Origin of the sequence: Candidatus Rickettsia kedanie, assembly GCF_045865205.1 — a bacterium.
GTDB classification, from domain to species: domain Bacteria; phylum Pseudomonadota; class Alphaproteobacteria; order Rickettsiales; family Rickettsiaceae; genus Rickettsia; species Rickettsia australis.
Genome location: NZ_BAABMM010000019.1, coordinates 57,672 through 115,342 on the forward strand (window position 1 = coordinate 57,672; position 57,671 = coordinate 115,342).

Consider the following 57,671-nt stretch of genomic DNA (forward strand, 5'->3'; position numbering starts at 1 on the left):
TCGTAGAGCTGCGGTACTCACGTAATAAGTCTACGATCCTCGCCTTGTGGATTTCTTGCTCTTTTTAAAGTTGGATCAAGATACTACTTATTCTTATAAGAGTATATTAGAGTCGTCTAGAGTGATCATTTGTTTTTTGATTCTTCTAAAAAGAGGCGTGATGAAATATAGAGAATTTATTCTTATCTAATATTTGCTTCCAGTATATTTTTTATATCATCTTCAGTGTATAAATACTCAGGTTGTTTTATATTTTCTATATTATAAATCCCTGCTTGAGCTTCAGTATCTTCAGTATTTATAACCGGTGATGATTTTTTAGGTATTTTTGACTTTATTAGCGATTTAATTAATTGTTTTTCTGCTTGCAGAGATTCTTCATACATTTTTTGTGTAATTCCTGGTTCTTCCCAGGGTTTTGTATTACTCACAGAAGCTTGTTGCTTCGGTTGAGTTATAGAAGGGACAGCAACCACTTGCTGTTCTTGCGTCATTGCTTCCGTAGTTGGAGTTGTGGATTCTTGAGTTTTAGGCTCTTCTTTTTTGCCGAATATTGTTTCTTTAAAACTAGTTACTATATCTTTAAAATAGTTAAAAACTCTTCTAAAAAAACTTGCTGTTGTGGTTGGTTTTCTTGTAGAGGTTCATATGGTGTTGTTTGTTCTTTTTGTATATCCTCAGCTCTATCATTTATAACCTTCTTTGTATTAAAATTAAAGTCAATAGGATTTACCTCAGTTTTACCTAAATCTTTTTGACATTGGTTAGATATTTGTGATAAATATTTTTAAAAGTTTTCAACAGCATTATTTGGATCTTTTAAGATTTCATTAATTTCAAGTTTCAATCCGTAAATTTGATCTTCATAGGTAATACCTAATGTAGCAGTTATAAGATTTGTTGCTTCATCCGTAGAGATAGGCCAAGTTTCTATAATTACTCTACCACCTTGATTTTTAGCTGTTTTTATGAGTTTGTCTAATTTTGCTTTGTCAGGTATCGTACCGGAGAGCAACTGGTCAATTTCACGATCATATACAAGATTGTTAAAAACAGATGTTACTAAACTTATATCCGTAATTGTAGTGGCTTTGTCTTTTGGTACTATACCATCGGCTATAGCTAAATTTTGATCTGTTTCATTTGTGAAAAAAACATGATCAACTTTTTCCATAACTTGCTTCCAATAAGCTTCCAGCTCAGGATTTTGGTTTAATGAATTATATTGATCAAAAGTAATAGTAGTTTTTATATTTAAATTTTGTGAATTAATTAAATCTTGTACCCGACAAATTAGTTTTACATTATTATTGTTAAGTTGAATGTTAAAAATCGATGTTTTACCCTCTTTGCGGGATTTTTCTAAGATTTCTGAAAAAATACGTTCTTTATCAGATATATGTGATTCTTTATTAACTTGAAGTGGGATAATAGGTAGTTTATTTTGAGCTTCCTGATTGTTTATTCTTTCTAATATCTGATCTTTATTGCCAAGTATAAAGAGTAAATATAATAGGCTCAGCCATTACTAACCTTTATTCAAAGAATCTATATATAATTATTAAAATTTTTGAGCTTTATCAAGTTATATTTAATAATCCGTGATTTAGCTTATATAATTTATCCATTTTATGTGCTAACTCATGGTTATGTGTTACCATAATGACGGCGGTATTTTGTTCTCTTGCTACTTTTAAAAATAAATTAAATACTTCATTTGTGGTTTTGGGGTCTAAATTACCTGTTGGTTCATCCGCCAAAATAATTTTCGGCTTATTAATTAAGCTCCGAGCTATAGCGATCCGTTGTTGTTCTCCTCCCGATAATTCTCCGGGCATATTATAGAGTTTTTGCCCAAGTCCTAAATCATCTAATATCTTTGTCGCATCTTCTATTGCTTCTTTTTGATCAAGACCGCTAATAAGTCTTGGCATAATAACATTGTCAAGAGCGGTAAAATCTTTAAGTAGGTGATGTTGTTGATAGATAAAACCTAAATAATGAAGACGAATGAGATGATATTTTTGATACTTGCTATTTGGTATGATGACTTGACCGTTTGTAGGTTTATCAAGCAAGCCAGCAATATGTAGTAAAGTCGATTTGCCGCTACCTGAAGAACCTATTATAGCGATTAATTCACCTTCATTAACCATTAGATTAAGATCATCTAGTACTCTCACAATAGTTTTGCCTTGGCTGTAATGTTTTGAGATATTTTTTAAAATAAGGACTGTATTATTCATATCTTAGGGCATCCACGGGATTTAATTTTGAGGCTCTATAAGAAGGATAAATTGTCGCAAGAAAACACAATATTATAGATAAAGAGGTAATTAACATAATATCCTCAGCTCTTACTTTTGAAGGTAAACTATAAAGAAAATAAATAGCTGCTTCAAAAATTTTAGTACCTGTTATACGCTCCAAATAATTTTTGATAGTTTGAATATTATAAGAGAAAGTAACACCAAGGATTACACCTAGTGTCGTGCCAAGTAATCCTATAAACATTCCGTTATAGATAAAAATAAGCATTATTTGCTTAGTGCTTGCTCCCATAGTTCTAAGAATTGCAATATCTGAAGTTTTATCTTTAACAAGCATAAATAAGCTTGAAATAATATTAAATGCAGCAACCGTAATAATTAAAGATAGAATAGTAAACATAGCCGTACGCTCAACAGCAAGGGCACTTAAAAATTGTGAATTTAAGGTTTGCCAATTAAATACGTATAGGTTTGGACCTAATAATGATTGTATTTTATATGAATATGCGAGAGCTTTATCGGGGTCTAGACTATTAATTTCGATTAAATTAATATCGTCACCGAGAGATAAGAAATTTTGTGCTGCGGTAAGCGGCATTAATATCGTTGTCAAATCATAATCATACATACCGCTATTGAAAATTGCGATAACTTTAAATTCTTTTGATCTTGGCATACTGCCAAAGGCGGTAGAAACTGAATTCGGTGAAATTAATCTAATCTTATCCCCAACAGTTACTCCTAAATTGCTTGCTAATTGTTCTCCGAGTGCTATTACGTTTTTGCCGTGAAAATTATCAAAACTACCAAAATTTACATTTTTAAAAATTTCATTTCTTAAACTTAAATCCTTTAATTTCATACCTTTAATAAGCACACCGCTATTATTACTTTTACCAAGAGCTAGAGCTTGACCGTGAGCAATGAATGTTACATGTTTTACGTAATCTTGTTTTAGGAGTTTAGTGTTAATTTTTTCATAGTTATCAATACTACCGCCTTGCCGATTTATTACTATATCCCCATTTAACCCAATAATATTTTTAGTAAGCTCTATATGAAAACCGTTCATAACGGACATGACTACTATCAATGCTGCAACGCCAATCATTACACCTACTAAAGAAAAGGCAGAAATAATAGAAACAAATTTTTCGTTTTTCTTAGCTCTAAAATATCTGAAAGCTATCTTGAAAATAAAATTGTTATTGATCATTATTTTACATCCAAACTGTCATTGCGAGGAGCGAAGCGACGCGGCAATCTAGTTTTTATTTCCTGAGAGATTGCCACGCTCCTTGTGGTCGCTCACAATGACGAAACAAAGACCTCTACACCCTATCAGAAATCTCAAAGACTTTATCGTACTTAAATAATTTAGGTAATGTTACTAACCCAAATAGCGTAACAATGGATATAGTAATGCCAAGAGGGGTAAAAGTACCGTTATATAAAAATCCTACTAATTGCAACCCAAATGCCGTTAAAATCAATCTAGCCGCAGTAAATATAGCCGTCATTCGAGCTTTGCCGTCTGGAATAGCTTCTAAAAGCAGTGGCCATAATATGTTAAGCGGATATGTCGCGCCAAGAGATAATAATAAAGTCACTATTGTTATAGTTAAAGGATTATTAATATTATAGATAACTAATATACTATTTCCTAGTAGGAATAGTATTATAAATATAACTCCAAAATAGAAGCAATTTCTAATGCCAAATTTTTTAAAACAATAACCACTTGAAAAGCTCATAATTGAGAATATAGCCGCTATTGCTCCTTGATAAAGTCCGAAATATTCTAAAGTTACACCTAAATCTTTCATATATAAAATAGGAGCAATCCCAATAAATATCCAATATCCTTGTGCAAGAAATATCATTGTAAGTATATAATATATAGCTTTTGGCGATTTGAAGATAGGTATATATTCTTTTAAGGAAATACGTATTTTTTTATTAACTTTTCTTTTCGGAATAAATAATATACCAAGAATGAGACTAATCAAACCTACTATAAGCAATAAAACAAAATTACCACGCCAGCCCCAAAATAAATTGATGTAGCTACCTATAACCGGTGCTATTGCCATAGAAAGTGTAATAGTGCCGTTTAAAACCCCCATTAATTTTTGCTGCTCTTGTACCGAATAAATATCGGCAAGAACAACATATACTAGCACTGCAACCGATGATATCCCACATCCTTGCAAAAATCTGCCAAATAATATGGCTTCATAATTATTTGCAAATACACAAAATAAACTACCAAGATTAAAAATCAGTAAACCGAGTATAATAATCGGTTTGCGTCCGTACCTATCTCCTAAATTACCGACTATAAGCGAAGTAATACAATAAGCGGTTAGATTTACACCGAGTAGTAGTTCCGTCATAAAAGTTGAAAGGTTGAATGTATCTTGTATTTCAGGGAAGCTTGGAACGAATAAATCTACTTCTGCTCCGGCGAGTATTTCCATGATGATTATGGTAATAAGTAATTTCATAAGTAATTGTTAGTTTTAGATTGCATTAACGATATCATTCCAGCGAGGCGTTGCTGCGTGGATCGATTCCATCCCTGTCATCCTACGATTTGATCGCGTGATCCAGTCTTTATGTAACTTTTTCTGGATGGCGTGGTCAAACCACGGCATGACAATAATTCATTTCTTACTGGATTACTGCTTCCACAGGAATGACAATGTATTGTTTTACTAAAGAAAGAATAAACGAATATTTATACTCGTCTAGCAATTTTTATGTATCAAGAGTATATACATGACACGATAACAGGAAGTGAAAGCAGAAACTTCTAGTGATATATGTTAAGAATAATTATTCCTAACATATGGGATTATTAACAAAATAAATTTTAAAGCTAATTAAATTTACTTTTACTGTAAATTATAAAACTTTTTTGAAATAGGATTAACTATTCTTTTAAAAATCTTATTAATTTTCGCTAAAAATTCTTTTTAATTATCAATTAGAATTATTTTGTTAACAGTTCCCTATCAATTTTAAAAATCAATTAAAATATTACTGATTAATTCCTAAAGCTTGTTTTTGAGCATCGGTAGCATGCTCCATTACCCACTTTTGGACATCAGGACTTAACGTATTATACTGATCTGCTGTTAAGCTAGCAACCCAAGCTTGTTGATCGTCAGTACTCATAGCTTGTATTTGGGCTGTTGTAACTGAAGCTGGGTCAGGTCTTTGCGTTGATGAAGCAAATACTGGGCTTGCGAAAGCTAAAATTAATAAAATTTTTAATAAACTTTTCATTTTGTAAACCTTTTTTATTTTGTAATTGCGATTATAACAAGGCTACAGTAGCTTTCAAGCTAAATTATATTAAACATTTAAATTTTTTATACTAATAGAACTTTTATTGTGACAAATATATCAATTATATGCTGTATTGTCATACCCGTGAGGTATTGTTGAGTGGACCGGTTTATTCGTCATTGCAAGGAAATTGCATAGCAATTGACGAAGCAATCTAATAAAAAATTCTGATTTACAGAATTTTTTTAATCTTTTTCTAGATTGCACGCAGTCTATGACTGCTCGCAATGACGGGGTGGTATTCCACGCAACAATGACATAGCCCTTTATACTGTTAACTGTTCTCTGCAAATATTGCGATAGATTTCTGAGTTTTTAGATAAATTATTATGTGATCCTTCAGCAACTATTTCGCCTTTATCTACTACTAAGATATTATCAGCAGATTCTATACTACTAATCCGGTGGGCAATTGATATAATAATTTTTCCTTTCATTATGTTTCTTATAGAATTTAATAATTTCTGCTCGCTCATCGTATCTAAAGCACTCATTGCTTCATCAAGAAGTAGGATTTGTGGTTTATGTAGTAATGCTCTAGCAATGGCTATCCTTTGTTTTTGTCCTCCTGATAATCGAACGCCTTTTTCACCTATTTTAGCATTGATGCCGTCATGAAGTGTAGCAGAAAATTCTTCTATTCCGGTAATTTTTAGTATCTCATTTATTTCGTCGTCGTTTGCTTCATTATTACCGAATATAATATTAGACCTTATAGTGCCGGAAAAAATGCTAGCTTCTTGAGGAATATAGGCAATTAATGTACGAATTTCAGTAGGATTTAAGAGAGTTATATCTTGATCGTTAATAAAAATAGTACCGCTTTCTTGCCGGTAAAAACTTAGCAATAACTGCATCAAAGTACTTTTTCCTCCGCCTGATCTTCCTACAATACCAACAAACTTATTAGAATTGATCTTAAAAGACATATTATGGATAATTCTTAAATTAGGTCTTGAATGATAGGTAAAATCAACATTTCTAAATTCTATTGATACTGCGTCGGCATTATTTAACTCTAAATAATTATTATGTGTTATAGGCGTCTTATCTATAATTTTAATTATTCGCTCAAGGGCTGTAACAGGCAAATGTATTTCGCTTAGTAGCTCAAAAATGCTGCTGCAGCTAACTCCGGCAATAATTGCATAATAAATAAACGATATAATTTGTCCTGCAGATAAATTCCCTTTGACTATATCCAAAGCTCCAATCCAAACAACTAAAGTAATTGCAAGAAATATAACGGCTATTGAAATTGCAAAGAATAAAGCACGAATTTTTAAACGGGTTTTGCAGTATGTTAAATAGTTTTGTAGTTTAGTATCAAAAGCGGCAATTTTATTTGTTTGATTGTTAAAAACATAGATAGTTCTAATATTATTAAAAGTTTCATCAATATCCGATGCTAAAAGTGACTTAGATTCTAGAGCTTTTTTAGATAAAGCCTTAACATGCTTGCCGAATTTAATTAAAGGCATTAATAAGATAGGAATGGTAATAATTACTATAGAAGCGAGTTTAAAGCTTTCAAAAAACATTAAAGTAACGCCGCCAATTAACATCACTGAATTGCGAATAAAAAAAGATAAGAAATTAACTATGAGCGTAGATATTTGATCTATATCATTTGTTAGGCGTGAAATTATATCGCCGATTTTTAGTTCTTCAAACTCTTCAATTTCATAATTCATTAAATTACTATAAGCATCTTTTCTTATTTGATTAACTGCCTTTTCAGCAATATTATTGATAAAATATGAACGGAAAAAACTAGCAATACTTAAGATGATAATTAATAAACAAATATATAATATAGATTTATCAACCGATAAAATATGGCCTTGGCTTAAGCCGTTATCAACTAAATTCCTAAAAACACTACCGATTAGTAATAATGAAGCTGATACGCTAAGTAAAGAAATCATAACGATGATCAAGTCTTTTTTATAGAACTTTAAATACTTAATCATTCTACATAAAAGTTTGATATCCATAAGAAAAAATGTCATTGCAAGTGACTAAAAAGAGTGTGGCAATCTCAGGACATTTGTGCTAGATTGCCGCGTCGCTTCGCTCCTCGCAATGACGGCAACAATCCAAAAATATGGGGCGAGTGACGGGTTTCGAACCCGCGACCCTCAGAACCACAACCTGATGCTCTAACCAACTGAGCTACACCCGCCATAAATTAACAACGTAAATTTAGATTATCAGAAGGATTTAGTCAAGAATATTTATCGTATTAACATTTGACTTATATATTGTAACTATATATAGTTACAATATGAATCAGTATATAACACTTATAAATAAAGCTAAACAAAATCCTAAAGGATTCAGTGTCTCTGAATTTCATACTTTAATGATTCAGTGTGGTTGGATTAAAGATAGACAAAAAGGTAGCCATCAGATTTGGTACTTACCAAAAGGAGATAGATTATCTATTCAAACTTTTGGAAATATGGCAAAAGAATATCAAGTTTGACAATTTTTAAACTTTGAAAAAGGAAATGAAGATGAAAACAAATGACGCATTTGACGGGTTTACTATAGAGCTTTTTAAAGATCAGGATGGAGATTGGCTAGCAAGATTTGAAGAGCTACCGAACGTATCGGCTTTTGGCAATTCGCCTGAAAAAGCACTACAAGAATTACAACAAGCTTGGACTTTAATGAAAGAAAGTTATATAAGTCATAATCAATCTATTCCTTTAGCACCCTTTAGGAAAGAGTATAGCGGGCAGTTTAATGTTAGAGTAGATAAACGTGTGCATCGAGCTTTAGTACTTGAAGCACTTAGAGCAAAAATTAGTTTAAATGCTCTAGTATCTCAAAAATTAACTTTATCGGTAAACAATGAAAAAAGCAGTTATTCTAGTTAGCGGTGGGGCAGACTCTGCTACGGTTCTTGCGATAGCAAGAGAAATGGGGTATGAAATTCATGCTATGAGTTTTAATTACGGACAATGTAATAATGCAGAGCTTCGGAAAGTTAAGGAGCTTATAAAAGAATATAACGTCAAGCAGCATAAGATTGTTGATATAGATTTACGAGCTTTCGGTGGTTCTGCTTTAACCGATGATAATATAGATGTTCCGCATTATCACGATGTAAACGAACTACCTGAAGATGTGCCGGTTACTTACGTGCCTGCTCGTAATACGATATTTTTAAGCTATGCACTAGGGTATGCAGAAGTAATAGGAGAAAAAGATATTTTTATAGGTGTGCATACAAGCGATTCGGCAAATTATCCTGATTGTCGTCCTAAATATATTAAATCTTTTGAAAAAATGGCAAATTTAGCAACCAGTATGGGCATACAGGGTAAAAAAATTACTATTCATACGCCTTTAATTGATATGACTAAAGAGCAAATAATTAGAACCGGTCTTAAGCTTGGTGTAGATTACAAAAATACTATATCATGTTATGAACCTACTGAAGATGATTCATCTTGCGGTAATTGCCTTGCTTGTAGGATAAGGCTTGATGCTTTTAAAAAGAATAATATACAAGACCCAATTAAATATGTATGATAAATACTGCTTGTATTTCAAGAATTGCTCTTTCATTTTATCAAGGACTCGTGATGCTCACGTACTATGTGTATGCTCCCGCTCACTCGCCTATCAAAATATGAAATACAAGCAAGTATAACGACTTGAAGTATTATGATAGATAGAGGATATTTATATGCTCCTTTTCCTGTACTTGATTTAGAAAATATAGTACTAAGGGAATTAGCGGAAAGTGATGTACAAGATTATTTTAATTATATGAGTAAGTCGGACATGGCTATTTATATAACTGATAGTAATAGACCTAAAGACTTAGAAGAAGCTAGAGAAGAAATACGTTATTGGTCTAGTTTATATAAAAATCATAGAAGCTTTTATTGGGGAATTGCCCTTAAAGACGATAATAAATTAATAGGTACTGCCGGTTTTAATATAATAAATCTAGAACATCATAGAGCAGAGATAAGTTATGATCTAGATCCTAATTTTTGGGGTCAAGGTATGATGTTAAAATCTATAAAGAATATTTTAAAATTTGCTGATTATATAGGCATTGTAAGAGTCCAAGCAACAGTAATTACTGATAATTTTCGTTCAATTAATCTTCTTGAGAGATGCGGTTTTGCTAGGGAGGGAATCCTTAAGAAATACGAAATAGTTGCAAATGAGCATAAAGATTATTATATGTATGGTAGGGTTGTATGAATTGTACTGTCATCCCGTGGTCAAGCCACGGGATGACAGTGAGTATAAACATAAAAAAGAAAGTTAATGGTAGTAGAAGCTGATAAAAAAGAATTGATTTGTTCGTTTTGTAGTAAAAAACAACATGAAGTAAAAAAACTGATAGCAGGTCCTGCAGTATTTATTTGTGATGAATGTATAGATTTATGTACGGATATTATGAAAGAAGAAAGTAAAGTTGCGTTAAAGCAAATTACTTCTTCAATTCCAACGCCGCAAAAAATATGTGCAATTCTAAACGATTACGTAGTTGGGCAAGACCAAGCTAAAAAGATTTTAGCAGTAGCGGTTTATAACCATTATAAGAGACTTGAATATGTACAATCCGGCAATAATGATGTTGAGCTTAATAAGTCAAATATTTTATTGATTGGTCCTACCGGTTCAGGAAAAACTTTACTTGCTCAAACGCTTGCTAAAATTCTAGACGTACCTTTTACTATAGCGGATGCTACTTCTTTAACGGAAGCCGGTTATGTCGGTGAAGATGTTGAGAATATATTACTACGCTTATTGATAGCAGCTGAGTTTAATATAGCAAAAGCACAAAAAGGTATAATTTATATTGACGAGGTTGATAAAATTGCCCGTAAATTGGAGAATCCTTCTATTACACGGGATGTATCGGGCGAAGGAGTACAGCAGGCATTACTTAAAATTATGGAAGGAACAGTTGCTTCCGTGCCTCCTCAAGGCGGTAGGAAACACCCGCAACAAGATTTCGTACAGTTAGATACTTCAAATATCTTATTTATTTGTGGTGGTGCTTTTATGGGGGTTGATAGCATTATAACCTCAAGAACTAATCATAGTTCTATAGGCTTTGCAGCTAATGTAAATATAGATAAAGAGAAAAATAATAGTGAGATTCTTAAATCCCTAGAGATTGAGGATTTAACTAAATTCGGTTTAATCCCTGAATTTATCGGTAGGTTACCTATCGTGACTACTTTAGATGAGTTAGACAAAGAAGCTTTAATTACAATTCTCACTAAGCCTAAGAACGCCATAGTAAAGCAATATAAGAAACAATTTGAGCTTGATGATACTGAGCTTGTAATTGAGAATTCTGCACTAGAAGCTATTGCTGAAAAAGCTTTAGCTAAAAAGACTGGAGCAAGAGGGCTTCGTTCAATACTTGAGCATCTTTTGCTTGATAGTATGTATAAAGTTGCTGAGCTAAAAAAACAGCGTGTTACTATTACAAAAGAGGTAGTTAACGGCTTAGTAGAACCGATAATGACCTCTCTTATTTCTACAAAATCAAACAAAAAACAACCGATTATTGAAGATATACCGGCGTAAATATTGTTTCCTCTCTATGTAATTCTTACGGGTTGCCTACGTGTATCGCAAAACGCATTCGGTGTCATCCCGTGGCTTGACCACGGTATCTAAAAAACAGCTTAAAGTACCAATAATTTTAGTATTTTTAACTGGATCCCGTGGTCAAGCCACGGGATGACACCGAATAGTTATCCTAAACTAGTATTATAACGGTTTAAATACCATTAAGAAAAAAATAATAATCAAACTGATAAATGCTTGCCAGCCTAGGTAGAACCATAATTTAAATAATTTATAATATTTTTCCGGTAGGGGAGTTCACTGTTTTTATGTTTCAAGTGCCATATTTCGTAGTTGAATTTGAATCCATACCACCGGAAGCCAACAACTACCGGCGATTATATATCCGATATAAGTTAAGATAAGCCATAAATTAGAATAATTATAGCCAAGCATATTTATAATATTATGCCGCTAACCGGTTGAATTATCACAGTTGGAGTAGTACAAAGAAGATCAGCTATAACTGTAGTGCGAGCTACATATGCCTTTGCATTCAAATCGCCGGTTTTATTTGCCCACCACATAAAAAAAGCAGTACCGATTCTAGTACCAAATAGAATGGTAGAGCTAATAATATGAATAGTTTTTATAAAAAGATAATCCATTATTTATCTCGTTCTATCGCCATTAATACTAAAGTAAGTAATATTATTGGAATATTTTTAAATATCGGACCAAGCGGATCTAGCAACAATATTGGCTTAAGATATGTTAATAGTAGAGTATAAGTTAGTATTAATAAAATTTGTAAACTACATATTCTACTTATTTTATTTTTGATAATTAGTAGCATGCCAAGAATAATATCCGTAAAGCAGCTTCCATATAATATGTAAGGTGCTATTTGTTTATTAAATCCTAGTGATATTATAATTTGCATACTAGCATCATCAGCAAAAATGCTTGAAATAATTCCTGTCATGATCCAAAATAACCCTAAGACAATTTTTATCACAGGTTTTAGCAAATAAAGCCTAGCGTGCCATATGGATTGTACGGTTAAAGGTTTGGTTGCAAAACCTTGTTGCAAGTTTCTAGGGATTATAGAAGTAAAATCGATAAAATCTTTTTTATCAGCAATATTAGGTTGAAGTAATATATTATACGCAGTAGAATTAATAGGTCCTATTTTTAGAAAATTCCCTAATTTAGCTGCTATTTTAATGAATATTAGAGGAATTTTAATTAGTCTTCCAGGATTACTCCAAGCCATCTTCTAAATCCAAGCAAGATATCCTTCATGGTAACTATGTCTGGTCCAACTATTTTTAATAATTTGTGGATTTTTCCTTCCATTCCTATACAGTGAATAATTACTTTCGTTAAATCATCAATATGAATAGGTTGAAATTGTTGTAAACCATCGCCTATTAAAGGAATAAAATACGGTAATGTTGCAAGATCCCTAAATAGTGAGGTACCACCGTAATAACCACTTTCGTAAACAAGAGATGGCTGTAAAATCACCCAATCTATATTTTCTAATTTTTGTAAATATTCTTCAGTTGCTTTTTTAGTTAAAGCATAAGCAGTGTTTTTTTCATCATCTATTCCAAGAGCTGCAATATGCATAATTCTTTTTATGTTAGTAAGGGTGCAAGCCTTAAATAGAGCATTTGGACCATTGACATGAACATTTTCAATATTATTGCATAACTAGATGTTAATACACCTGATACATTAATAACTATATCTATGTTATTTAATCTATTTATCCAGTTTTGTGGTGTTAGCTCTATATTAAAATTACAATATATCACTTCTGTAGTAGGGCATTTTGTCCTGCTAGATTCAACATCTCTAATACAGCATATTACTTGAAAAAATGGTATATATCGCAATGATCTATATCAGGGGCTTTATTATAATTTTTGTCCCTTTGATTACAGAAACAGTTAGAAAAGTACAGTTATACTGTACAGCTTCCTAAAAATCCAAATGTTCCTTACAGAATTGCAATATTATGCAGACATGATCGTTTGGCCTATATGAGGATACAGCAAGCAGCGAATAATCTTGGGTGGGCATCATTATTTATTTCAATAAGCACTAATATGCATCCGATAGATATTTTAAGAATGTATAGTATAGTTAGGCAATTTAATCCTGATTTTACTATATCTGCAGCTGATTTTGGTAAGGTTGGGGATATTAGACACTATTTTATTTTACATTTTTCTTGTCTGAGAAATAATGCTAAATATTTGATAGATATTGCTTTGGTTCCCTATTATTGTCCTAAACCTATTAAATCTGATGGATTGCTTGCTGTTACGGATTTTTAAAAAATTAATCAATATTATGAAGATATGTCCATACCTATAATTGATTTCAAGTTTTCACGAACTAAAACAGAGTTTATTAAAATTAATTATTCGAGGTTATTTATGTGTGGTTATAATTAGGATAATACTCGCTCTGGTCTCAAATATAAAAAATTATATAAACTACTTGATAAACGTAAGGATGTATACATGTATGGTCCTAGAGCAGGTTGGTTACTGCTTAATTCCTATAGAGGATTTATACCTTATGACGATCAGTTATTTGTTGATACAATAAGAAAAAGTGGTATTGGTTTAGCATTGCATTCAGAAGATTATATTATGGACAACTTTCCTTCCGGACGAGTTTTAGAACTTGTGAGTTCTTCAGCATTGGTAATTATTGACGAAATGCCATGGGCAAAAGAAACTTTTGGTGATAATATATTATATATAGAAACTTTAAACAAATCTCCTGAGGAAATATACTCTAAAATAAATCAGCATTTAGAATGGATTAAGTCTCATCCTGAAGAAGCTTATGAAAAGGCAAAAAAAAGCTCATCAGATTTATCTCGATAAATTTACTATGGAACAAATCCTTACACACGTAGCTAATATGCATAATAATATTGTAAGCCGGGAGCATTAGGGGGTAGAGAGTATATAAAGTTATACTTTTTTTATGATTATTTGGGGAACAATAAATGTGTACGACTCTTTATTTATCCGTTTTTTTAATTATAGATTTTTACCTGTAGCAAAAATTACTAAACTGGATGTTATTAGTGATGAAAACCTGCAGGTCGGTAAGTTGGAGATGAGTAAACATAAGGTTGTTTTTGCTAGCATTACTAAGGAGTAATGCTCCTCATTTACCAAACTCAATGCGTCATATAGAATATATAGGACAGTTTTTTCAGATTACGGAATAATAATTTTTGAAAATGATTCTACCGATTCTACAAAATTAATGTTAAACTTGTGGCAGTTAATAAATCATAAAGTAAAAATTATATCACAGGACTGTTTTAACCAAAACAGAACTTCTATAAAGCTCCTAGCGGATATGATATAATAATTATTCTCGATATGGATATAGGTTACGGTATTGATATTAGGGGAATATGAGACAGTTTTAGCAAAATTGATCGTTGGGCTGTTGTATGCTCAAACGGAATATTTAACCATCAAGGGCAAATGTATGATGCTTGCGCATTTCGTAATGAAGAATTTTCCTATACACCACACGAGTATAGCCTAAAAACCGGTAAGAGTTATTTTGATACGGCAAACCTTGCTCTAATGCAGAAAATATATCCTCCGGATTCAGATTTACTACCGGTAAATTCGTGTTTTAAGAGTCTTGCCATATAAAAAAATTCTTCGAAAACTGTTTTTACGATTCTATAAAAGAAGATTGAGAACATGTGTATCTGCATGAGTGTATGCGTTCTAAGCATAATGCAAGGATATGTATGAATCCAGCACAAATTATCCGTTATGAGCATTATAGGTAAAGTTATAGTATACCTCTATAATTTTTCTTCTATTTGTGGTGGATTTGCTGCTTCTACTTCGATAATCTCAGATTTAGAGGAAACGATTTGATAACGCTCTAAGGTAGCAGGCATGGCTTTATTCCCTGAATCAATGCCAAGCTTGTTAATGTTCTTCACTCTTGACATAAAATTACGATTAAACGAGGCAGCAAATTTATCATAATTAGTAACCATATTTTGTAGATTATTACCGATCTTTTGAGAATAATCAGCCATAGTACCTATAGAGCTTAATAGCTTTCTTACTTCTTCAATGATTACCTTATAATTTTCTGAACGACGATGATCGGTAATTTGAAATTTTGCAAATGATAGCATATTCATAAGCCCAGCAGGTCCTACGGGAAAGATATTACAGCTCCAAGCTTTTTGTAAAAATTCATGGTCGGCTGCAATGACTTTCTCGACCGCTTGTTCAGTGGGTAAAAACATTAAAGTAATAACATTGTTAAAGCTCTGATCCTTTTTGTGTAGATTAGTTAAAATATTTGCAGCATAGTCTTTATTAGCTAGAGATTTTAAATGATAATTCATAGTTTTGCTAAGATTCCCACTATTATCCTGCTCATCAACTAGAAACTTTGAAGCTTTGGAATCAATGACCATTAAATTATCGGAAGGAAGAAAAATAAGAGCATCAGGTCTTAGCTTCCCGCTATCTGTTGTAGTTAGACCGTATTGCATAATGAAATCTAGGTTAGGACGTAAGCCTGACGATTTTAGGATATTCTCAAGTGTAATTTCAGCAAGTAACCCCGCACCGATAGGAGAAAGTAGCGACTGTTTTATCAAATCAACTGTACCTTTTGATTGCTCTATATCTTTATATAATGCTCCTACCATAGTAATTAACCTCTCAAACTCGCTATTAAATTTTCCTGAAGCAGTAGCGATATTTTTCTCGGCCAGCTCTCTTGACGCCGTGTTTTCCATTTTATGTATCTCTATTAATTGCTTGGACAAATCTTTCCCAAGGTCAAATAAAGCAGCTTTAGCCGATGCAAATGATTCTTCTCTTATTTTTTCTGAATCCTTAATAGTCTGTTCTTGATATTCTACTTTGCACTTCAATTGCTCAATTTTTTGCAAACATCCTATTTTTTCTTGGTTCAATAATTGGTTGTTATTGCTAATTTCTAAATTCTGCTCTGATAAGAATTGTAGTTGCATTTTTAAGGTTTTAGTTTTTACATAAAACAAAATGATTAAAGCTAGTAAAATAAGCAGAATAGCTGCGGTAACCGGTAATAAATAAGGCATATGTTTTGTAATTTATGTGACCATTTCGTTATAAATATCGGAACAGTCTTAACCATTTCGACATTTACTTATCATATTTTTATGAATTTATAGCATTACCCGTAGATTGTCATCCTAGCTAACTTGATCGCGGGATCCAGTTAAAAAATACTAGTATTTTTTATTGTTTTTATGGATACCGTGGTCAAGCCACGGTATGACAGCGGTGGGTGCAACACTTATAGAGATATTATAATGGATAGGTTATATAAAAAGCAAGTTGAAGAATATCTAACAAATTACGGTAAACTTGTATTTATAAGCGGAGCAAGGCAGGTAGGAAAGACTGACAATATCAAAACAAGTAATCAAGCCTAATCCCAATTCAATTTACCTAAATTGGGATTATCTTGAATATAGAAATAAAATCTTAAATAAACATACAGAACTTTTTGAAAAGTTACTTTCTACTATATCCGATAAGAAACCATGTTTAATATTAGATGCAATTCATAAATATAAAGATTGGAAAAATCTTGTAAAAGGATTTTATGATAAATTCGGAGAACATATTGAATTTATTATAATAGGTAGTGCTAAATTATATATATAAAAGGCGGATAGCCTAATGGGGCGTTATATAAATTTAACCGTGCATCCATTATCGGTATCTGAAATAGCTAAAAATTTTGATAATAACATTGATTATATAAAAAGCCCTCAAAATATCACTATAGATGAATTTGAAGCTTTAATAAATTTTGGAGGATTTGCAGAAAGTTATTTAAAAGCAAGCACTAAATTTCATAGAATATGGAGTAATCAAAGATTCGAGCAATTATTTAGAGAAGATGTAAGAAATACTGAACATATAAACAATATTTATGCGTTAGAATTACTTGCTACCATTATAAACGAACAAGCCGGTTCATTAATAAACTATACAAATCTTGCTAACGAAGTTAGGGTTTCAGACCAAATAATAAGAAGATGACGCTCTTTGCTAGAAAAGCATTATTATTGTTTTACCATCAAACCTTGGTCTAAAAATGTTGTAAAGAGCTTGATAAAAGAGCCAAAAATTTACCTTTGGGATTGGTCGCAAATAAAAGATATAAGAGCGAGATTTGCAAATCTTGTAGCTGTTCACTTTTTAAAAGCAGTATATTTTTGGAACGAAACAGGGTTTGGTGATTTTGGTTTATACTATCTGCGTGATAAAAAAAACGTGAAGTCAATTTAGTAATAACAAAAGATAATCAACCATGGATTTTAGTGGAAGCAAAAGTAAGTGACTAAACCGTTTCTTCAAGCTTAAAATATTTTCATGAATTACTTAAACCTGAATTTAGCTTTCAAGTGGTTCAAAATAAACAAGCTATTTCGGGCTCTTGCTTTGATAAACCGGGTTATGGATAGTGCCGGCTATTACTTTCTTATCTCAATTTGTTTGATATGAATTTTTGCAAAAAAGGTAATTTAGTCAAATGTAAATCATATGACTATTTTGTTACTTATATCGAAATAATCTTAACCATTTCAACATTTAATTATAAGCCATATCCTCGCACATACCAATAAATGTAGCTGAATTGACTATATTCACTTTATCTTCTAGAGGTCCGAATGGCTGAGCCGGTTTTAATAATTCCGGCGTTAATATAAATTTGGTTTTTTTCTCGATATTAGATAAAAAAGGTAAATGTAAGCTATGGGAATGCTCTATCACTGCATACTTATCCCATTCTGGATATTGCCTATTTAGATTTCCTATAGGATCAGCGGGACCATAAACCTCTATACTACCGAATCTATATTTTTTTAAAGGATATAATTCATTATCATAAAATGAACTCTTCGGATACTTATCTCGAGCTGCTAAATTAGTATATATAAATTTGTCTTGTTCTTTATGCAAAATGAAAATATCTAAACAAGCTTTTTTGCATATATTATAAGCTCTCTCGTAGGAAACAGTATAACCGAGTTGCTCAAATTGCAGTAATATTTGTTGCAGAAATATTTCGTCTGCATACATAATACCGATGTCTAAATCATCGTCAAAATGAATTATACCTTGATGTCTAACGGCTCCAAGCAGAGTGCCGCCTTCTATCTAATAATTAATATTATTCTTATCAAGTAGCTCATGAGTATCTTTCATTAGCTGATAAAGGGCAATAGCTTTTGTCTCGCTAATTCTATATTTTTTTACTTGTTCATCACTTAAGGTTACATATTGCCAGTCATGTTCTAATATATAAGCATAAAAAAATATACCGGCAAATATAATTAATATTAGGACTATAATATTTTTAAAGGATAACATTGACTTTAATTTTATCACCTTGGCCCTCAAATTGTATTTCTTCTGCTGATGTGACGTTTTTTAAATCTTCCGTTAGCTCTTCAGATAATTCTATGCCGCTAACTTCAAGCAATTTTATTGGAGCTTTTATAGATAGATTCTTCTCAGCTTTGAATTTTCTGACGATATCTAGGATTTCAATTAATCCTTCCGATTGTGTTACATCGATTCCATAGTTTAAGTCACCGTAATTAACCCAGTTACCTTTAACGTGAATAGAATTCTCACTATATAATCTCTGATATAACTCTTCAGTAATATGGGGTATAAACGGTGCAAATAGTTTCAGTAAAATTTGCATCACATGATATAAAGTTAATATGCTACTATATTGTCCTTGTGGGTTTTTATTTGCCTCGTCATAGCTTCTTGTTTTACTTATCTCTAAATAATTATCACAAAATATTACCCAAAAAAACTTTTCCGTCAGATGCATAGCATTTGCATACTCATAGTTTTGTAACTCATTTGTTGCCGCGTTAACTAATTCCACTAACTTATTAATCATCCACTGATCCAATTCATTAGTGATGTGTTCTTTAATATCGAACAAGCTTGCTTTTTTATCTTCACCTTTCAGTTTGTCAAAATGTATAGAAACAAACTTAGCGGCATTCCACAACTTATTAACAAGTCGTTTGCCGTTTTTCATAAAGTCTTCAGAATAGGCGGTATCAGCACCTAGTTTTGAATTTGCCGACCAATAACGTATTACATCGGAACCGTACTGCTCTAGCAGCTTTTCAGGAACTAAAACATTGCCCTTAGATTTTGACATTTTACTTCGATCTTCAGCTAAACACCAACCACTTACCATGATATTTTTCCACGGTAGAGTATTTTGGTGTAGATGAGCTTTTAAGATAGTATAAAATGCCCAAGTTCTGATAATTTCGTGTGCTTGCGGTCTTAAATCCATCGGGAATAATTTATCGTGTCTATCTTTATTAACAGCGAAATTGTCAGAGATACCATGCGTCGAAAGTTGAGGTGAAACAGAGCTTGTTGCCCAAGTATCCATAACATCTAAATCAGGCTCTACTTCCTCCTTACTATAACCTATAGGTAAATCTTTTAAGGGATCGACAGGTAGCTGCGAAATATCAGCATATAAAATCTTACCTTCTTCGCCGACTCTTTTAGAGTACCAAACAGGGAAAGGCACACCAAAATAACGCTGCCTACTTATGCACCAATCCCAACTAATGGCATTAATCCAATTCTCTAAACGAACTTTCATATTGTTAGGACGCCAGTTTAGTTCGTTTGCTCTTTTAAGTAATGCTTCTTTATGTGATATCGTTTTAACGAACCATTGCGGCACCGTTAGTATCTCAAGAGGAGCACCAGACCTCTCAGCACATTTAACGGTTTGGGTAATTTCTTCTTGTTTAGTAAGCAACTCTTGTTCTTTTAAAATATCTATTATTTTTATTCGTGCTTCTTTAATTTGCAAACCGTCTATAGCAATATTGTGATGGAAATTTATTGTACCTTTTTTAGTGATAATAGTTTTTAAAGGTAGATTATGCGTCTTCCACCAAGTAATATCCGTTTGATTACCAAATGTACAGCACATAACTAAACCTGTACCTTTATCTTGTTGTACTAAAGGAGAGGCAAGCAGCGGAACTTGCCCATTAAAAAGCGGGGTTATAGCTGATTTACCTGCTAGATGCTTATAACGCTTGTCATCAGGGTGATAAAATACGGCGACGCAAGCAGGCAATAACTCAGGTCTGGTAGTTGCTATAGTAAGAGACTCTCCTTGCTCAGTTTTAAAAATAATATAATTCATGAAAGAGGTTTTTTCCTTATCCTCAATATCGGCTTGAGCAAGAGCCGTACAATCTACCGGATCCCACAATATTGGCTGATCATTACGATAAATTTTACCTTTCTTAACTAAATCAAGAAAAGACATTTGTGATATTTTTCGTGATAACGGACTGATAGTTTGGTACTCTAAACTCCAGTCAACTGATAAAGCTATTTGGTTAAATATGCTTCTAAACTTCTCTTCTTCACTTGCTACTACCTCTTCACAAATTTTTATAAACTCGTCTCTGCCCATATTATAAGCTTTGATCTGCTTCTGTTTTTCAACAAGTCTCTCGGTTGGTAGACCATTATCGTCAAAACCCATAGGATAAAAGATATTTTTACCGATCATACGCTTAAATCGTACTATAAAATCCGTTTGCGTATAGCTGTAAACATGCCCGATATGTAACTGCCCTGAAACTGTTGGAGGCGGCGTATCAACTACATAAGTTTCTTCTTTTGAAATATTTGGATCATACGCATAAATTTGCTGCTCTTGCCAAATTTGCTGCCATTTTTTTTCATTTTCTGTAAAATTATAATTTTTCGGAAATTCTTGCATAGATTTTATAGTTGATTCAGGAATCTTATTATAAAGGTTATATGCGATTATGACAATAGAACTATTGCTAATAATTTTTAGTAAATAATAAACCTATAATTGAAAATATAAAAATCCATGTATATAATGCTAATTAATTATTAAACTAAAAATTTTATAGATAAAAATATCATTAATTCAGAGTATTTAAAATTTGTAGAGCAATTAAAAATTCAAGTATCTAAAAGTCGTTATCAAGCTGCAAGGTCAGTAAATAGTGAGTTAATAAAGCTATATCATCATATAGGCAATGAAATTCTTAAACGACAGAAAAAATACGGTTGGGGTGCGAAAGTAATAGATAATTTAAGCCGTGATCTACATTATGCATTGCCTGAAATAAAAGGCTTTAGCAGCAGAAACCTTAAATATAGGAGACGTTTTGCTGAAGAGTATAGGAATTTAGAATTTGTGCAGCAGGTTGCTGCACAATTGCCGTGGTTTCATATAGTTCTTTTACTAGATAAAGTAAAAGATAGAAAATACCAAATCTTTTATATGAAAAAAATTGTTGAACATTGTTGGTCACGTAGTGTACTTACTATGCAAATTGAACTTGAGTTACATAAAAGACAAGGACAAGCAATAACAAATTTTCAAAGTAAATTAGCCTCTCCTCAATCTGATCTAGCACATTATACATTCAAAGACCCATAATGTTTGTGATTTTTTAAGTATAGGGAATGAAGCACAGGAAAGAGAGGTATAAAAAGAATTAACTAAACATATAGAAAAATTTTTAATTGAGCTTGGAGCTGGTTTTGCTTTTGTTGGCAGACAATATCATTTAGAAATAGTAGAACAAGATTTCTATATTGATGTATTATTCTATCATTTAAAACTTCGTTGTTTTGTAGTAATTGAGCTTAAAGATAAGGATTTTAAACCAGAATATGCTGGTAAAATGCATTTTTATTTATCGGTTGTAGATGTATTTTAAAGCATCCAAACGATAACCCTTCTATTGGGCTAATTTTATGCAAATCAAAAAATAATATACTTGTAGAATATGCATTGCGTGATATAAGTAAACCTATTGGACTTGCAGGGTATAAAATAACTGAAAATCTACCTGACGAGATAAAAAGTGAACTTCCAACTATTGAAGAGCTAGAGCTTATCTGTAAAAATATTTTAATTGATAATTAAAGAACTTTTTTATCGAAAATTGATAAGATTTGTACAAAATAGCAATTCCTATTTCAAAAAAATCTTATAATTTGCAGTAAAAAAGAATTTAATTAGTTTTACAATATCTTTACAGATAAGCTCTTAAAAGCAGAACTTGCTAAAGAATTAATAAAAAAATAGAAATGCCAAATAAACTTTTACTTACTTTAAAATTAATGCGGGTAGATAAGCCGGTAGCTTATTTGTTGGTTTTTTTTCCTGCTTTATTTGGATTGCTGCTTGCAAACCCTTCTAACACGGAATTAGCTTATTTATTACCGTTATTTATTTTAGGTAGTATAACGACCAGGAGTAGCGGGTGTATTATTAACGATATATTTGATAGAAAATTTGATAAACATGTTACAAGGACTAAAGACCGACCTTTAGCAAGCGGTGCTTTATCTGTTTCTTATGCTATTTTTATACTTTTTATTCTTAGTATTATCTCGCTTTGTATCTTGCTACTTTTAAACAAAACAGCCATATATACAGGTTTTTTTGCGGTAATAATGATTAGCCTATATCCGCTAACGAAACGTATTACCTACTTTCCGCAAATATTTATGGGATTTACCTTTAAGCTAGGGGCATTAATAGCGTATGCGGCAGTTCAGGATAAACTTGATTTAGCAGTAATTATTATATATTTAGCATGCTGTTTTTGGGCAACCGGCTATGATACGATTTACGGATATATGGATATAAAAGACGATAAGAAAATAGGAGTGAAATCTTTAAGCATATATTTAGAGAACAAGCATCCTAAATTTTGGCTTGATGTATGCTATATAGGTTTTATATTATTATTTACCCTAGCAACAAAGATAGCTAACCGTAATATCGACTATTTACCTATTTTAGCTGCTTTAATTTTACTGATATTGCAAGTAGCGACTCTTGATATCAAAAATCCTGATGATTGTAGGACAAGGTTCAGAGCTAATAATTATGTCGGGGTACTTTTGAGTATGGTGTTTTATTAAATTCTTTTCCTAACAATAGTCTTATTAGGGATTAAATAATATTCTTGAGGTCATTCCTGCGAAAGCACACGAGTGTCAACTTAAGAGCAACCTTACCGGATGTCATACTAGCAAAAGCTGGTACCAGCATAAAGCGAGATAAATCGAGCTTTTAATTTCAAAAGCTTGCTGTAGTTATGCTTTTTTCTGGATTCCTGCTTTTGCGGGAATGACATAAAGTAAAAACTGTCCGGTACTATAAGCAAAGCCACGCCTATGCAGGAATGACATTGACCTGTGCAATAACTCCTCTAACAGCCCATAAGGTTACCATTGATATTACAGTTATGTAAACCGCAATTGATAAAGAGATGCCGGTTACATGCCAAAGCATTAGGCCGATTGACTGGGTAAGGCGTCCGATTAGTGAAGAGCCTATACTACTGCCGATACCTATTAACATATATTTATCGGCAGTTTTAAACAAATTATTTAGCCAGCAATTCAAGGGTGCTAAGAAGCCAACACCGAGTATTATAATCCAAATACGTACGAAATTAACATACCATATAGACGAATTATTTAAGAACAGCCATAAAGGAATGATGCTTAAACTCATTATAATAAGAGTACCCCTTAATATTTTAAGGTAATTGAATTTTTTTGTTAGATGACCAATTATCGGAATCATAATCATATCAAAAATCAGAAACTCCGTATTAAATTTCATCATTGTTTCAAGCGATATATCAGTGATAAGCGGAATAAAGCTATTCATAAAGACGCAAGGCACTATATAGGTCATATATGCAAAACCTACGGCAAAACTAATACGTAAGATACTTAATTTATTGTTCCAAATTGTGTTTAAGTCGACTAATAGCGATGATACTACGTCATTGCGAGGAGAGGACCTCATTGTCATCCCGTGGCTTGACAATGAGGGTCTTACTATAATATCCTCGCTCTTCCTGAAAAAATAACCTATAAGGGCCGTAAGCCCGCCAAATATGAAACATAAACGCCAATATTCATTATACTCTACATTTAAAACTATAGTGCTGATAAATGAAGCAAGAATAATACCAAGCATTGTAGAGGTTTGATAAAGGTAAGAAGCTTTAAACGCTTTTTTTTCGTTTTTATTCTCTAGAATATATAATTTAGCAATAGCACATTCGCCCTCAGAATATACTCCTTGCAACGTTCTAAGCACAACTAATAATAGCGGTGCAAGCCAGCCTATGTGGGTATGAGAGGGGATTAGACCAATTAAGCTAGTTGTTAAAGCAACTCCGATTAGAGAATGAGATAAAGCAAAAACCACGCCGTATTTTTTAGCAATTACGCCAAAACAATAAGAGCCTATGGGACGTGTAAATAAAGATGTAGCAAGAACACTATAGGTAAGTATTAAGGCGACAATTTTATCGTGATTCGGAAAGAAAATACCAGCAAGTAACGGTGCAAGAAACCCATAAAGTGCAGTATCAAAATGGTCCATCGCATTACCGATTAGGATAGAAAAATCCCTGCTGCTTAATGAATTGCTCATATATTAATAATTTAAAATTTATAATGTATACTCGCTGAATTTGAAAAATTGGCTTCATTGTTTTTTGCTTTTAATCCTCACGTACTAGTATATACGCTGCGGTTAAACGCTTCAAAACGCCTTGCTCTTTTCCAAATTGAGCTTCGTATAATTGCTCTTCATTTTGTAGGAGTATATAAGTATGTAATCTTCCTTGTAAATATTTTTTTAAGAGATATGATTATAAAGTTATAGCTTAAAGTAATTGTAATTAATGAATAATTTGAAACAAGGAAAGTTTATTACATTTGAGGGAGGGGAGGGAATCGGTAAATCTACTCAATCTCAAATGCTCTATGAATATTTAAAATCTCAAAATACTCCCGTTATTTTAACTCGTGAAGTCGGCGGTACTGCCGTCGCCGAAAAAATGCGTGCAATCCTAGTGCATGAAGAATTATTACCTATGTCTGAGCTTTTGCAAGCTATGGCAGCACGTTATGATCATATGGCACGGAAAATTATACCGGCTCTGCAAGATGGACATATCGTAATATGTGATAGGTTTATTGACTCGACTGCATGTTATCAAGGATTAGAGCTAGAAAACGACATAGATTTAGTTTATAATCTGCACAAAACTTTAATGCCTTCTCTTATGCCGGATATTACGTTTTTTATTGACGTAGAGCCGGATGCTGCTATTAAGAGAGTCAATTCACGAAATATGAGCAATAAATTTGACATAAGAGGTATAGATTTTTATACAAAAATCTATGATTGCTTTAAAGAATTAAGTAATAGATTTCCTGAGAGAATAAAAACAATTAGAGCGTCAGATTTAAGTCCACTTGAAGTACATGAGTTAATAAAAAAGCATTTATGAATAATACTTACTACATTACTACCCCTATATATTACGTTAACGATGTTCCTCATATCGGTCATGCTTATACTAGCATTGCAAGTGATGTAATCGCTCGTTTCATGCGACTTCGTGGTTTCGACGTAATGTTTTTAACAGGTACCGATGAACATGGGCAGAAAGTAGAAAAAGCAGCTATTAACAAAAATATTGATCCTCAACAATTTACCGATCAGACCTCGAAGAGTTTTCGTCATCTGATGGCTGTTATGCATATTTCTAATGATGATTTTATTAGGACCACGGACAATAGACATAAAGAAGCTGTAGCTGTTTTTTGGCAGAAATTACTAGATAACGGTACAATCTATGAAGGATTTTATGAAGGTTGGTATGCAGTGCGAGATGAGGCTTTTTTTGATGAGTCGGAACTTACGAGTGACGGTTTAGCACCGACGGGTGCTCCAGTTGAATGGGTTAAAGAACCAAGCTATTTCTTTAATCTTTCAAAATGGCAAGATAAATTGCTTGAGTTTTATGAAGCAAACCCTGATTTTATCAGACCTATATCAAGGCGTAACGAAGTAATTAGCTTTGTTAAATCAGGTCTAAAAGATTTATCCGTGTCACGTACTACTTTTAACTGGGGTATAACAGTTCCAAATAACGAAAAACACGTGATTTATGTTTGGTTTGATGCACTTGCTAATTATATTTCGGCACTCGGTTATCCTGATGAACAAAGTAGTTACGGTAAGTTCTGGCCGGCTGATTTACACGTAGTAGGTAAGGATATATTGCGTTTTCATACTGTCTATTGGCCTGCTTTTTTGATGGCTGCAGAAATTCCGCTACCGAAAACAATTATGGCTCATGGTTGGTGGATGAATGAGGGGCAGAAAATCTCTAAATCTCTTGGTAATACCATTGATCCGATTAAGTTAATCAATAAATTCGGTATTGATCAGGTTAGGTATTTTCTGATGCGTGAAGTAACTTTTGGTGCAGATGGCAATTTTACTCGTAGTAATTTAATTACCCGTATTAATAGTGAGTTGTCAAACAAAATAGGTAATTTATTACAGCGTAGTACAGCTTTTGTTTATAAAAATAATGAAGGCAAAGTGCCGCTTCTTACGCAAAGCGTTATAGATAAAATATATGAGCTACCGATTTTAAAAACCGCAAGTAAATTTGCCGAGCAGAATATTTTATTGATGGACAAAACAGAGATTAATAAAATTCTTGAAAATATTATTAATCTAGCTGAAGAAGCAAATATCTATATTGATAGTGAAGCACCTTGGAATTTGAAAAAAACCGATCCGGATAAAATGCTAGAAGTGTTATACACTTTACTAGAAGTTTTACGCTATATTGCTATAATGCTTCAGCCTTTTATACCGAGTTCAGCAAATAAAATGCTAGATCAGTTAGGGATAAATAAAGAAGAACGTCTATTTAAGCATTTAATACGTGATTATGCTTTAAGGGCAGGTAGCAATATTTTAGAACCTACCATAATATTTCCGAGATTTGAGGGGGATGTTATATGAATCTTGTTATGTCATTCCCAGTTCCTTCTATATCATTCCCACGAAAGCGGGAATCCATTTTTTTAATAAACTTGTTAATAAACTATATACTAGATTTTTATATTCGTTTTTTACTGGATTACTGCTTCCGTAGGAATGACATCGGTGTTATAGTATGTTCATAGATTCACATTGTCATCTTAATTTACTTACTGACTTGTCATCCCGCGAGTTCGTAGCGGGATCCAGTAAAAATATTAAAACAACTAATACTAGTTGTTTTTTAGATACCGTGGTCAAGCCACGGTATGACACGGTGCTTTTAGATTCTGTCATTCAAAGAGCATTAGAAAATAATGTGCAATATATGCAAACTATCTGTACTAAGCTTGAAGATTTCCCAATTGTGTTAGAAATAGCCGAAAAATATGAAAATATTTTTGCAAGCGTTGGTGTGCATCCGTGTGAGGTTAGTGAAAGCAGTATGCTAATTACGGCTTCAGAAATAATAGAGCTTACCAACCATCCAAAAATGATTGGAATCGGTGAAACGGGGCTTGATTATTATCATCAGCCTTACGATCAAAAACTTCAAAAAGATTCGTTTGTAGCACATATACATGCGGCGTCTAGTACACGCCTGCCCGTTATTGTTCATACAAGAGCAGCAGATGAAGACACTATTGACATTTTAACCTCAGAAATGCGTAACAGCAAATTTCCAGGTTTAATACATTGCTTTGCCTCTTCAAAAAAATTAGCAGAAAAACTGCTAGATATCGGTTTATATATTTCAATGTCAGGGATTATAACTTTCAAGAATGCAACCGATTTGCAGGAAATAGTTAAATATATACCGCTTGATAGGTTACTAATCGAAACTGACTCACCTTACCTAGCTCCTACCCCTATGCGTGGCAAACAAAATGAACCGGCTTTTGTTAGATATGTCGCCGAGAAAGTCGCTGAACTCAAAAATATCACCTCAAAAGAAGTAGCAAATGTTACTACTCACAACTTCAAAACATTATTTTCCAAATTTGAAAAGCATACTCGTTTAATTTGAAAAATTGGCGACAAAGTCTCTTGATGATAATCCTCACGTACTATAGTGTACGCTGCGGTCATCAGCTTCAAGACGCCTTACTCTTTTCCAAATTAAACTTGGTCTACCTACTTTTCATTTACTCATAGTATAAATAAATAATACTTTATAAAATCATCAATATTGATAATTTAAAGTTAAAATTTTTTAAAATAACTATGTATATTTATAGTATTTCAATTATTAGTATATTTAATATGGAATTTGATCGCAAGAATGCCATCATTGGTTTTTTAAAAGAACGTGAAGATCAAAAATTTACCTCTTATGGCATAGCTTAATGGCTTGTAGAAAATCACCTTGAAGCAGCAATACTCAAAGCAAATGCAAGTACAAATAAGAGATTATTAGAAGCAAAGACTCAAGAAGAAAAAGATAAGGAGATTATAGGAATTTATGCAGGTGAAATTAGCGGTAGTAAGCTTTCTGCTGAGCGAAGACAAGAACCTAATATAGAATAGAGCTAAAACCTAAACTAAAGTTTTATTATTCGCAAAACCCTGATTACTATGTCAATAATGAACAAGCCACAGAACCTAAAATAAATACAAATAAAGAAGATAAAATAACCGAAGTACAAGTATGTGATGCACTTGCATTATATCTTCAAAACAAATTGAAGATTCATAATATGCCTATTAAGCATAATTTTTTTTCAAATCAACAAGGTGCTAAAGGTAATAAGTGGCTACATCTAGATTGGGTAGGTATGGAGGTTCTTAATGAAAAATGGGGATTACTAATTAAAGATTGTACTAAATATTATGCAGGAAAACAAGCACGTCTTTGGTCTTTTGAAGTAAAAACAAAAATCAACCGTAGTAATTTACAAGAATATTTTTTCAGGCTTTATCAAATTCATCAGGGGCACATTACGGTTATTTAGTTGCTGCTGATTTAATTGAAAGTAAACAAAATGATACTAGACATGAACTCGAAATGTTGTGTACTAGGCACGGTATAGGCTTTATTTTAGTGGATATAGAAAATCCTGACGATAGTAAGATATTAATTCCTGCTAGAGAAAGACCGGAAATAGATTGGAATATGGCTAATAGATTAGTAGAAGAGAACAAAGATTTTGAAAATTATATAAACAATATTGACACATTTTATAACAAACAAAAAGTAAATGATAGTACTTGGTGTAATATTCATGACCACGTAAATAAAATTCCTAAGCAAAACAAGAAGAAAAAATAAACATATTTATATATGGGACTATTAACAAAATAATTTTAAAGCTAATTAAAATCTTTTTTGCTGCAAATTATAAGATTTTTTTTGAAATATGAATAACTATTCCGGCAAAAATCTTATTAATTTTCGTTAAAAAACCTATTTTGTTAACAGTCCCATAGACCATTATTATCACGCATCTATTAAAATTTAAGACGTGAATCCTAAAATTAATGTTACTAAAGAAATTTGTGATGTTAAACTAAATGATTATATTAATTATTTTTAGATTTAGGGATAAATTATGATGAACTGTGATTTAAGTACTAATTATACATATTATATGTTAGAGGGGCTTAGAGCACAAATTGCTCCAATGCATTTAAGTATAAAGATTCTAAAAGAAGCGTATGAACATGAGTCTCTAGAAGATAACGGTTTTGCACGAATTATGCATGCTTATTTAACGCTTTGTGAACGCATGACTAGAAAATATGAAAAACCCGAATTTAATATCCTTGAAACAATTATTGATGATAAAACCTATAACATTAATGAAAAAGTTATATTAAAAAAGCCTTTTTGTGAACTAAGGTATTTTCAGAAAATAGGTTTTAAAAAAGAATTACCTAAATTATTAATAGTAGCACCCATGGCAGGACATCACGCTACTTTACTTAGATCCACCGTACAAGAATTATTACCGTATAATGATATTTATATTACAGATTGGACGGAAGCAAGTGTCGTGCCGCTTGAAGCAGGGCATTTTGATATGGATGATTATATTGATTACGTAATGGAGTTTATCAGTTTTATAGGACCTAATGTTCACACTATGGCAGTTTGCCAACCGACTGTTCCACTGCTTGCTGCCATTAGCTTAATGTCGGAGAGTAATAGTCCAAATGTGCTGAGTTCGATGATTTTGATGGGTGGACCTATTGATGCTAGAAAAAACCCTACAGCAGTTAATGAATTTGCTCAAAGTAAAAGTTTAGAATGGTTCTGCAAAATGGTTACAATGCAGGTGCCGCCACACTATCCCGGTTATGGCAGAAAAGTATATCCCGGCTTCCTCCAACTTGCCTGCTTTATGAGTTTAAACTTATTCCGTCATACAGATTCACATTTAGAATTATGGCAAAGTTTATTAAATTCTGATTATAAAAAAGCCGATCATACTATTAAATTTTATGATGAGTATTTAGCAGGTATGGATATGCCGGCAGAGTTTTTACTTGAAAACTATAGATGAAGTATTTCAACAATTTTCGTTAGCAAGAGGTAAATTAGTTTCTGAGAAGCGTCCGATTGATTTAAAACATATTACTAAATGTGCTTTACTTGGTATTGAAGGGGAATTAGATGATATTGCAGCAGTAGGGCAAACACAAAAAGCTGCTTTAACACTTTGTGCAAATATACCTGAATCAATGAAAAGATACCATTGACAAAAAGGGGTAGGGCATGACGGGGTATTTGGCGGAAGTAAATTTAAACAGTTTATAGTACCTATTATCAAAGATTTTATCTATGATTTTGATAAAACTAATTTCAAGTAATCTAAACTTAAGGCAGTATCAAAATAGTTATTGCGAGGAAATTACGTAAGTAATTGACACAGCAAGGAAGAAAAAAATTCTGTAAATCAGAATTTGGTTATTTTTTTTGGATTGCTACGCTCTTTGCAGTCGCAGCCTTGTTGCATGAATCAGTATTTTCCTCTGTCATTCTGTGATTTATTCTATAGTACCGGATAGTTTTTGAAAAGACCGCGATGTCATCCATGCAAAAGCGGGGATCCAGGCTAACAAATCTTAATTTTAAAGATTTTGTATTATATCGTTTTTTAAGATAAAGCTTTAAAGTATAGGATCCCCGCTTTTGGGCGTTGTTGCATGGCTCAAAAAACGGCTTGATGTCATTCCTACGAAAACAGGAATCTAGTAAAACATATAAAAAACTTGTTTTTTTATATGTTGATTTTATTAAATATATAATTTTGTACCGATATTAAGGTTACTTTTTCTGGATTCTCGCCTGCACGGGAATGACATAGAATAGCAATTGTCCAGTACTATGGTCTTGACCACGGGGTTTATCACGGGGTTTAGTTAAAAATACTAATATTATTAGTATTTTTAGTTATCTTACTAGATACCGTGGTCAAGCCACGGTATGACAGAGATGAAATGGATCCATACAATAATGTTTGCTTGCAATGACGGGGTGGTATCCACGCAACAATGCTTTGCTGGAATGATAGAGCATCCATGTAACAAGACCATAATTAAAGGAGAAGTGTGGTAATCTAATATTTAACTTTTAGTAGTTCTTTGAATTTCTTGTTGTTGCTGTTGTTTGTATTCTTCCGCTTTTTCTTCTATGTAATTAAAAAAGAAATAAGTAAAAGTTAAAAAACCGGTCAAAATAATACCAAATGTTATTAGTATTGCTTTAAGTTGCTTGCGTGTATCTTCTACTTTTAATCTTGTCTCTTCTTTACTTTCATCTTCATCATTTTTGAATTCAGATATTATTATTTGTTCTTTTGTAGTATTTTCCATGTTGTAACTCAACTAAAATGAACTTCTTTATTACTAAGTTGTTCCTATAACTTACAGATTTTTGAAGTTTATAAGATTCGCTATATTTATAGTAAGAGAAGTTGAATTATATTCAATAGACCTCTTCGGAAACTCTACTTCTAGGGGTAATTTGTACGTCGAGCCTAGACTCGCATCCTCACCTACGCTTGAGTACGTTGCAGTGGCAAGTACTTCCGTGTATCCTTCAAATTCCTCCCTAAACCCTCGTTTCCGCAGAGGTTCAATTTATCCATTATCTTTTAATTTTTTCAAAACATACCTCATACAGTAAATGGGTTAGCTATTTGCCGGTATTCGCTATATTCTTAAAAAAATAAAATATTTCCTATAAATTGGACATAATTCAACATCTTTTACTATAATTATGAGGTTTTAAGCCTCATAAAGATAGGATATATAAGCAGTAATACTATGTCAATAGCCTTGAATATTAGTAGTAAATTATGTAATAACATGTGTTCAACCTTGGTTATACATATTCTGATAATTTGGGTATCCTAAAATTGCAGTATTTAAAGTATCGGAGCAAGCAGCTGATAACATAGCATCATCAAAAGTGATATCAGATTGTCCTATATAATTCTGAATAAAATTATTAACAGTAGACTCAAAGCTGTATATTTTGTAGGATATGAATCAACAAGCTGTGTACATTCTGTATTTCCGAGTTTACTTCCAATCAATGTTAATAACATAGAGTTATATTCATCTTGGGGGTTACGATTAATTATTTCGTAAGTTTTAGCAAGAATATAACAAGCTTCGTTATTTCCTTTCATAATTTCTAATTTTATTGCTTCAGAAGATAAAATATTATTTAGCAAGGCTTTTTCATATATTGCATAATTCGGTGATGAATCAGATTTGCTGTTAAAAAGAGCAGTAAATAAGATTTTAGCTTTCTTAGATCATTCATTTTAATTTTGCTCTATTTTCATTACTAATTCTTTGATTTCATCCATTTTTGATTTATCGGCCACCAAAAGACTGTTCATAGTATCGATAATTATGACATTGTCAAGATCTACTACGGTAGTTAATTTATTATTAGAACTAATGCAAGAGTTTGTAGTATTGCGTGTTACTACGTTTCCCTCGCAATAATTATCGTTTATATTTTGGTGTTTTACCTGTAATAAGGAATACCAAGTACCAAGATCGTTCCAAACAAAATCAGCTTGTATCATGACCATTCCCGAAATATATTCCATTATGGCATTGTCTATAGAAATTGCTTCGATTTCATTATAAGCCTCATCGTCTATTGCCAAACTTTTCTCATTTTTTATAGCAGTATTAAATGCTTTTTCTGCAATACAAAATAAATCAGGTTGAAGATTCATGGCTAAGTTGAAGAAGAAGTGAATATCGTATACAAAAATTCCTGAATTCCAAAAATATTCATTACTTTGAAAATGTTTTTTTGCTTGCTCTAATATAGGTTTGTCAATGAAGTGATCAACTAGATAAACATTTTCTGCAATTGATAATCCAGTGTTTATATAGCCCTCGGCACTTATAAAATTTATAGGAATGCCTATAATGCAAATACCGAATTCATTAACATAATGTAAAGCTTTATTTATAGTATTAAGGTAATTTATATTATACGCTATGTGATGGTCTGAAGGTAGTAACACTACGATATCAAACCATTGTGCTTTATCCGATAATGCCGTAATAATGGCACAAATGGCAGTATTTTTTTTGTAAAGGTTCGGTCATTAATTCTATTTCTACTGCTTGTTCTTTAGTGATTGATTCATATTTTTTGGAAGTAATAATAGTAGGTTGTCCTAGCAATTTATTTCTAGTTAATGTTTGCTGTAGTAAAGTTAGATCACTCAATATTTTTTTTAAATTGTTTCGGTTTATCCTTAGATGATAAAGGCCATAGTCTTTTACCGCTACCCCCTGCTATAATCCCCGGCTTTATTCCCATATATTTTACAACTATTCATTGAATCAATAGAGAGATTTATAAATAGTTTTAAAAAATATGTCAAGTACATTCACTATATTGACAGGTTTTACAATAAAAAGTACTTCTACCTGAATGTTTTGCTTTGGTAATATTACCGGAGCAGTGTAAACAACTTTGTCCTTCTCTGCCGTAAACCGTAAGTTGCTGAGTAAAGTAACCAGGTTTGTTATCGCTGTTTACAAAATCTTTAAGAGTAGTACCGCCGGCAGTTATAGCTTTAGTTAGCACCTCTCTAATTGATTTAATTAAACTTTCTATTTCATCATCCCTTAAATTGCTACCTAATTTATCCGGATGAATTCTAGCTAAATGAAGACTTTCTGAAGAGTAAATATTGCCGACTCCGACTATAACTCTCTTATCCATAATCAAGTTTTTTATCGGTATTCTTTGAGTAATTAATTTGCTTTTTAAATATCCCAGTGTTAATAAATTAGAAAGCGGCTCTATTCCTAAATTAGTAAAAAATTCTTTTTCCAAGAAGTTAGTTTTGAAATGATAAATCATTCCAAAGCGTCTAGTATCATTGAAAATTAGCTTTTCGGAGTTATTTAAATTAAAAATTACATGATCATGTTTTTGAGTTTTATAATTAGCAGATTGCAGAGTAAATCTACCACTCATGCCTAAGTGAATGATTAAGGAATAATCATTATTAAAATCTATAATTAAATATTTTGCACAACGCCTAACATCAAGTATATTAGTATTTAAGATTTCTGTAGCTAAAAGCGGGGATAGTTTATAACGTAAATTATCTCTTTTTAACTCTACATTTTCTATAATAAGCCCAATTAGCTTATCTTTCAGGGAGTTTTTAAGAGTTTCTACTTCAGGAAGTTCCGGCATTTTTGCTATTATTTTAATAATTTTACGTTTATAATATATCAAATAATGATAACTTACACATAATACATAATGGAAACTATTATGAGAGCTATTATTGATATACTGGATACACAAATTAAAATTTTAGATCAATTATCTAACAAAAGCAACTATCCCGAACTCAAATTATAAGACAAGCTCTAACTAATTATATTGCTAATGATATTGAAAGCAAAAAGAGCTATAAAGCCGCTTTTGGTATATGGAAAGATAAGAAGTTAGACAGGTAGTATATCAAGCTAAATTAAGGGATGAATGGAATAAATGAAAGCAGTATTTGATACCAACATATTAATAGATTATTTGCTTGGCAATTTTGCTGCTTATAAAGAACTTCAGTTATATAGAAATCCTCAAATTAGTATAATTACTAAATGTAAATTGTGGTTGGTATTTCAATAGATAAACAAGAAACAATAAAGGAATTTTAAATAACTTTACTATAGTGAATTTAAATGAAGAAATTGCAGACATTGCCGTAATTATTAGAAAAGAAAATAGAATTAAATTACCTGATGCTATAATATGGGCGACCGCTAAGTACAGCAACAGTTTATTAGTTACTAGAAATACAAAAGATTTTCCTATTCATGCCTCGGGTATAAAAATTCCATATGGTATATAAATGAACCAAACAAATTTTGGCTTTAAAAAAGTAGACTACACTAAAAAACAAGGATTAGTAAATAGCGTTTTTTCTAATGTCGCTGATAAGTATGATTTAATGAATGACTTAATGAGCTTTGGATTACATCGCTTATGGAAAGATGAATTTATTAGGCAAATCCCAAATCTTAACTCTCATATATTAGACGTCGCTAGCGGTAGCGGTGATATCGCTTTAAAACTTGCTAAAAAAGCAAGAGATAGAGGCAATAATATTGCTTTAACTTTAAGTGACATAAATGCAGAGATGCTAAAGAATGCTAAAAAGAAATCAATTGATCTAAACCTATTTCAGAACCTTAAATTTACTGTAGCAAGTGCCGAAGAATTACCTTTCCCGGATAATAGTTTCGATTATTATACTATAGCATTCGGTATTAGAAACGTACCTGATATTAATAAAGCTTTAAAAGAAGCTTATAGAGTTCTAAAACCGATGGGTAAGTTTATATGCCTTGAGTTTTCAAAGGTAAAAGAAAGTTATTTTAAAGATTTTTATAAATTTTATTCATTTAGTATTATACCTACCATCGGTCAGGTAATCACTGGTAATAAAGAGGCATATGAATATTTGGTTGAAAGTATCGAGTTATTCCCCTCACAAGACGAGTTTAGAATAATGATTAAAGAAGCCGATTTTGAGGAAGTTGGTTATAAAAATTTAAGCGGCGGAATAGTTGCTATTCACAGTGCATATAAGATATGATAAGTAATTTTTTTAATTTAATACGTATTTTTCGTATCATCAGTAAAAAACGAATTCTAATTGATTCAAGAAGCCCTAAATATTTTACGTTTATCGGTTATATATTAGCTTTATTTTCTGCTCCGTTATCATTATTTAAAAAACCGCATGAAGATTACGGTAAACGCCTAATAGATTGTTTAAGCGATCTTGGACCTATTTATATAAAATTCGGACAAACTCTTTCGACAAGACCTGATTTAGTAGGAGCAGAGATAGCAGGTGATTTAAGGTTATTGCAGGATAAGCTACCTCCGTTTGATGGTGGGGTGGCTAGAGAAATTATAGAGAGGGAGTTTGGTGAGGATATTGTCACCCCGTGGCTTGACCACGGTATCCAGAAAAAAATTAAAAAAGACTGGACCCCACCAAGTCGCGGGATGACATTGTTTTTAAATAATGCCCCCATTGCCGCCGCATCAATCTCCCAAGTACATAAGGCACAACTTGCAACTGGTGAATATGTTGCGGTAAAAATTCTGCGTCCGGGTATTCATAAAAAATATAACAGAAATATTAAGCTGCTATATTTTCTTGCAAGAATTATCGCAAAATTTTCTAAAGCAAAAAGGCTAAAACCAATTAAAGTAGTTGATCAATTTCATGAAACTATGAGATTTGAGCTTGATTTAAGGCTAGAAGCGGCAGCTTCTTCTGAGCTTATGGATAATATGCGAAATGATATTAATGTGATAATCCCTAAAATATATTGGAACTTAACATCAGAAAATATACTCACTACTGAGTGGTTAGAAGGAACTTCTATATATGATACTTCGCTGCTAAAAGAATTGGGATTAGAGCCTGCAAAAATAGCTCAGAATTTTGCCGTAATGTTTTTCAATCAAGCCTATAGAGACGGGTTTTTTCATGCTGATTTACATGCAGGCAATATTTTAGTGAATAAGCAAGGTAAGATAATTTTACTTGATTTTGGTATTATGGGCAGACTGAAAGAAAAAGACCGTTTAGCTGTTGCCGAAAGTCTATTCGGTTTTTTAAAACGTGATTATACATTAGTTGCTAAAGTACATTTAAGAGCTGGTTACATCCCATCAAATACCGATTTAGATTTATTCGCTCAAAGTTGTAGAGCAGTTACTGAGCCTATAGTAGGGACACCCACAAAAAATATTTACATAGGTAAGCTGCTTGCACATTTATTTAAAATCACTGAAGATTTCGGCATGGAAGTACAACCGGAATTATTGTTATTGCAAAAGACTTTGATAATGGTTGAAGGGATAGGTAGACAGCTAGATGGTAATGTTAATATGTGGCAACTTGCCGAACCTTGGATTAAAAAATGGGCAATAAAAAACTTAAGCACTGAAGCGAAGTTGCTACGACTGGTAAAGCATTACCTAGATGGCCTAGAGAATATTGTTTGACATATAAAAATTATTAATATTATAGCCTTATATATTAAGCAATTTATTATTATGAAACTAAAGATTTATTTATTAAACATGCTATTAAAACTCCTTTTTTGGTTGATTGTAAAGACGATAAAATTGTATTTCCTTCAGATCAAGAGTAAGAATACACAAATAGACTAAAAGAAAAAATAGGCGAGGAAGAGTTTTAAGGATTAACGGCTTCAGATAGAATAGTTTAATGTCCTGAAAACTTAGAAAATATAGCTTTAGTAAATATAGAAACATATCCTGATATATCGCTTATAGCAGCGACATTTCTTAATGATGTACAACGTGAATATTATATAATCCATATAGATATCGATAATAATATTAAATCGATTTTGCATTACTCACAAATATATTGTATTGGTGATACAGGGTGGATGCCGGCTGAAGTTTTAAAACGCGGGTATAAGTTTGGTACTATACAGCCAGAATCTTTGCTGAAAGTCATGGAACTATGGCCTGACCCTTATTACTACGACTGGATTCAGGGCAATAAAGAGCATAACAACCCAGATATAGATCCTCAGGTAATGGGGAATATTGTTTCATTGTGTGGAGAGGTTAGTATAGATTGACCAGTAAATGAAGAATTACAGTAAAAAACCATTGTAAGATAACCATGACTTTTAAAATTCACAAAAATTAAAAAGTAAAATTTTATAAACCTTTAAATAATTATAGTAAAATAATATTCAATGATATTATATCAAGGTATTTAAATGTCTCAAAGCCAAGAGCAGGAATCCACTGATAATGTAAGGCAACAGCTTGATAAAGAATATAAAAACCTTTCTTGGGTTGAAGCTGGATGGGCAGCTATTAGGGCTGAAACAGGTAACAAAAATAAACAATATCTAGATCTTAATAAAGATAATTTAGGTATAATACAAAATGTTATCCAAGAAGTTGGAATATCCCTAGTGCATTGCAATTTACCTGGGAGGCTTCGCAAGTTTTACCTGATCTTGCACTGGAGCTTAATAACCTCAGAAAAGCAAGCAGTGCTACCACTAATGTAGATTCTATTGAAGCTGGTTGCAAGATAATAACAGATGCAGAATCGCTTATAAAAAACTGTGCTTTTGTTTTACATTCCGACACTATATCTAATATCTCAAAAGAAACTATCTTACAATCTAAAGTTATCGCATATCTTCTTACGCCTATTTTAAATAAGAGGCTTAGCAAAATAAAGAGGCTTAGCAAAATAACAAAAAACTTTCAAACTTCCGAAACAAAAAAATAAATATATTAGACAAAATAAATCCTAAATTTGTTAGAGAATTATCTACCCTAGGAGTAGATTTAATATCTCAAGCACTAGAAAGCGATTTAAACCCAAAAGTACAAAAAATATATAAGAATATTAAACAAAAAAACGAGTCATCTCAAGGTGCTATATTAAAAAATATACATGACATTATTACTTCAGACAAAGTAAAGCCCCTTCTTAATCACGATTTAGTACAATTTTTAAAAAATCCTGATAATCAAAAAGAGTTAGTTCAGATTACGGAAAATATAATAAATAATAAAGCATAAAAAATCACTACACCTGAATTAATTGCAAATACAGTAGCACTACTTGTAAATTCTAGCGAAAAATTAATTGAAAGTACTCCTTCAGCTATAAAAGCTTATAGTCAGCTTAAAGAAAATCAGCGTTGGACTAAAATTAACCTAAATATGGAAGGATTAAATACTGAAATTAAAAAAGTGTTCTTAAAAGGAAAAAAACATCAAAATAGTAGAGTTAGTTGAAAGTGCCAAAAAGATTATTGATAATTTAGCTTCTATTTTAGAAAAAGAATTACCACGATATTTAGATAGTAATAAACAGGATATATGAGATGTTTTAAAACATCCTAATAGAAAGATAGAATCAAAAGGGAAAGATCCAGAGTTTATACAATAAGGCACTAGATGCATCTATGCCTTTTTTAAAAGATGCTCTGCCGTCAATTACTAAACTTGCTAGCCTTGCCCTTGCCGATAATGATAAAGTTGCCGATATAATACAAAACACTCAGTTAATTAAGTCACTGCCAAAGGCAGAGAAATCAAAAGAAGAAAAGGTACAAGAGGTAAAGGAATTGATTGGTACTTTGATAGAAATTAAAAATCATAATCCGAAAATAAGCAAAATAATTGAAAAAGACCTTCCTGAACTATTCAAAAAATATGCAAGTAGTTTAGGACCGGTTGTAGATGAGCTTTTAAACAAAATACCTAAGGGTCAAAAATTAAAACTAAACGGTGAAAAATTAGTAAAGATAGCCGGTAAGCATGCACTTGAATTAATTAAAATTGCCGATAAATTTAGCAAACATGAATACGGCAAAATTATAGTACCGGCGTTAAAATTATTATCAGATCCGAAAGTTCTAGGAGTAGTAGTAGAAACTATAGTTAATTTAGGAAAAAGTAAATTTAGTAAAGATATAGAAGCGGTAGGACCGCATACAAGTAAGGTATTAGAAGAAAGACAAAGAGAGATAGGAAAAGCCGGTAGGGGAGCCTAAATCCTGTGTACTTTTAATAGAATAATCATTAATCAAAAGTTTACAAGACCTAGAAAAATATTGCTATTCTTTGATTAAAATTATATTATAAATTCAAAGTGTCATTATGAAATTACAAGGATAATAGAAAGAGATTATTATTTAACACATATCAAAGATTCTTTTGAAATATTTCCTATTTGTGCCATTCTCGGTCCAAGGCAATGTGGTAAAACTACTTTAGCTCATGCTTATATTAAACAGCTTAAAGATATCTAATTCAGATTTTGCTATGCTCGGTTCTGTAAACATTTCTAAAAAAATTTAGTTTCAAACTACACATAAGGGTTTTTGGTTTTTACATAAGTGAATCTAATAGGAATGCCTGGCATGTCAAAAGCCTCACGCATATTATTTACTAAATACCTAGTATAGCTATCGGTAATTTTTTCTGGATTATTGGAGAATAATTTGAAAGTAGGCGGGCGGGTTTTGGTTTGAGTCATATATTTTACACGCACTCTTCTGCTGCCTTTTTGTAATGGCAAAGGATGTGCTTCCGTAGTAAAATGAAGCCATTCATTTAATTTGCTAGTAGTTATTTGCTTATTCCAAATTTTATAGATTTTAAGACAAGCATCTAAAACCTGCTCTATATTTTGTTTATTTATTGCTGAAATAAATAGAACGGGTACACCTTTAACCTGAGGCAGATGAGTATTTATCTGATAATAAAATTCTTCCTGAAATGCTTCTTTTTTGGATTCTTTAACTAAATCCCATTTATTCACTACTATAACTATACCTCTCCCCTCATTTACCACATGGCTTGCAATATTTAAATCTTGCTGTTTTAAAGGGACTAAAGCATCAATCATTAAGATTACGGTATTAGCAAATTTAATAGAGTTAATAGCATCTGATGCCGATAATTTTTCTAAAGACTCTGTAATAGTAGATTTCTTGCGGAGTCCTGCCGTATCGATTAATTTAATGTGATTATTTTTATAGTGCCAATCAATTTCAATCGATTCACGAGTAATGCCAGCTTCAGGCCCGGTTAATAATCTTTCATCATTAATAAGAGCGTTTATAAAAGTAGATTTTCCGGCGTTAGGTCTGCCACTAACTACTATCTGCACACAATCTCCTTTAATTGGATCAGCTATATTTGTCTCGATTGATTCTTCTTCAGGTAACTTGGCAATAATCTCGTCATATAAATCAATTAAGCCTGTGCCATGCTCGGCAGAGATAGCCACCATACTATCAAACCCTAATTTGTAGTACTCTTTATCAAAATCAAAAGCTTTCTCGCATTTATTAACTACCAATATAGCAGGCTTATTATATTTTCTAATAAAGCTACCAAGTAGCTTATCATCAGGCAATATTCCGCTTCTACCGTCAACCATAAAACAAATTAAATCTGCCTCTAAAATTGCTTTAGTAGTCTGTTCCATTAACCTTGCGCCCATACTATCATGATTCTCTTCAAGTCCTGGGGTATCAATTAACAAAAATTCAAAAGAGCCGATTTTAGCATTTGTATATTTTCTATCTCTAGTAACGCCTGGCAAATCGTGAACGATAGCTTTTTTACGTATGCTTAATCTATTGAAAAGCGTTGATTTTCCTACATTCGGACGACCAACTAAATTAATGATTTTCTTAGTCATTATTAATATATTATTATGGTTAAGAGAACTAATCATGCTCCGATAAAACCTACTATATTTGCTATTATAATAGGTGTATTTTTTATTAATATGCTGTATATAAGCCAACTACAAAGAGCAATAGCACTTATAGTAAAGGCATGCATAGAAACGGAAGCCGAAGATTTGCAGGTGAAAATCTTATGAGCCTGTACATAAAACATAAAATTGCCGATTGTACCGACAATCGTCATATATTTTTCGTAAAATTTCATGAATTTTGGAGACATATATTTATTTTTAAAAGTGATTTATGTCATTCCTACGTAGATTAATTTTGCCGCTGTCATCCTAGCTAACTTGATCGCGGGATCCAGTTTTAAAATACTAATATTAGTATTTTAAATTATTTTTATGGAGACCGTGGTCAAGCCACGGTACGACACCGAGTGCGTTTTCCGGTCCATGCAGGCAATGACGACTCAGGCTACCCCTTAAAGCTTGCAATTACCGGTATATGATCTGAAGGTTTTTCTTGGGTCCTTAAATTATAATCCATATAGCAATTTTCTAAATAGTCAATAGTATTATTGCAACCAAGAATCATATCAATGCGCATACCTTTATTTTGTTCAAAACATCCGGCTCTATAATCCCACCATGAAAATTCTTGTTTACTCGGATGCATCAATCTATATAAATCCTCAAACCTGGAATTTAGAATAGTACGTAGTTTTTTTTGTTCAACCTCAGTAAAACAAGTAGTTTCAGCAAGTAGCTTAGGTGAATATACGTCTATATCGAACGGTGCAATATTGACATCGCCGCCTATGATAGTTTTTTCGTCAAAAGATTTTTTAGTTGATAGATAATTGATAAAATTATCATAAAATGCTAGCTTTGCCACAAATTTATCGCTACCGACAAATGAACCGTTAGGAGCATAGAGCGAGATTATATTACAAAACCCTATAGGTAATGATAATTTTATTTCTAAGAATCTTGCTTGATCACTGCAGTAATTATTTGGAAAATCCTTAATTATTTCATCCGCAGGAAATTTTGAAATTATAGCAACGCCGTTATATGATTTTTGCCCGTGAACATAAAAATTATAAGGTAGATCGGATAATTCATCAAAAGGAAATTTTGCAGTTTCGCATTTTATTTCTTGTAATAATAAAATATCCGGATTTTCTTTAGATAAAAAATGACGAAATAAATTAAGTCTTGTTTTTATGGAATTAATATTCCAAGTAGCTATTTTCATGTGGGTTTTTCTAAGTTTGGACTTTCATTACGGAATCGCCACTCAAGAAAACCAAAATGATAAACTAAGAGACTAGTAATAAATGCTCCGGAAATTACTATAATCATTGAGTATTTTATTGTATGATAATTTGGATTACTACCGTACATATCTAATAATACGCTAAAAGCTATACCCCATAATACAGTGATTTCAATACTAACGCCTCTTGGTACCCTCTTAATTGCATTTTCTTTCATAATAAAATCTCGTAATATTGCACCGCAATTAGCTGTAATGAAAGCACAAAACGGTCCCCAAAAACTTAAAGGCTCAATTTTGTGAATAATAACCATTGCAACTCCTATAATTATAAAAGTTGCTTGTCCGAATGAATCGCAAATTGCTACTATATTATTTAATGATTGTTCTAAATAATTATCTTCAGCAATCTGTTTATTATAATAGCTAAATAATTTAATAATTGTAAAACCGAGTAAAACTACTATAAATATGTAATAGAAATAAGAAGGAGTAAAATAGAAGTTTAAATGTCCGGTATCATAGTTTACTATTAAATCTAGCATTATACAGCTACTAACAGACGGTAATACCGCAAATAAAAATGTACCGGATAAAGTACTATTTTTTCTACTACTCAAAATAATTCCTGCAAAAGCAAAAGCAAGGCAACCAAGTAAACCTATAACATGACACCAACGAGAATCTATAGATTTAGGTAATAGAATATGATATATGTATGTCTTAATAATTTTTTTATACTCGTTACTTGCAAGAAAATCATCTATCGCAAAATTAAATTGTTCAACTATATTTAAAGATACGTTTTTTTTGCTAAACATTAAATGTAGAGGAGTTTTAATATTTAAGGGAACTTCTAATATATTCCTGTCCATTGTTCTTCCTAAAATATTAACGGCACCGACAATGCGATCACTAATGAAACCGTCAATTTCTTTCTTGATTAATCCATTTATCAATTCCATATTATTTTGATATATTCTCATTATATCTTGATTTTTCTCATTATATAAAAAGTCCGTAAATTTAGGGTCTCCGTATACAGTACCTTTCACTATTCCTAACTGAAGATTAAATAGACGTATTTGTGCTGTTAGTTCATTAACATTTTGGAAATTTAACTTTTTGGCAAGCGGTTCAATAATAAATAATGATAATTCTTCAAGACGATAAGGCTTTGAAAAATAAGCATAGTGACTTCTCTCAGTAGTATAAGTAGCTCCTGCTGTCATGTTGGCATTTCCGCTTTGAATATCTAATTGATCTTGATACCAGCTATCTTGATTATACTCAATATTGAGACCTATTTTTGCAGCAATAGCGTTAATTAATTCTATATCCATACCGGAAACAGTAGTATGACCGTTTGAAGCAGCAATTAAGTATTGGTAAGGTTCATTTATATACCATGCATTTATCAAAGTTTTTTTAGGGGCTGTCCTTTCGCATTCTAAAATTGCTTGTTGTTCGTTTGCACCTATGCTCAAAGCATAACAATTTTTAGAAATGAGCAGTATAAAAATAAAAAGCTTTAAAATTTTCATGGTCTGTATTTTTTTAGAATTGTGTTTTGTCATTCCCGCCGTAGGCGGGCATCCAGTACTTTAAAGCTTTTCAAAAGCTCGATTTATCTCGCTTTACCCTAGATGTTCGCCTACGCGGGAATGACATCGAATCCGTATAATAAAGTTCCTTAATTACGAACTACCTTAATCTCGCCGTCAGAAAATTTAATATTAAAAATTTTTTCATTAGCAGCAGTAATTTTAGAAGATAAAAAATTACCCGTTTCTCCTTTAACTATAGCAAAACCTCGTTTTAATACGTTATTATAATCAAGACTTGCAAGTAATGTACTATTTAATTCTAATTTATACTCAAAATTTTTCAAAGTATTATTTGCCGATTTTGATAGATAAGCTGTTTGATGTGTTAATTCTAATGTTTTGTAATTGAGTATTTTAGCATGGTTAACTCTTTCTTTAGAAAAAGATTTAATCTTTGTTTCTTGTAGTTCAATAAAGCACAATAAAGCATCTAATAAATTAAAACCGGTTTCATCCAGTAATTGCTGTCTATTATTCATATAGTGAGAGAGATATCTGTGTATTTTATCGTAATTTATTATATTGTGTTCGTGATACTTAATTAACCTGCTAGTATTATTCAATAATATTTTTTCATAAGAGTGTAGAGTATTATTTAAAATAGATCGTACTGGTACGGCAAACTCTGCAGCAGCAGTCGGTGTTGGAGCTCTTTTATCGGCTGCTAAATCTATTAAAGTATAATCCACTTCATGACCTACTGCGGAAATAATAGGAATTTTTGAGTTGTAAGTGGCACGTACTAATATCTCATCGTTAAATGACCAAAGATCTTCTATAGAACCGCCGCCTCTAGCAACAATTATAACACTTGGTTTATTTACCTCTTCTAAATTGTTAAATCCTTCAATTGCTTCAGCAATTTCATTGCTGGAATTTTCTCCTTGTACGCTAACCGGCCATATTATTATCTGAGTTGGAAAACGTTCGCGAATACGATGAATAATATCTTTAATAACGGCACCGGTTATTGAAGTGATAACGCCTATTTTATCAGGTAAAAAGGGTATAGGAATACGTATTTTATTAAATAAGCCTTCTTTTTCTAAACGAGCTTTACGCTCGTTTAGAATTTGCAGCATAGCTCCAAGTCCTGCAGGTTGCAAATTATCTACCGATAATTGATAGCGTGAATTACCTGCATAACTTGAAAGTTTGCCGCTAATCACCACTTCTATACCATCATTTAAAGGAAATTTGATTTTAGCAAGAATAGGACGCCAGCAAGTACAAGCTAAAATAGCGGTATTTTCTTTTAAGTTAAAATAAGCATGACCTGAGCTTGCTATTTTTAAACCTGAAATTTCTCCTTTTACCTTAATATAGCCAAAATTATTTTCTAATAATTCTTTGATTTTATTAGAAATCTCACTAACTGAAAACTCTTTGGTTGCTTGATTTGTAATGAAATTATCTAGCATTTGTTTAAGATTATTTGTAGTTTGAACGGGGGTTTATGTTATTCCCGCGAAAGCGGAAAGCCAGTAAAACATATAAAAATTTAATTTTTTATATGTTTATTTTATCCAATATGTAATTTTATTTTTCTAGATTCCTGCTTTCGCAGGAATGACATCCATTAATGACATACATCTCTCCATAGAATAACCTTGCACTGTAAAAGAGCAAGCAAAATTTTTTATTATTTGATATATTACTAATAGCTTGCTATTATTTTTTACTATTAAAATATATTTGTTAATATAAATGCTATTGCGAATAATATGTTTGCTTATTATCATAATATTTTCTTTGATAAGTTTTGCCGATTTTTCTAAGAATGGTCAAAATATTAAAATAAGCAATATGATAGCCGACTTCGTAGAGTATAACGAAGGTCAGGATTTGATATATGCTAAAGGTAATATAAGCATTATCACGGATGAGTATTTATTAACGGCAGATAATTTACTTTATGATATAGAAAACGATATTTTATGGGCAGCAGGTAATATCCGGATTAAGGATAAACAAAACAGAATAATAGAGGGTGATAAAGCAGTTTTAAAAGACGAATTTAAGAAAGGGATCATATCGGAATTCATTTTACTTTCCGGTGATAATAATCTTTTAATTGCTAAACTTGCCGAAAGAATAGATAAAAATAATCTTAAGCTGCACCATGCTGAATTTACCCCTTGCGATGTTACTTGTAATAGAAACCCTATTTGGCAAATTGCTGCTAAGGATACTTATATTCATTCTGAAGAGCATAGAATAGTTTATAAACACGTATTTTTTGAAGTATACGGCATACCGATTTTTTACTTACCGTATTTTTTCCATCCGACGCCTACGGCCCCTGCAACTTCCGGATTATTGGTACCTGACGTCAAAAATAAAGGGTTTGGTATACCTCTATATTTACGTGCAAAACCTAATATGGATTTTACTCTCACTCCAAGGATTTTTAGTAAATATCAAACTTATGAGCTAGAAGCACGTTATCGTCTGAATGATACCGATAATATGAATTTTCAAGGTAGTTACGGTAAATTACCATATTTTCTAAAAAAAGATGGAAGTATAGTAAAAAATAAAAAAGTTTCTTCTTATCATTATATAGCAAGTGGCAATTTTATTAGTACCGATAAAGTTTATGATTACGGTTTTAGAGTAGCACGTACATCGGATAAAGCTTATTTAAAAAATGATTATAATAACTACGCTTCATATTTAACTTCTAAAATATTCTTAAATAACATTCATGAGGCTGATTATTTTTCAGCGGAAGGATTAAGTTTTCAAGGCTTAGGTAGTAATGATAGTAAGTATACTGACCCGTTAGTATTACCGAAAATCAATACAAAAAACGTGATAAATTTGAATGATAATGACAACAGCCATATCGTTGTTGAAAATAATACGTTAATGTACAAAGAAAGAATAGGGAAACAAGTTGCTAGAACCTCTTTACAAGTATCCTTTATGCATAATGTTCTGACTTCTTCAGGGCAAATTTTTGATTTTGTAGCAAAAGATAGAGGTGATTTTTATCTTGCTAGACGGGCTTATTTAGATAAGCCGAGAGAAAGTAAATCATTTCAAAGAAATATACCGGAATTGCAAACCTTATGGCGTTATCCGTTAGTAGGTAATATAACAAAAACGATAAATTTACTTATTGCACCGGTAGTTTCTTTTACTATGGGACGTAAACTATCTAAGAAAGATAAAAAATTTGTTATAATTGATCCTGCTAAATATGAATTATCTGAAAAAAATATCTTTTTATCCAATCGTTATAGCGGTATTGATTGCCATGATTTCGGTAATAGATTAAGTTACGGCTTAAATACTAGTATTGCTCAAGAAGAAAATTATTTAAAATTATTTTTAGGACAGTCACGTAATACAAGATATAGTATAGATTTGCCTGCCGATGATACGGAAAATGTAGGGCAGATTCTAGGTAATCTTTCTAATAATTTAGAAGTGTTTTATAGCTTTCGGAAAGATAGATATTTCAGACCTATTAGAGATGAAGTGGGAGGAAATTTTAACTATGATAAGATTAACTTTCTAGGTAGTTTTATTCAGCTCACCAATCTTAAAAAATATTATTTCGTAGAAAGTATAAAGGTTTTAAATAATAGAGTACGACAATTTTATGGAGACATAAATTATCAGCTAGCGGAAAATTGGACTATAGGCTTTGGTGCCCGCATTGATCTCTCTAGACGTTCTCCAAATTTACTTATTCGAACTATTAGGGTGACATATGCTAAAGATTGTGTTAGAATTACTGCAAAGATTTATTCCGATTATCTAGCCGACGGAAGTAGAGGAATCAAAAAGACTACCTCTTCACCTACTATTTCTATTGGTTTAAAGGTTTTGAATATGTGAGTTTCAAATGTGCCATATGTCATCCCCGCGGAGGCTGGAATCCAGGGTAAAGCGAGATAAATCGAGCTTTATCGGTATTGTGTATATCTTTTAATTACTAGATTCCCGCTTACGCTGGAATGACATCTAATTCCAATTATTACGTTATGTGAGTCTGAAAAAATATGACAAAATTACTACTTATAATCATTACTGTTTTTTTTACTTTTAATGTAGCACAAGCATCATTACCGAATATAGTAGCATCCGTAAATGATGAACCTATTACTCTTAATGAGTTCCGTGCTAGAAAAAAAATGATTATGGCACTAAATAATGTTGAGAGCTTAACACCTGCTCAAGATAAGCAGCTGAGTGACTTGGCAATCAAGAGTTTAATTGATGAATCTTTGCTTTTTCAATATGCTGGAGATAGAGAAATTCCGCAAGAAGAGATAGACAACACTATTAAATCTATTGAAGATCGTAATAAAATGCCTCACGGTTCTCTTCTTCAGTATCTAAAAAGCAGATCAGTGAATCCTGATAGTTTTATTTCCCAAATTAAATCCGAGTTGATTAAAATGAATATTTTATCAAGTCTATCAAGATCGGTACAAGTAAGTAATAAAGAAATAGATGTCGCAATTTTATCTAGCGATCAAAAAGACGTAGAAATTTCAATGCAAGTATTTACATCTAAAGATAGTAGCAATAAAGCGTTTACGCAGATGAATCATTTGAAAAATCGACTAAAAAAATGTGCGGATGTTAAAAAATCGCTTTATGATAATTTCGCTACTATGGAAATTATTACCGATAAGCTTAGCAAGATAGAAGGCGTAAAACAAACTATCGTAAAGGACTTAAGCTTGGATAAAGCAAGTAATGTTTTTGAAGTAAATAACAAATTTGAAATAATATTAGTGTGCAGCAAAAAAATCTTAAATGTTAATGAAGATGAAAATAATTATGTAGTAAATTTCTTAACTAATAAAAAGATTTCGCAAAAAGCACAAAAAATGTTTGAAAATATGCGTAAAAAGGCAGCCATAACAATAATGCTGCCGTCTTAGTATATTGTCACCCCGTGGCTTGACCACGGGGTCCAGTCTTTATTAATAAGATTTTTTTTTGGAGGCCGTGGTCAAGCCACGGCATGACACTGGGAAAATAACAAAATTCCATTTCTACTAAAACAACATTACCCCATGCTCCCTTCAATTGCAAAACATGTAGCATCTCATCAAATTAATCCTCTCAAAAAGCACGGACAAAATTTTATTTTTGACAGTAGTTTATGTGATAAAATTGTACGTGCGAGTAACCTTGCAGAAAATAGCAGGGTGCTAGAAATAGGACCAGGCACCGGAGGGTTAACTAGGTCAATATTGCAGAAAAATCCTGAATCCTTAACTGTTATAGAAACAGATGAGAGATGCATCCCGCTCCTTAATGAGATTAAAGAATATTATCCTAATCTAAATATTATTAAACAAGATGCTCTTAAAATAAATTTAACTGATTTAGACTATGATAAAGTAACTATAATTTCTAATTTACCGTATCATATAGGTACTGAGTTAGTGATTAGATGGCTGAAAGAAGCACGACTAATTACTGATATGACGCTAATGTTACAAAAGGAAGTAGTAGAACGTATTTGTGCGATGCCGTCAACTAAAGCATATAGCAGGTTATCGGTAATATGTCAGTTAATTGCTAAAGTGGCAAAATGCTTTGACGTAGCACCGACTGCTTTCTATCCACCTCCTAAAGTATATTCTGCGATAGTTAAACTAATACCTTTAGAAAATTCACCGTCTATTGCTCTAATAAATAAAGTTGAGAAAATAACAAAACTTGCTTTTGCAGGACGGCGGAAAATGATCAAATCATCACTGAAAAATCTTGTACCTAATATACATGAAGTATTAACTCAGTTGAAAATCAATGATAATTATCGTGCTGAAAATCTTACCCCTCAAGATTATTTGAGAATTGCTATGAGGCTCTCAGGAAATAAACTTTAATTAGTAATTAAAGAGCGCGTTCGATATTATTAAGTTTGCATTATTCAGCTTTATCTAATTTTTCTGCTTCTTGCTGTAATTTATACTCTGCTGCTTTTTCTTCTGCATAATTAAAAAAGCAATAACAGAAAGTTAAAAAACTAGTCAAAACTATTCCAAGAGTTATTAGTATTAACTTAAGCTCTTGCCTTGCATTTTAAGCTTTTAATCGCCTTTCTTCCTCTTCATCAATATAAGACTCAGAGGTTAAAATTTCTTCTTCTTTATTTTTCATATTTTAACTCTTTAAAATTAGCTTATATATTAATGATAGAGTTTCATGATCATTTGAGAGAAGTAATTTATAGGGGGAATTAAAAGAAGTCAATGATTATAATTGTTAATTGTAATAATTATATATTGAATAAATCTATTTTACTCAAAAATACGGCTTTTCCTATTTACTAGGTAAATATGCATTAGTTCTTTAGGCTTGCAATTAAGCAATTAAACTTGATCCTACAAATTCTGAAGCACAATATAATAAACAACATTTATTAAAGCGTATGTATTATGAAGTAAAAATGCTGAAAAGCTTGATTTTATGCTGCACTCGCCGTTTGATACATTGGTGAATTTACCTAAAACCGGCGGAATGGTACCCGCGGCCGGACTTGAACCGGCAAGAGCTTATGCTCCACGGATTTTAAGTCCGTTATGTCTACCATTCCATCACGCGGGCAGTTATAAATACAGAACTGTATTTTTCTAACTGGACAGACTAATAAAAAAAATACAAAAAAGCAAGTACTTTTATCGTTAATATATTAGTCTGATATGGAAAAGTTATTAAACACCTTTACAATAGTTAATTTACTCATTAATTTATTAGATAATTAACTTAAATAGTGACAAAATAGTAATAATATGATATATTAGTTTCAGAAAGTAATACTTTCTTTTGCATGTTATTGACATGTTTATTGACAAATGCCGCAAGGTAAGGTAGTTTTGTATAATGAATTTTATTGGCTCGTATATTTAGGTGAGGCTTAAAGTAAGATTTAAGTTTCAGTTATTATAAGCGTGTGTTAAGTTCAAATAAGTATTTCTATCTAATAAAGGTTTTTATGGCTACAAATATAGTAGGTAAAGTTAAGTGGTATAATTCTACGAAGAATTTTGGATTTATTGAACAGGAAAATGGCGGCAAAGATGTGTTTGTACACAAATCAGCCGTAGACGCAGCAGGTTTACATAGCCTTGAAGAAGGACAAGATGTAATTTTTGACCTTGAAGAAAAGCAAGGAAAAGCCTATGCTGTTAACCTCAGAATTAAATAAATGTATTTATAATACCAAAAGCAGCTATCCAAAATTGTTTATAATTTAGGGTAGCCTAGTCATCTTTATCAAAATAGTAAATATTTTGTTTTTGTCTTATAATAACCTATATAATTTTAAGTATAATAAATTATTTTTACTAAAGGGCATGAAAATACTCTAAATCTAATAATGTTATTCTGGCTTGAATAAGATTCTAAAATAGTTTCATTATTCATTATCGTTTTATATATTTAGTTTGGTTTGTAATCTAGCTTAAGCATATTTTTTGATTCAGGATAATTATATAAGTCGTTATTTTTTTATACAATAGACCTCTTGCATAACTTATCTTAGAGGTTATTTATAAATAAATTTTAATTAGTAATTAAAGAGCTTTTTTAGCAAAAATTAATAAGATTTTTGCAGAAATAGTTATTCATATTTCAAAAAAAATCTTATCATTTGCAACCAAAAAGAATTAAATTATCGGTTAAAACTTATTTACAGATAGGCTCTTAATAAAGGGAATAAGAGATTTCTACTCTACTCAAGCGTACTATAGTTAAGTATGTAAGGCTGAGAGAGCGTCTCATATATATTTAAGAAATGGGTTATGTCAGTGGTTTAATCAATAATGTGCATATTTTGATTTAAAACTATATTGGATTATATAATGAAAAATTTTAATTTATCTGAAGAATTAATTATCGCTCTTGAGACAATGAATATCACTGAGCCGACTGAGATACAAAAGCAATCGATTCCGGTTGCAATGGCGGGGTCGGACATACTCGCTTCTAGCCAAACAGGTTCAGGAAAAACTCTTGCTTATTTATTGCCGTTGATTGATGCATTTATTAAAAATAAAACTACTGCTTTAATTCTTGTTCCGACTAGAGAATTAGCAACACAAATACACAGTACTTTAAATAAAGTAACTACATCCTATAAAATTAATAGTGCACTTTTGATAGGCGGTGAACCGATGCATAAACAATTTATGCAATTAAAAAAGAATCCAAAAGTGATTATCGGTACGCCGGGGCGTATTATCGATCACTTAAATAGAGGAAGTTTAAAAATTGATCGCATAGGCATAACTGTACTTGACGAAATGGATAGAATGCTTGATATGGGGATGAAAGAACAGTTAGAAGAAATCAATAAATTTTTACCGGGAAAAAGACAAGTTTTAATGTTTTCTGCTACTATGCCAAAACATATTATTGCTGTGTCTCAAAAATATCTAAACAATCCGGTACGTATTACAGTAGGTGCTACTAATAAAGCAGCTGCAGAAATAAAACAGGAATCAATGCATGTTTCTGATAAAGAAAAATTTAGTGAATTAACTAAACAACTTGGTAATAGGGAAGGATCGGTAATTATTTTTGTGAAAACTAAGCGCTCTGCCGATCAATTAGCTAAAATGTTAAAATATGAAAATCATAAAGCAGAAGCTATACATGGTGATTTAAGCCAACGTCAACGTGAAAGAGTAATTTTATCATTTCGTAAGTCAAACCATAGAATAATGGTAGCAACTGATGTAGCGGCTCGTGGGCTTGATATTCCTCATACACAGCATGTTATTAATTATGATTTACCTATGTGTCCTGAAGATTATTTACATAGAATAGGTAGAACGGGTAGAGCAGGGGCTACCGGACATGCCTTGTCTTTTATTTCTCCTGATGATATTACTAGATGGCGTGCAATTGATCGGCTAGTAAATAAAGGAGAATCTACGCCGCGTAGTGAGTTTAGAAGTGATAAAAATAATCGTAAAAGATCATTCGGTAAAAGAGCCGGCAGTGAGGGTAAAAAATTTAATTCTTTTGATAATAGCCGTAAAAGAACCTTTGACGGTAACATCTACGGTAATAAAAGAAAGAAAGTATCGTAGTACGGTCTGATGTCATTCCTATGAAAGCATGAATCCAAAAAAAAGTATAAATACAGCAAATTTTTGAAATTAAAAGCTCGATTTATCTCGCTTTATAATGGATTCCTGCTTTCGCAGGAATGACACCGAGCACTTTTCTTGAGCCATGCAATAACGCTGAATAAATCACGGGATGACAAATATAAAAAAGGAGGATAAATTCATAAGTTTAAATTTTTTACGATTTCAATATATATCTAATATTTTCTTTATATTAATAATTTCTTTTCCCGGAGGTTTAATTTATTTACTTACCAGTTCAACGCTTTCTTTTTGGCTTCGAGAATCCGGTTGTGATAAAATCACTATCGGGCTTTTTAATTTAGTTAATTTTATTCATATATTTAAATTTTTATGGGGTCCTTTACTAGAAAAAGTAAGTTTTGTCCCTTTAAGTAAGCGAGGATATAAATATTGTTTAATTATTGCTTTGGTTAGCTGTATTTGTTGTGTATATGTTCTAACAAATTTTAACCCTAACACTCATTTTATACCATTTGCTTTGTGTTTAGTAGCGGTGGCATTTTTTTCTTCCATTTATGATATGTTGCTTCAATCATCACAGATGTTACTTATTACAAATAAAAATTGGGGCATAAGTGAGGCAGCTTGTACTACAGGCTTTAGAATCGGTATACTTATAGCAGGTTCAGGAGCGTTATATTTATCAACTATCATATCTTGGCAAGATGTTTATCGTGCTATGGCAATTTTATGTATACCGTCATTACTATTAATTATAATTTATCCGCTTAAATTTAAAGATAAGATAATTACTAATGATTTTTATAGATTTTGGCATGCTTTTTATGACTTTATCAAGAAACCTAAATGGCTAATAATTGTTAGTTTTATGCTGCTATATCGTCTTCAGGATAATTTTCTTTCAATTATGCCAAATATGTTTTATCTCGATATCGGGTATACGAAGAAAGATTTAGCTCTTGGATATAAAGCTTTTGGTATGTGTGCTGCAATCCTTGGAGGTTTTATAGGCGGGTTTTTGTGCCGAAAATATGAATATTCTTATTTGCTTAAAAGAGCATTAATATATCATGCTTTATCTAGCCTATCTTTTTTATTTCTCTATTTTTATAATCGAGATATTACAAGTCTGTATATATCGGTCTTTTTTCAAGAATTTACCAAAGGCTTAACTATGTCGCTGTTTTTTTCTTATCAATTAAGATGTTGTAGTGCTGAATATTGTATAACCCAAATTGCTTTAATTACTTCTATTGCTTATATTAGTACCATATTGTTTGGTAGTGTTTCAGGCTATGCGGCTACTTATCTTGGATGGAGTTATTTTTTTATCATAGCAGGATTTTGTTTTATTCCTGCTTATATATTAATTCGATATTTACCTAAACTATAAATATTGTATAATTTAGATTGTCGTTTTATAATAATCAACAAATTTATTAGTGTGATTTATTTATGTTTATTCAAACTGAAGATACTCCAAATCCGGATGCAATAAAATTTTTCCCAGGGCAGGAAATAAGTAGCGATCAGCCGGTATTTTTTAGTGAGATTGCTACAGTTAAAGGAAGAAGCCAACTTGCAGAATCGCTATTTCATATTAATAATGTAAAATCAATATTTTTCGGTAGTGATTTTATAACGGTAATTAAACAAGCTGAAGGTAATTGGCAAGTTATAAAGCCTGAAGTTTTAATGATTATTATGGATCATTTTGTTTCAGGATTTCCTGTATTTGAAGAAAGTACCAAAGCAGATACTGTAAATCATAACCTTGAGGGGTTTTCAGCAATAGAGAAGCAAATCGTAGAGATTATTGAAACTAGAGTGCGACCATCTGTTGCTCAGGACGGCGGCGACATAATATATAAAGGGTTTGAAAACGGTGTAGTTAAATTAGCACTTCGAGGTTCATGCCTTGGATGTCCTAGTTCCACCATTACCTTAAAAAACGGTATTGAGTCCATGCTTAAACATTTTGTACCGGAAGTACAAGAAGTTGAAGCTGTAGAGGAAGATTTTGAGTAATTTAGGCATTACCTAAGGGAGTGGATTTTAAGTGTCGATGTCGTTCACGCATTCTATGTCATTCCAGCTTCTGCGGGAATGACATAGAAGACATGCAATAACAACTTCAGCTACTTGCAATGACGATATCTATAATACTAACCTTCCTTTGCAGAATTGATTATATCATTTTGATGCCAAATAACGTAATATAGTTTAACATCTTTTGGAGCATATACTACGATAGGTAGTTTGCTATTATATCTTAAAAATGTTTCATCGCCTAAAAATATACTTACTGGTTGCATAGTTGCTTTTACGTTTGGGCATGCCATCATTGTACTAGCAGGGTGATCGCTAACTTGCTCGATTATATAATAATTATATCCCCATCCTTCTAAAGTTTTTGTGTCCAGCTTACCGCCAAACCAAACACGATTACAATCTTTCATTACATTTTTTGTTATTTGTAATGCTACTTTTAGCTTTGCTTCATTAGACTCTGTAGGTAAATAAATTACATAACGCTTTTAATTTTTAAGTGGTGTAGATAGGGTGCAATATCTTTTAACCGCTTATCGGTATTCGCTAGTAATCTGCTACCAAAAAGACCTAGCGTAAGAAACAATATAATTTTATTTGGCATATGATTATTTTTTTAATTAATTAAACCATTATCTCGCCTAAAGGAGTTATATAAGAAGAATTTATTTTACCATCGGCTATATCAGCACTAAAGCCTTCACTATAGTCACCCTCACCCTGTGCGTTTATTTTTTTTACTTAAAAATAATATAGCATTTTCAAATTTATTTTCTTTTAATATAGGCTGATTATTTAAACTGAAAACTTTCATGGCAAGCTTTTCATTATTAGGTAATCTAAAATATATTTCTGATCCGTTATTGGATTCAAAAAAATTACATTTATTATAAGCACCTAATAATAAATTATTTAATACATCTATGGTAACTTGTTCTTCAAGGTTTATAATTTTAGGAAATAATATGTAATTATTGTGATTATTTTGTATATTTGAAATAAGAATAGTTTGAGAGTTATATTGCTGTTTTTCCAAATATATATTTGCAAAATTATTTTGTTTTAATTCCATAAAGGTTAGTTCAGCCTTATATTTTTGTTTGTCACTTAATTCTTTTTTATGCTGTTCTGAAATTATATTCATTTTCTAATCTAATCCCTTTTCTTTCTTAAGAAAGCCGGTATGTCATGAATATCCGACTCTTTATTATCTTGATCTAGAGTATTAACAACAATGTTTTTGCGTTCTAAAGTTTGATTATTTGAAGCACGCAGAGAACCCCATATTTTTCCTAAAAATGATGGTTTTGGTGCGTCATCTTCAGATGGGTTGAAAGTATTTACATGTAACCCTAGTTCTTTTTCATTTCCGATAAAATTTTGATTTATTGGAGAGTCGGTAATTTCAATATTTTCGGTACTGTAGCTGTTAAAATCAGGAATTTCTTCTATTTGTGTAGGTTGTACTATAGCTTCATTATGAGTTTCTTCAGGAACTATATTGGTAGTTTCAGCTATTGCGGGTTTATATGTCGTCGGTACTTTATCGGCATCAATACCGGTAGCAACAACCGATACTCGGATAATGCCTTTTAATTCCGGATTAAATGTTGAACCGAAAATAATATTAGCATCAAGGTTATCTACTTCTTCTCTAATTCTATTAGCAGCGTTGTCAACTTCAAATAAGGTCA

The 57,671-nt window shown here is 31.8% G+C and carries 54 protein-coding genes, 2 tRNA genes and 8 pseudogenes (1 of these 64 only partly in view); 35 read left to right on the forward strand and 29 right to left on the reverse strand.

Going from position 1 to position 57,671, the window contains the following annotated elements; genetic code table 11:
* Positions 1-151: 151 nt before the first annotated feature.
* From ACKTSD_RS02585 to ACKTSD_RS02615, 7 genes and pseudogenes are all read right to left on the reverse strand, one after another.
* Positions 152-1,526 (reverse strand): annotated as a pseudogene (locus ACKTSD_RS02585) (Ulp1 family isopeptidase); the annotation flags it as partial.
* A 54-nt stretch (positions 1,527-1,580) separates the two neighbouring features.
* A complete protein-coding gene (locus ACKTSD_RS02590; protein WP_412707869.1) occupies positions 1,581-2,246 on the reverse strand; it encodes an ABC transporter ATP-binding protein in 666 nt (221 codons plus the stop codon).
* Positions 2,239-3,486, reverse strand: coding sequence for a lipoprotein-releasing ABC transporter permease subunit (locus ACKTSD_RS02595; protein ID WP_412707870.1), 1,248 nt, complete (start codon positions 3,484-3,486; stop codon positions 2,239-2,241). Before ACKTSD_RS02595 ends, ACKTSD_RS02590 begins: the two co-directional genes overlap by 8 nt.
* A gap of 115 nt (positions 3,487-3,601) precedes the next feature.
* Entirely contained in the window at positions 3,602-4,777 is a 1,176-nt protein-coding gene (locus tag ACKTSD_RS02600) for a multidrug effflux MFS transporter (protein ID WP_412707871.1), read from the reverse strand.
* Positions 4,778-5,312: 535 nt separating this feature from the next.
* Positions 5,313-5,561 carry a DUF2673 domain-containing protein gene (locus ACKTSD_RS02605; RefSeq protein ID WP_412707872.1) on the reverse strand — a complete coding sequence of 83 codons (249 nt, stop codon included), beginning with the start codon at positions 5,559-5,561 and terminating at the stop codon, positions 5,313-5,315.
* A gap of 329 nt (positions 5,562-5,890) precedes the next feature.
* Positions 5,891-7,621, reverse strand: a complete 1,731-nt coding sequence (locus ACKTSD_RS02610) for an ABC transporter ATP-binding protein (RefSeq protein ID WP_412707958.1) — start codon at positions 7,619-7,621, stop codon at positions 5,891-5,893.
* Between the two features lie 111 nt (positions 7,622-7,732).
* Positions 7,733-7,809, reverse strand: a tRNA-His gene (locus ACKTSD_RS02615).
* Positions 7,810-7,911: 102 nt separating this feature from the next.
* Between ACKTSD_RS02615 and ACKTSD_RS02620 the strand changes: the two genes are divergently transcribed.
* The 5 genes from ACKTSD_RS02620 to clpX all read left to right on the forward strand — a co-directional run bounded on the left by ACKTSD_RS02620 (position 7,912) and on the right by clpX (position 11,198).
* On the forward strand, positions 7,912-8,112 hold the full coding sequence (locus ACKTSD_RS02620) for a type II toxin-antitoxin system HicA family toxin (protein ID WP_412707873.1): 201 nt from the start codon (positions 7,912-7,914) through the stop codon (positions 8,110-8,112).
* 31 nt (positions 8,113-8,143) lie between these two features.
* Entirely contained in the window at positions 8,144-8,509 is a 366-nt protein-coding gene (locus ACKTSD_RS02625) for a toxin-antitoxin system HicB family antitoxin (RefSeq protein WP_412707874.1), read from the forward strand.
* Complete coding sequence (gene queC, locus ACKTSD_RS02630; protein ID WP_412707875.1) at positions 8,484-9,167, forward strand: 7-cyano-7-deazaguanine synthase QueC; 684 nt, start codon at positions 8,484-8,486, stop codon at positions 9,165-9,167. Before ACKTSD_RS02625 ends, queC begins: the two co-directional genes overlap by 26 nt.
* 135 nt (positions 9,168-9,302) lie before the next feature.
* Entirely contained in the window at positions 9,303-9,854 is a 552-nt protein-coding gene (locus ACKTSD_RS02635; protein ID WP_412707876.1) for a GNAT family N-acetyltransferase, read from the forward strand.
* Positions 9,855-9,920: 66 nt separating this feature from the next.
* Complete coding sequence (gene clpX / locus ACKTSD_RS02640; RefSeq protein ID WP_412707877.1) at positions 9,921-11,198, forward strand: ATP-dependent Clp protease ATP-binding subunit ClpX; 1,278 nt, start codon at positions 9,921-9,923, stop codon at positions 11,196-11,198.
* Between the two features lie 186 nt (positions 11,199-11,384).
* On the opposite strand, the pseudogene ACKTSD_RS02650 reads toward clpX, so the two are convergent.
* From ACKTSD_RS02650 to ACKTSD_RS02660, 3 genes and pseudogenes are all read right to left on the reverse strand, one after another.
* Positions 11,385-11,848: pseudogene (locus ACKTSD_RS02650) on the reverse strand (DUF2269 family protein).
* A complete protein-coding gene (locus ACKTSD_RS02655; protein WP_412707878.1) occupies positions 11,848-12,456 on the reverse strand; it encodes a DoxX-like family protein in 609 nt (202 codons plus the stop codon). The pseudogene ACKTSD_RS02650 and the gene ACKTSD_RS02655 overlap by 1 nt, the downstream one beginning before the upstream one ends.
* A complete protein-coding gene (locus tag ACKTSD_RS02660) occupies positions 12,429-12,815 on the reverse strand; it encodes a Rossmann-fold NAD(P)-binding domain-containing protein (RefSeq protein ID WP_412707879.1) in 387 nt (128 codons plus the stop codon). The genes ACKTSD_RS02655 and ACKTSD_RS02660 overlap by 28 nt, the downstream gene beginning before the upstream one ends.
* A 416-nt stretch (positions 12,816-13,231) precedes the next feature.
* Here ACKTSD_RS02660 and ACKTSD_RS02665 point away from each other — a divergent pair, with 416 nt between their 5' ends.
* From ACKTSD_RS02665 to ACKTSD_RS02675, 3 genes are all read left to right on the forward strand, one after another.
* Positions 13,232-13,528 (forward strand): hypothetical protein, encoded by a 297-nt coding sequence (locus ACKTSD_RS02665; RefSeq protein WP_412707880.1) that lies wholly within the window; start codon positions 13,232-13,234, stop codon positions 13,526-13,528.
* Positions 13,529-13,717: 189 nt separating this feature from the next.
* Positions 13,718-14,089: a hypothetical protein gene (locus tag ACKTSD_RS02670; protein ID WP_412707881.1), complete on the forward strand. Its 372-nt coding sequence runs from the start codon at positions 13,718-13,720 to the stop codon at positions 14,087-14,089.
* A gap of 618 nt (positions 14,090-14,707) precedes the next feature.
* A complete protein-coding gene (locus ACKTSD_RS02675) occupies positions 14,708-14,884 on the forward strand; it encodes a hypothetical protein (RefSeq protein ID WP_412707882.1) in 177 nt (58 codons plus the stop codon).
* Between the two features lie 158 nt (positions 14,885-15,042).
* Here the strand turns inward: ACKTSD_RS02675 and ACKTSD_RS02680 are convergent, their stop codons facing one another.
* Complete coding sequence (locus ACKTSD_RS02680) at positions 15,043-16,329, reverse strand: DNA recombination protein RmuC (RefSeq protein ID WP_412707883.1); 1,287 nt, start codon at positions 16,327-16,329, stop codon at positions 15,043-15,045.
* Between the two features lie 171 nt (positions 16,330-16,500).
* Between ACKTSD_RS02680 and ACKTSD_RS02685 the strand changes: the two genes are divergently transcribed.
* From ACKTSD_RS02685 to ACKTSD_RS02700, 4 genes are read left to right on the forward strand one after another with little or no spacing between them, the layout of a single operon-like run.
* Positions 16,501-16,686 carry a hypothetical protein gene (locus tag ACKTSD_RS02685; RefSeq protein WP_412707884.1) on the forward strand — a complete coding sequence of 62 codons (186 nt, stop codon included), beginning with the start codon at positions 16,501-16,503 and terminating at the stop codon, positions 16,684-16,686.
* 10 nt (positions 16,687-16,696) lie between these two features.
* Positions 16,697-16,921, forward strand: a complete 225-nt coding sequence (locus ACKTSD_RS02690) for an AAA family ATPase (protein ID WP_412707960.1) — start codon at positions 16,697-16,699, stop codon at positions 16,919-16,921.
* A gap of 15 nt (positions 16,922-16,936) precedes the next feature.
* The gene (locus tag ACKTSD_RS02695; protein ID WP_412707885.1) at positions 16,937-17,302 is read left to right on the forward strand and encodes a DUF8612 domain-containing protein; all 366 of its coding nucleotides are present in this window, start codon (positions 16,937-16,939) and stop codon (positions 17,300-17,302) included.
* Between the two features lie 6 nt (positions 17,303-17,308).
* Positions 17,309-17,551, forward strand: a complete 243-nt coding sequence (locus ACKTSD_RS02700; RefSeq protein WP_412707886.1) for a hypothetical protein — start codon at positions 17,309-17,311, stop codon at positions 17,549-17,551.
* Between the two features lie 303 nt (positions 17,552-17,854).
* Here the strand turns inward: ACKTSD_RS02700 and ACKTSD_RS02705 are convergent.
* A pseudogene (locus tag ACKTSD_RS02705) lies at positions 17,855-18,655 on the reverse strand (LicD family protein).
* Positions 18,624-21,062: a valine--tRNA ligase gene (locus tag ACKTSD_RS02710; protein ID WP_412707887.1), complete on the reverse strand. Its 2,439-nt coding sequence runs from the start codon at positions 21,060-21,062 to the stop codon at positions 18,624-18,626. Before ACKTSD_RS02710 ends, ACKTSD_RS02705 begins: the two are co-directional and overlap by 32 nt.
* 156 nt (positions 21,063-21,218) lie before the next feature.
* Here ACKTSD_RS02710 and ACKTSD_RS02715 point away from each other — a divergent pair.
* Both ACKTSD_RS02715 and ubiA read left to right on the forward strand, forming a co-directional pair.
* Positions 21,219-22,250, forward strand: a pseudogene (locus ACKTSD_RS02715) (PDDEXK nuclease domain-containing protein).
* A 164-nt stretch (positions 22,251-22,414) separates the two neighbouring features.
* On the forward strand, positions 22,415-23,257 hold the full coding sequence (ubiA, locus tag ACKTSD_RS02720; protein ID WP_412707888.1) for a 4-hydroxybenzoate octaprenyltransferase: 843 nt from the start codon (positions 22,415-22,417) through the stop codon (positions 23,255-23,257).
* Between the two features lie 253 nt (positions 23,258-23,510).
* Here the strand turns inward: ubiA and ACKTSD_RS02725 are convergent, their stop codons facing one another.
* A complete protein-coding gene (locus ACKTSD_RS02725) occupies positions 23,511-24,791 on the reverse strand; it encodes an MFS transporter (protein WP_412707889.1) in 1,281 nt (426 codons plus the stop codon).
* A 253-nt stretch (positions 24,792-25,044) separates the two neighbouring features.
* On the opposite strand from ACKTSD_RS02725, the gene tmk reads away from it, so the two are divergent.
* The 6 genes and pseudogenes from tmk to phaZ all read left to right on the forward strand — a co-directional run bounded on the left by tmk (position 25,045) and on the right by phaZ (position 31,019).
* Positions 25,045-25,656, forward strand: a complete 612-nt coding sequence (gene tmk / locus ACKTSD_RS02730; protein ID WP_412707890.1) for a dTMP kinase — start codon at positions 25,045-25,047, stop codon at positions 25,654-25,656.
* Positions 25,653-27,191 carry a methionine--tRNA ligase gene (gene metG / locus ACKTSD_RS02735; RefSeq protein ID WP_412707891.1) on the forward strand — a complete coding sequence of 513 codons (1,539 nt, stop codon included), beginning with the start codon at positions 25,653-25,655 and terminating at the stop codon, positions 27,189-27,191. Before tmk ends, metG begins: the two co-directional genes overlap by 4 nt.
* A gap of 154 nt (positions 27,192-27,345) precedes the next feature.
* On the forward strand, positions 27,346-28,236 hold the full coding sequence (locus ACKTSD_RS02740; RefSeq protein WP_412707892.1) for a TatD family hydrolase: 891 nt from the start codon (positions 27,346-27,348) through the stop codon (positions 28,234-28,236).
* 670 nt (positions 28,237-28,906) lie between these two features.
* Positions 28,907-29,161: a hypothetical protein gene (locus ACKTSD_RS02745; RefSeq protein WP_412707893.1), complete on the forward strand. Its 255-nt coding sequence runs from the start codon at positions 28,907-28,909 to the stop codon at positions 29,159-29,161.
* Between the two features lie 53 nt (positions 29,162-29,214).
* A complete protein-coding gene (locus tag ACKTSD_RS02750) occupies positions 29,215-29,478 on the forward strand; it encodes a hypothetical protein (RefSeq protein WP_412707894.1) in 264 nt (87 codons plus the stop codon).
* A 280-nt stretch (positions 29,479-29,758) separates the two neighbouring features.
* Positions 29,759-31,019 (forward strand): annotated as a pseudogene (gene phaZ, locus ACKTSD_RS02755) (polyhydroxyalkanoate depolymerase).
* A gap of 756 nt (positions 31,020-31,775) precedes the next feature.
* Here the strand turns inward: phaZ and ACKTSD_RS02765 are convergent.
* From ACKTSD_RS02765 to mutM, 4 genes and pseudogenes are all read right to left on the reverse strand, one after another.
* The gene (locus ACKTSD_RS02765; RefSeq protein WP_412707896.1) at positions 31,776-32,024 is read right to left on the reverse strand and encodes an RP671a family tick cell line-upregulated protein; all 249 of its coding nucleotides are present in this window, start codon (positions 32,022-32,024) and stop codon (positions 31,776-31,778) included.
* A 959-nt stretch (positions 32,025-32,983) separates the two neighbouring features.
* On the reverse strand, positions 32,984-33,259 hold the full coding sequence (locus ACKTSD_RS02775) for a hypothetical protein (RefSeq protein ID WP_412707962.1): 276 nt from the start codon (positions 33,257-33,259) through the stop codon (positions 32,984-32,986).
* Positions 33,245-34,002, reverse strand: a pseudogene (locus ACKTSD_RS02780) (sugar phosphate nucleotidyltransferase); the annotation flags it as partial. The pseudogene ACKTSD_RS02780 and the gene ACKTSD_RS02775, both read right to left, overlap by 15 nt.
* A gap of 66 nt (positions 34,003-34,068) precedes the next feature.
* A complete protein-coding gene (gene mutM, locus ACKTSD_RS02785; RefSeq protein WP_412707963.1) occupies positions 34,069-34,899 on the reverse strand; it encodes a bifunctional DNA-formamidopyrimidine glycosylase/DNA-(apurinic or apyrimidinic site) lyase in 831 nt (276 codons plus the stop codon).
* Between the two features lie 303 nt (positions 34,900-35,202).
* On the opposite strand from mutM, the gene ACKTSD_RS02790 reads away from it, so the two are divergent.
* The 8 genes and pseudogenes from ACKTSD_RS02790 to ACKTSD_RS02825 all read left to right on the forward strand — a co-directional run.
* Complete coding sequence (locus tag ACKTSD_RS02790) at positions 35,203-35,340, forward strand: PIN domain-containing protein (protein ID WP_412707897.1); 138 nt, start codon at positions 35,203-35,205, stop codon at positions 35,338-35,340.
* Positions 35,341-35,383: 43 nt separating this feature from the next.
* The gene (locus ACKTSD_RS02795; protein WP_412707898.1) at positions 35,384-35,563 is read left to right on the forward strand and encodes a PIN domain-containing protein; all 180 of its coding nucleotides are present in this window, start codon (positions 35,384-35,386) and stop codon (positions 35,561-35,563) included.
* Positions 35,564-36,310, forward strand: a complete 747-nt coding sequence (gene ubiE / locus ACKTSD_RS02800) for a bifunctional demethylmenaquinone methyltransferase/2-methoxy-6-polyprenyl-1,4-benzoquinol methylase UbiE (RefSeq protein WP_412707899.1) — start codon at positions 35,564-35,566, stop codon at positions 36,308-36,310.
* Positions 36,307-37,740 carry a 2-polyprenylphenol 6-hydroxylase gene (ubiB, locus tag ACKTSD_RS02805; RefSeq protein ID WP_412707900.1) on the forward strand — a complete coding sequence of 478 codons (1,434 nt, stop codon included), beginning with the start codon at positions 36,307-36,309 and terminating at the stop codon, positions 37,738-37,740. Before ubiE ends, ubiB begins: the two co-directional genes overlap by 4 nt.
* Before the next feature lie 413 nt (positions 37,741-38,153).
* Entirely contained in the window at positions 38,154-38,351 is a 198-nt protein-coding gene (locus ACKTSD_RS02810; protein ID WP_412707901.1) for a hypothetical protein, read from the forward strand.
* Positions 38,352-38,495: 144 nt separating this feature from the next.
* Positions 38,496-38,795 carry a hypothetical protein gene (locus ACKTSD_RS02815; protein WP_412707902.1) on the forward strand — a complete coding sequence of 100 codons (300 nt, stop codon included), beginning with the start codon at positions 38,496-38,498 and terminating at the stop codon, positions 38,793-38,795.
* Between the two features lie 912 nt (positions 38,796-39,707).
* Positions 39,708-40,298, forward strand: a complete 591-nt coding sequence (locus ACKTSD_RS02820) for a hypothetical protein (RefSeq protein WP_412707903.1) — start codon at positions 39,708-39,710, stop codon at positions 40,296-40,298.
* 120 nt (positions 40,299-40,418) lie between these two features.
* A pseudogene (locus ACKTSD_RS02825) lies at positions 40,419-40,550 on the forward strand (AAA family ATPase); the annotation flags it as partial.
* 62 nt (positions 40,551-40,612) lie between these two features.
* On the opposite strand, the gene der reads toward ACKTSD_RS02825, so the two are convergent.
* The 6 genes from der to ACKTSD_RS02855 form a co-directional block, all read right to left on the reverse strand.
* Positions 40,613-41,956: a ribosome biogenesis GTPase Der gene (gene der / locus ACKTSD_RS02830; protein ID WP_412707964.1), complete on the reverse strand. Its 1,344-nt coding sequence runs from the start codon at positions 41,954-41,956 to the stop codon at positions 40,613-40,615.
* 32 nt (positions 41,957-41,988) lie between these two features.
* The gene (locus ACKTSD_RS02835) at positions 41,989-42,225 is read right to left on the reverse strand and encodes a SemiSWEET family transporter (RefSeq protein ID WP_412707904.1); all 237 of its coding nucleotides are present in this window, start codon (positions 42,223-42,225) and stop codon (positions 41,989-41,991) included.
* 197 nt (positions 42,226-42,422) lie between these two features.
* Positions 42,423-43,205 carry an exodeoxyribonuclease III gene (xth, locus tag ACKTSD_RS02840; protein ID WP_412707905.1) on the reverse strand — a complete coding sequence of 261 codons (783 nt, stop codon included), beginning with the start codon at positions 43,203-43,205 and terminating at the stop codon, positions 42,423-42,425.
* On the reverse strand, positions 43,202-44,803 hold the full coding sequence (locus ACKTSD_RS02845) for a transporter substrate-binding domain-containing protein (protein WP_412707906.1): 1,602 nt from the start codon (positions 44,801-44,803) through the stop codon (positions 43,202-43,204). The genes xth and ACKTSD_RS02845 overlap by 4 nt, the downstream gene beginning before the upstream one ends.
* 116 nt (positions 44,804-44,919) lie before the next feature.
* Positions 44,920-46,254 (reverse strand): exodeoxyribonuclease VII large subunit, encoded by a 1,335-nt coding sequence (gene xseA / locus ACKTSD_RS02850; RefSeq protein ID WP_412707907.1) that lies wholly within the window; start codon positions 46,252-46,254, stop codon positions 44,920-44,922.
* 126 nt (positions 46,255-46,380) lie between these two features.
* On the reverse strand, positions 46,381-46,575 hold the full coding sequence (locus ACKTSD_RS02855; protein WP_412707908.1) for a hypothetical protein: 195 nt from the start codon (positions 46,573-46,575) through the stop codon (positions 46,381-46,383).
* Here ACKTSD_RS02855 and ACKTSD_RS02860 point away from each other — a divergent pair.
* From ACKTSD_RS02860 to rsmA, 3 genes are all read left to right on the forward strand, one after another.
* Positions 46,541-48,682, forward strand: coding sequence for an LPS-assembly protein LptD (locus ACKTSD_RS02860; RefSeq protein ID WP_412707909.1), 2,142 nt, complete (start codon positions 46,541-46,543; stop codon positions 48,680-48,682). The genes ACKTSD_RS02855 and ACKTSD_RS02860 overlap by 35 nt on opposite strands.
* Positions 48,683-48,846: 164 nt before the next feature.
* Entirely contained in the window at positions 48,847-49,737 is an 891-nt protein-coding gene (locus ACKTSD_RS02865) for a SurA N-terminal domain-containing protein (protein WP_412707910.1), read from the forward strand.
* A 135-nt stretch (positions 49,738-49,872) separates the two neighbouring features.
* Positions 49,873-50,694: a 16S rRNA (adenine(1518)-N(6)/adenine(1519)-N(6))-dimethyltransferase RsmA gene (gene rsmA / locus ACKTSD_RS02870; RefSeq protein ID WP_412707911.1), complete on the forward strand. Its 822-nt coding sequence runs from the start codon at positions 49,873-49,875 to the stop codon at positions 50,692-50,694.
* Between the two features lie 40 nt (positions 50,695-50,734).
* Here the strand turns inward: rsmA and ACKTSD_RS02875 are convergent.
* Together ACKTSD_RS02875 and ACKTSD_RS02880 are read right to left on the reverse strand one after the other, a co-directional pair.
* Positions 50,735-50,968, reverse strand: a pseudogene (locus tag ACKTSD_RS02875) (RP671a family tick cell line-upregulated protein).
* Positions 50,969-51,329: 361 nt separating this feature from the next.
* Positions 51,330-51,415, reverse strand: a tRNA-Leu gene (locus tag ACKTSD_RS02880).
* 388 nt (positions 51,416-51,803) lie between these two features.
* On the opposite strand from ACKTSD_RS02880, the gene ACKTSD_RS02885 reads away from it, so the two are divergent.
* The 4 genes from ACKTSD_RS02885 to ACKTSD_RS02900 all read left to right on the forward strand — a co-directional run bounded on the left by ACKTSD_RS02885 (position 51,804) and on the right by ACKTSD_RS02900 (position 55,956).
* Positions 51,804-52,016: a cold-shock protein gene (locus ACKTSD_RS02885; protein WP_008579233.1), complete on the forward strand. Its 213-nt coding sequence runs from the start codon at positions 51,804-51,806 to the stop codon at positions 52,014-52,016.
* Between the two features lie 655 nt (positions 52,017-52,671).
* A complete protein-coding gene (locus ACKTSD_RS02890) occupies positions 52,672-53,904 on the forward strand; it encodes a DEAD/DEAH box helicase (RefSeq protein WP_412707912.1) in 1,233 nt (410 codons plus the stop codon).
* A gap of 172 nt (positions 53,905-54,076) precedes the next feature.
* Positions 54,077-55,321, forward strand: coding sequence for an MFS transporter (locus ACKTSD_RS02895; protein ID WP_412707913.1), 1,245 nt, complete (start codon positions 54,077-54,079; stop codon positions 55,319-55,321).
* A 62-nt stretch (positions 55,322-55,383) separates the two neighbouring features.
* The gene (locus ACKTSD_RS02900) at positions 55,384-55,956 is read left to right on the forward strand and encodes a NifU family protein (protein WP_412707914.1); all 573 of its coding nucleotides are present in this window, start codon (positions 55,384-55,386) and stop codon (positions 55,954-55,956) included.
* A gap of 137 nt (positions 55,957-56,093) precedes the next feature.
* Here ACKTSD_RS02900 and ACKTSD_RS02905 read toward each other — a convergent pair whose 3' ends face one another.
* From ACKTSD_RS02905 to ftsZ, 3 genes are all read right to left on the reverse strand, one after another.
* A complete protein-coding gene (locus ACKTSD_RS02905; RefSeq protein WP_412707965.1) occupies positions 56,094-56,453 on the reverse strand; it encodes an ecotin family protein in 360 nt (119 codons plus the stop codon).
* 239 nt (positions 56,454-56,692) lie between these two features.
* On the reverse strand, positions 56,693-57,121 hold the full coding sequence (locus ACKTSD_RS02910; RefSeq protein ID WP_412707915.1) for a hypothetical protein: 429 nt from the start codon (positions 57,119-57,121) through the stop codon (positions 56,693-56,695).
* Positions 57,122-57,129: 8 nt separating this feature from the next.
* Positions 57,130-57,671 carry the end of a cell division protein FtsZ gene (gene ftsZ / locus ACKTSD_RS02915; protein ID WP_412707916.1) on the reverse strand. Its footprint extends 820 nt past the window's final position, so 542 of the gene's 1,362 nt are visible here — the last part of the coding sequence; its start codon lies beyond the right edge, outside the window; its stop codon occupies positions 57,130-57,132.

What these genes read in the sequence shown, in the direction of transcription:
- ACKTSD_RS02725 (WP_412707889.1), bottom strand. Translation starts at nt 24,791, where the DNA reads ATGAGCAATTCATTAAGCAGCAGGGATTTTTCTATCCTAATCGGTAAT.
- mutM (WP_412707963.1), bottom strand. Translation starts at nt 34,899, where the DNA reads ATGCCGGAACTTCCTGAAGTAGAAACTCTTAAAAACTCCCTGAAAGAT.
- ACKTSD_RS02695 (WP_412707885.1), top strand. Translation starts at nt 16,937, where the DNA reads ATGGGGCGTTATATAAATTTAACCGTGCATCCATTATCGGTATCTGAA.
- ACKTSD_RS02775 (WP_412707962.1), bottom strand. Translation starts at nt 33,259, where the DNA reads ATGGTCATGATACAAGCTGATTTTGTTTGGAACGATCTTGGTACTTGG.
- ACKTSD_RS02860 (WP_412707909.1), top strand. Translation starts at nt 46,541, where the DNA reads ATGCTATTGCGAATAATATGTTTGCTTATTATCATAATATTTTCTTTG.
- ACKTSD_RS02665 (WP_412707880.1), top strand. Translation starts at nt 13,232, where the DNA reads ATGAGGATACAGCAAGCAGCGAATAATCTTGGGTGGGCATCATTATTT.
- ACKTSD_RS02710 (WP_412707887.1), bottom strand. Translation starts at nt 21,062, where the DNA reads ATGCAAGAATTTCCGAAAAATTATAATTTTACAGAAAATGAAAAAAAA.
- rsmA (WP_412707911.1), top strand. Translation starts at nt 49,873, where the DNA reads ATGCTCCCTTCAATTGCAAAACATGTAGCATCTCATCAAATTAATCCT.
- ACKTSD_RS02765 (WP_412707896.1), bottom strand. Translation starts at nt 32,024, where the DNA reads ATGGAAAATACTACAAAAGAACAAATAATAATATCTGAATTCAAAAAT.
- tmk (WP_412707890.1), top strand. Translation starts at nt 25,045, where the DNA reads ATGAATAATTTGAAACAAGGAAAGTTTATTACATTTGAGGGAGGGGAG.
- queC (WP_412707875.1), top strand. Translation starts at nt 8,484, where the DNA reads ATGAAAAAAGCAGTTATTCTAGTTAGCGGTGGGGCAGACTCTGCTACG.
- metG (WP_412707891.1), top strand. Translation starts at nt 25,653, where the DNA reads ATGAATAATACTTACTACATTACTACCCCTATATATTACGTTAACGAT.
- ACKTSD_RS02605 (WP_412707872.1), bottom strand. Translation starts at nt 5,561, where the DNA reads ATGAAAAGTTTATTAAAAATTTTATTAATTTTAGCTTTCGCAAGCCCA.
- ACKTSD_RS02625 (WP_412707874.1), top strand. Translation starts at nt 8,144, where the DNA reads ATGAAAACAAATGACGCATTTGACGGGTTTACTATAGAGCTTTTTAAA.
- ubiE (WP_412707899.1), top strand. Translation starts at nt 35,564, where the DNA reads ATGAACCAAACAAATTTTGGCTTTAAAAAAGTAGACTACACTAAAAAA.
- ACKTSD_RS02740 (WP_412707892.1), top strand. Translation starts at nt 27,346, where the DNA reads ATGTTCATAGATTCACATTGTCATCTTAATTTACTTACTGACTTGTCA.
- ubiB (WP_412707900.1), top strand. Translation starts at nt 36,307, where the DNA reads ATGATAAGTAATTTTTTTAATTTAATACGTATTTTTCGTATCATCAGT.
- ACKTSD_RS02845 (WP_412707906.1), bottom strand. Translation starts at nt 44,803, where the DNA reads ATGACAAAACACAATTCTAAAAAAATACAGACCATGAAAATTTTAAAG.
- ACKTSD_RS02865 (WP_412707910.1), top strand. Translation starts at nt 48,847, where the DNA reads ATGACAAAATTACTACTTATAATCATTACTGTTTTTTTTACTTTTAAT.
- xseA (WP_412707907.1), bottom strand. Translation starts at nt 46,254, where the DNA reads ATGCTAGATAATTTCATTACAAATCAAGCAACCAAAGAGTTTTCAGTT.
- ACKTSD_RS02815 (WP_412707902.1), top strand. Translation starts at nt 38,496, where the DNA reads ATGTCTCAAAGCCAAGAGCAGGAATCCACTGATAATGTAAGGCAACAG.
- ACKTSD_RS02890 (WP_412707912.1), top strand. Translation starts at nt 52,672, where the DNA reads ATGAAAAATTTTAATTTATCTGAAGAATTAATTATCGCTCTTGAGACA.
- ACKTSD_RS02685 (WP_412707884.1), top strand. Translation starts at nt 16,501, where the DNA reads ATGGATACCGTGGTCAAGCCACGGTATGACAGCGGTGGGTGCAACACT.
- ACKTSD_RS02670 (WP_412707881.1), top strand. Translation starts at nt 13,718, where the DNA reads ATGTATGGTCCTAGAGCAGGTTGGTTACTGCTTAATTCCTATAGAGGA.
- ACKTSD_RS02610 (WP_412707958.1), bottom strand. Translation starts at nt 7,621, where the DNA reads ATGGATATCAAACTTTTATGTAGAATGATTAAGTATTTAAAGTTCTAT.
- der (WP_412707964.1), bottom strand. Translation starts at nt 41,956, where the DNA reads ATGACTAAGAAAATCATTAATTTAGTTGGTCGTCCGAATGTAGGAAAA.
- ACKTSD_RS02750 (WP_412707894.1), top strand. Translation starts at nt 29,215, where the DNA reads ATGTTGTGTACTAGGCACGGTATAGGCTTTATTTTAGTGGATATAGAA.
- ACKTSD_RS02790 (WP_412707897.1), top strand. Translation starts at nt 35,203, where the DNA reads ATGAAAGCAGTATTTGATACCAACATATTAATAGATTATTTGCTTGGC.
- ACKTSD_RS02660 (WP_412707879.1), bottom strand. Translation starts at nt 12,815, where the DNA reads ATGCATATTGCAGCTCTTGGAATAGATGATGAAAAAAACACTGCTTAT.
- ACKTSD_RS02900 (WP_412707914.1), top strand. Translation starts at nt 55,384, where the DNA reads ATGTTTATTCAAACTGAAGATACTCCAAATCCGGATGCAATAAAATTT.
- ACKTSD_RS02635 (WP_412707876.1), top strand. Translation starts at nt 9,303, where the DNA reads ATGATAGATAGAGGATATTTATATGCTCCTTTTCCTGTACTTGATTTA.
- ACKTSD_RS02855 (WP_412707908.1), bottom strand. Translation starts at nt 46,575, where the DNA reads ATGATAATAAGCAAACATATTATTCGCAATAGCATTTATATTAACAAA.
- ACKTSD_RS02675 (WP_412707882.1), top strand. Translation starts at nt 14,708, where the DNA reads ATGTATGATGCTTGCGCATTTCGTAATGAAGAATTTTCCTATACACCA.
- ACKTSD_RS02655 (WP_412707878.1), bottom strand. Translation starts at nt 12,456, where the DNA reads ATGGCTTGGAGTAATCCTGGAAGACTAATTAAAATTCCTCTAATATTC.
- xth (WP_412707905.1), bottom strand. Translation starts at nt 43,205, where the DNA reads ATGAAAATAGCTACTTGGAATATTAATTCCATAAAAACAAGACTTAAT.
- ACKTSD_RS02835 (WP_412707904.1), bottom strand. Translation starts at nt 42,225, where the DNA reads ATGTCTCCAAAATTCATGAAATTTTACGAAAAATATATGACGATTGTC.
- ACKTSD_RS02600 (WP_412707871.1), bottom strand. Translation starts at nt 4,777, where the DNA reads ATGAAATTACTTATTACCATAATCATCATGGAAATACTCGCCGGAGCA.
- ACKTSD_RS02810 (WP_412707901.1), top strand. Translation starts at nt 38,154, where the DNA reads ATGCCGGCTGAAGTTTTAAAACGCGGGTATAAGTTTGGTACTATACAG.
- ubiA (WP_412707888.1), top strand. Translation starts at nt 22,415, where the DNA reads ATGCCAAATAAACTTTTACTTACTTTAAAATTAATGCGGGTAGATAAG.
- ACKTSD_RS02590 (WP_412707869.1), bottom strand. Translation starts at nt 2,246, where the DNA reads ATGAATAATACAGTCCTTATTTTAAAAAATATCTCAAAACATTACAGC.
- ACKTSD_RS02620 (WP_412707873.1), top strand. Translation starts at nt 7,912, where the DNA reads ATGAATCAGTATATAACACTTATAAATAAAGCTAAACAAAATCCTAAA.
- ACKTSD_RS02820 (WP_412707903.1), top strand. Translation starts at nt 39,708, where the DNA reads ATGCCTTTTTTAAAAGATGCTCTGCCGTCAATTACTAAACTTGCTAGC.
- clpX (WP_412707877.1), top strand. Translation starts at nt 9,921, where the DNA reads ATGGTAGTAGAAGCTGATAAAAAAGAATTGATTTGTTCGTTTTGTAGT.
- ACKTSD_RS02745 (WP_412707893.1), top strand. Translation starts at nt 28,907, where the DNA reads ATGCCTATTAAGCATAATTTTTTTTCAAATCAACAAGGTGCTAAAGGT.
- ACKTSD_RS02910 (WP_412707915.1), bottom strand. Translation starts at nt 57,121, where the DNA reads ATGAATATAATTTCAGAACAGCATAAAAAAGAATTAAGTGACAAACAA.
- ACKTSD_RS02895 (WP_412707913.1), top strand. Translation starts at nt 54,077, where the DNA reads ATGACAAATATAAAAAAGGAGGATAAATTCATAAGTTTAAATTTTTTA.
- ACKTSD_RS02680 (WP_412707883.1), bottom strand. Translation starts at nt 16,329, where the DNA reads ATGCCTTATTTATTACCGGTTACCGCAGCTATTCTGCTTATTTTACTA.
- ACKTSD_RS02885 (WP_008579233.1), top strand. Translation starts at nt 51,804, where the DNA reads ATGGCTACAAATATAGTAGGTAAAGTTAAGTGGTATAATTCTACGAAG.
- ACKTSD_RS02595 (WP_412707870.1), bottom strand. Translation starts at nt 3,486, where the DNA reads ATGATCAATAACAATTTTATTTTCAAGATAGCTTTCAGATATTTTAGA.